Consider the following 57671-nt stretch of genomic DNA (forward strand, 5'->3'; position numbering starts at 1 on the left):
AATATGTAATTACTATTTTGAAATTCTGATTTTAGATGCTTTACAAGTAAGTCTTCAACTACAATATGGGCATCCTCTTTAGAACTGAAACCATCAATAAACTTGGAACATTTATAAAGTGGACTTTTAATTTCCTCCAGATGCGATTCATCTTTGTTTTCATCTATTACTGTCTTATAGATGTCTAAAATAAAACTGAAACCCACTTCAGGGCTTTTGGCAATTATAGCCTTTAATAATTCTTCTTGTTCATGAAGAAATTTGTTACTATGCCAGGAATCTCCAGAGCTAAAAACGTCAATTAAAATAGGTTTTAACAAATCAATTACGTACAACTCATGATGTTCAAATATCTTTTTTAAAATTTCATAATACCAAAAGTTATCTCTGCCTTTGGACTCCTCGTTAAACGTTATATATTTTTCAAAAAATGGAAGTAACTTTTCATGCTCCCATTCATTAAGCCCCGAAAGAACCCTTTCATTAAAATTTGGTTTATCATCAAAATCTTCTAATTCATCTAAATATTTCATTATTGAGAGAGGAACAATATTAATATTATTCCTAAAAAATCGCCAAGCCAGATTTCTTTGATACTCAACTATATTCCCTGAATCAAACTTTTCTAAAAAATCAATTCGAAATACCGACTGTTTTTTATAAATTTTATGAACCTTATTAGCCAACGTTTCTTGATTAAAAAGAAACTTATTCAATGCTTTTTGATGTATTAAATATTCAACCCATCCTTGAGAAACAATAGAATGGACAAATACGTCTTCAAAGAGATAATTTTTCGATATGTATTTATGAAATATTTCCTTTTCTTGATTTGACGGATTTGTTACAATACCAAGATTACTTATTACTAAGGACTTTATATGAAAACGGTACTTGGAAGATTTAAGAATAGAATTTATACTTAAAGCATACCTGCCGTGGTCATATTCACGTAAATATTCAAAAACCATCTTTATTATAGACCTAACCTCTAAGTTCTGTTCATTTTCATTGAGATAGTTGAATATATCATTCCCTTTCTCTACAAATTGTCTTGAAAAGGTGTAATCATAAAAAGTTTGATGAAAGAATTGAATCTCAGACTCTTCCTTGATAATTAATTGATTACTGAGCAGGTATTGAATCTCCGAATAATATTTATCAGAAAACTTATCATTAACAACTATCTGCTGTCTATCATACATCTCAATAGCGATACTATAAAGTAATTCACTTAATTTTAAGTCAACCATCGGTATTATGAGACTTTTCCATAAAGCATCATATAAATCCTTTAAGGATGATAAAGTATTAAGATTAATTTTATTCTTATTAGGAAGCTTACAAAACACTTCCAATTGGTTCGGGGTTCTTAAAAGTTCTAAAACTTTTTTTTGCGAGCAATTTACCCCAAAGTTTTGAAGCGTATTTATAACTTCTTTTTCCTCTAATAGAGAAGTTTTTATATTATGATATTCATTTGATTTGTAAATACTTAGTTCTGCATCATATTTTAGGTCAAAGCTTCTTGATGAAATAATAATTCTAATATTCTTCTCCCCAAGCAATTCGCTAACTATTCTATTATAAGTCTGAATATATTCTCTATTTGATGATAGTGTTTGAGACAAAGCATCTAGCTGGTCAATAATGATGACAAGTTCCCGTTTGTATGTGTTTAACGCCCCTATAATTTTTGAAAAAGTAATATTATCATCTACGAATATTTTGTTTTCGAGTTCCCTTGGGGAATTGGCATAATACTTATCTGCTTTTATACCTAATACTGTAAAATTTTGACTTTTTAGTTCTTCATAGACATCCTTCAAGATTACGGACTTCCCCATCCCTTTATCACCTTCCAACACGAGAAGGTTCTTTTTACCATCTTTTAAATCAGTAACTACCCAATCAATTATTTTCTTCGTCTCTTCTCTATCAATGTGGCTAGATTGTTTTTTATCAAAGTAATTCTTCACTCTTGATAAAAAGAAGGATGCTTTGTCAAAAGAGCGCTCTATTTGATTAAAATCCATTGATGTAATTACGCTGGTATAAACCTCTTCTCCACAGAAGGCTTTGCACCATTCAGCACCAAAAAAGTCATATACAATTTTTGGATGTGTTTTTAAGATTCTATTTATTGAAGAATAATCCCATTTATCAATCTGTTTTCCCTTTTTTAAATACTCTTTTTTTAATTCTTCATATCGCTTTTGTACATGTACATCGCCAAAACTAGCAGAAGTACAAATGAAGAATTTTTCAGTTTTACTGAACCATTCACCTTCTTCAAAATCAGATAAAATTTTGTTTAAGTCTGAAGTAGAAATTGATTCGTATTTTTTGCATTGAAACGCATAGTATTGCCCATTTTCCCTTAGTCCGTAAATATCTATACCTGACTGTTTTTGTCCCTGTCTTCCGAATATTTCGCAATCAGATATGCTAAAACCTTCAACATATTCAGCCATTCTCAACGAAAGCTTTTCAAAGTCTTCCCAGAGCAGTCCATTAATAGGCAATAGCATTTGATTACCATCAATAGGTAAATCATGTTTTGAGGAAGGAAGACTATTTAAATATTCAAGATTCATACTAATACTCTCTATTTTAAAACTACTAATACTGTTTTACTTTTTTCTTTATCTCTTTTAGGATGTCATCAACATTTTTTTCATTTTTTATTTCCTCATAAATCTTTTCCGCATACCATAAAGTCGAAAGAGTCATAAATTCAATTTCTAAGGCTTTTGATAATTTTTTCAATTGCTCTTTAGTAGGTCGTCTATCATCATTTTCAATCTTACTAATAAGTGCGGTATCAACATTTATCTTTGAAGCAAGTTCTCTCAATAACAAACCTCTTGACTCCCGTTTCGATTTTAATACCTCTGATAACTTTTTCATTTGTCAAAATTTTTCTTGTCAAAATTTGTCTAATTTAATGATAAAAAAATTATACTCATTCCCTTTTTATCAACAAGATGAATTCTTTATAAATAATGACTATTAACTCTTTTAAATGCCTAACTACCTCTAAATATATCTCTGCCATAACTATTTAATTTTAATAATGGATACAAATATCGCGAGAGCGATATAATTATGTTTTTCTTTCTTGCTGAAATACTTTGCTTCGTCATCAGACGACAAGAAACCAAGCTCAAATAGAACCGCTGGACAATAATCAATAGTTTCCAGCAACACCTGAAAATTCGAAAACTTCACACCACGACTCTCAAAACCCAATTCTTTTTTGAACTCTTCTTGTAATTGGTATGCAAACCAAGTTGAATCATCCAGATAATTGGATTGACTATCTACCACATAAACTTCCACACCTCTAGCATTCGGATTATCCGAATGATTGCAATGGAAGGACACAAACAAATCAGCTTTAAGGTTTTTGGCTAGCTTCGTTCTATCTGATAAAGAAATAAGTGTATCGCTATACCTAGTTAAATAAATATCCAAAGGTTTTTCTAATTCATTATTTAAGTCTAAAATGGCATTCGCAACTTCCAATACGATGTCCTTTTCTTGGATTCCATTTACACCTATTGCACCAGCATCTTTTCCACCGTGTCCAACATCAATTACAATTCGTTTTTGAGCACTCGTTTCTTGTCCAAAAATGATACACATTTTTAGAAGCAAAAAGACAAAACTGACGTTTTTGAGCACTTTTTTCATTTTCAATTTTCAGGTTATCAACAACTTCCCTTCAAAATTCATAGTATTTGATGCTAAATAATGGCAATTAAATTCAATTGATTTCAAATAATATTTTATTCACAAATTACTGATTTACAATATTTTATGTTCAAATATATGTAAATTTCTATTAACGAAAACAACATAAAAATCTAAACAATTTTATTATGAAAAAATCACTCTATTTAGCATCATTTCTTTCGCTCTTATCCACTTCGCTTTTTGCTCAAATTGGTGGTATTGAAGATTCAGTTAATGATGTTGGCGACACAATCAGAACTATTTTTCCAATTTTGTTAGGTGTCATTTTCCTAGTGGGCTTCCTGTTTAATGCGGGGCACTTTTTTGGGGAAAACGCAGACCTTAAAAAAGGTATTACTAGAGTACTTGTATTTGTTTTGATTGCTGGCGCAGTAGTCGGCATCTTCACATACTTAATCGGAATCGTAGTGTAACGATGAAGAAGTTTGAGGTCTATAAAAACATTAGGAAACGGGCAGTCATATTTGGGCTGCCTATTTCCCTGTTTGCGCTAATGATGGTTGCTATACTTGCTTCTTTATTAATTATCATTTTTTCATTCAGCTTCTTAATGATAATAGGTGTTATGGTTTTTAATGCAGCCTTATACATCGCTCTTACAAGGATTGCTAATAACCCTCAACTTTTTCAAACAGCTAAAGCCTTCCCTAAAATAATAAGTAACAAAAGAAATTCTGACTTCGATTATGAACAAGATTAATCTTTCAGCATATAACCCTATTACAGATATTCAAGACAATATCATATTTGCCAATAATGGCAATGTCGTCCTATGCTATGAAGGAACGCTACCAGAAATCTATTCACTATCTGAAAAAGACTTTGAGGACATACACGGTGCTTGGTTTCAGGCTTTAAAATCATTGCCCATTGGTACGGTGGTTCAAAAACAGGATGTTTACCTAAAGAAAACATACACTTCAGAAAAGCTTCCGAATACAACATTTTTAGAAAAGGCGACCCACGACCACTTCAAAGGGCGTGATTATATGGAACATCGTTGCTTTTTGTTCTTTACGCTCACTAAGAACAAAGCGTTGAATAATTCAAAATATATCAACCCTTTTCGTAAAGTTTCCAAAGGAATTGTTCAACAATTGGATGATAACGTTAAGAGCTTCATCGGTTCAGTAAGCGATTCTATCTCCTTTATAAACAATAGCCGAAAGATGGCCTTCGTTTCGCTTAAAGCGAAAGAGATACAGCAACTCACAAATGGCTATTTCAATGGCTTTAATGATGGGTTTGACACCGACATCATATTAGATAAAAAAAGCGTCAATATTGGCGAAAACCATTTTGATGCCCTTGCCATCAATAGCGAACTGTGCTTTGGCGAAAGTGTACAGAGTAGCAAGACCAATGAGAAATTCACTTCTGACGATTTCGTATTTCATCAAGGGTTTATTGATGGCTTAGGGCTTACGCTTAATGAAAACCACATAGTCAACCAAATTTTATACTTAGACGACAAACAGAAGTGGCGCAAGCTACTTGACAAGAAAGTTGAAGAACTCAACAAAAGTTCCAATTTCGGCTCTCAGAACAAAGTGGTACTTGGAAAAATTCAACACATTCTCGACCAGATTAATGCCGATGATAATGCACGAATAATACGTGGTCATTTAAACATTGTGTATTGGGATAAGAACCCAGAAAATTTAAGCCGAATCGGTTCTAAAATCAAGACTGAATTTAAGGAATTGGATATTATACCGTACTATCCTAGAGGCGAAGAACGGAAGAATTATATTCTTAATAGTTATTGCTGCTTTTCATCTAACTTTTCAAATAACGATTTATACGTAACCGATTTAAAGCACGCCTTATGCCTGTTTATCAATAATACCAATTACAACTCAGATGCTACCGGAATCATCTTCAATGATAGAGAACATAATGTACCCGTTTTAAAAGATGTCTGGGATGAAAAAAAGAAGCGTATCAAGGCACGTAACTTTGCCATTTTCGCGCCAACTGGCGAAGGCAAATCCTTCCTAGCCAATAATATACTGCGTCAATATTTTGAAAGTGGCGTTCGCTTGGTCATCATCGACTTGGGTGGTTCATACACCAAATTCGCGAAACTATACCCTGAAAAATATACCGTACTTAGATATGAAAGCGGAAAGAACTTAGGCATCAATCCTTTTTACATCAGCGATGTAAAAGATTTGACACCGGAACGTTTGGAAGATTTGTCGGTGTTCCTATTTGAGCTCTTCGCTTCAGATTTAAAAGTGACCAAGGCACAATCTGTTTCTGTCAAGAAAATACTGAAACATTATTACGATAGTACTTCAGATAATCATTCTTTGGAAGGCTTCTATAATTTTATAGAAAGGCATCAAGAAAAACTTCTCGATGACCTGAAAATCCATCCCGACTACTTCAATGTGACGAGCTTCTTGCACGTAATGTCTGAATATGTCGGCGATGGTCTATACAGTTTTCTATTTGAAGTAAGCGAAGACCAGACCTACAAAATAGAGGACAAACGATTAATTGTTTTTGAACTGGATGAAGTCAAGGACAATAAGGAAATCTTATCCGTAATGTTGAAACTGATTAAGTCTGCCATCCAAAGAACTATATGGAAAAACAGAGCTGAAAAAGGTATCATCCTATTCGATGAATTTGCCAAACAACTGAAGTTTGATAACGTACTGGAAAGTGTGGAATTCTACTACCAAGCTATCCGTAAACAAAATGGTGCGATTGGGATTATTCTACAATCAATTAATCAGCTACCAAATAATTCAACATCCGCAAGTATATTAGAAAACACACAAGTCATTTATAGCCTAAACAATGAAAAAGGCTATGACGAATTAGTCAAAAGGCTAAATCTTTCGAGCCACGATTTGAACCAATTAAAGTCCATTAAAAACAACCTTTCTGGACCACGAAAGTACACCGAAATGTTTATTAAAATAGGAAAGGAAAGTAACATTTTCCGTCTTGAAGTTCCAAAGAAAGTGTATGCAGCTTACTTGACAGATGGACAGGAAAATGAAGAAATAATGAAGCTCTATGAAGAGCATAATGATATGGAAAAAGCAATAATTCAATTCACATCTTAAATATAAAAACAATGAAAACAAAAATCTTAGTACTTGCAATCGCATTACTGTTTAGCTTAAATATTAAAGCTCAGGGAATGCCAACTTATGACAATACCAATTTTGTCAGCTTGATAAAACAACTCGTAGAATCTGGTAAACAGACAGCTCAAATGATTAAGTCTGTAAAATTTTTAAAAGATGCCAAAGAGAGCATCGAGAAAGTATCAAGTGTGGTACAACAACTTAGAGCGGTTCAAGAAATTGCACAAAACAATCAGCGCCTTATTAATGTAATGCAGAATGATTTACAAGACATCCTGAACTCGCCTTATATAAAACCAGAGGAAGTTACTCGGGTTGCACAATCCTTTGATGCGATAGTTCAAAATTCATTAGACACCGTTGACTTTATGGGCGAAATCCTATCTAGTGATAATCTAAAAATGAGCGATGCAGAACGTGCGGAAGTTTTAAAGGAAAAAGAATTGGAATCAAAAGAAATGGTTTCCAATATCCAGACAAAAACGAAACGATACAGAGATATTATTTCCTTCAGAAAAATGCAGGACAAGATTAATAACCGAGAAACAGAATACTAAAAATGACCGCTACTATACTTTTAGGGATTGGATTGGAATACATCGACGCGGTGTTTCAAACCATACAGAACAGCAGTTTTTCGCAATACACCATTGCCGGAATGAAAACGCTTGCTGTTCTGTTCTTTTTAATTAATATCCTTAAAAAATATAATGAAGGTATTGCAGATAAAGATGGTTACACTTGGGGATTGAGTCCTGGGGAATTGATGAAGAATTTTGCAATTGTTGTTCTAGTCATATTCTCGACACAAGTACTTGGCTTCTTTGATAGTATCTTGGTTTCGATAGAAACACAATATCGTGGTACAGCACCTGCTTTATTACCGTTGCAGATGCAAGACATTCCTATTGAAGAGGATGTAAGTATCATCGAGGTAGCGCAAGCTGCTATGACGCTCTTATATGAAGCATTGGTAACACCGCTCTACGGATTCAAAATATTTGCTTTTATCATTAGCCTTTTTCTTTGGATTTTGGATTTGTTCATCTACCCACTATTCCTTGCGGAACGCTACTTCTTATTGGGTATAATGCAAGCCTTTTTTCCTTTGGTAATTAGTCTAGCAGTTTTTGAAAAATTCCGTTCGCTTGCTTATACATTTTTCAAATTGTACGCTGCGGTGTATATGTTGGTGCCAGCTTTCTTCTTGGTCAATGTATTTGTGAACGCCCTCTATACTGAAATCAACACTAACTTCTGGACTAACCTTTTTGGTACAGATGTTGGCCAGGGCTTTTTTGCACCTGTGGTTCAGTTAGGGTCGGTATTTTTTATTGTCTTCCTGAAATTCAAATTATACAAACGCGCCACATCATTCACGCTCAGATTGTTTACCAGTTAATTCTAATGAAAATGAAAACACCTTATAAAAACATCTATGCCGTCTTAAAACTGAACCGATTTATCGTACTGGCAGTTGTCATTTTTGCAATGCTATCTAACATCTTTTCACTTTGGATGGCATTCAGCACAAATCAAAAAGCACTCAATAGTGCATTTGCCATTAATACCGATGGTAGTATTATTCCCCTGAAGCTCGTTACCCAAAAAGAAAATTTTAAGATTGAAGCTTTGGCACATTTAGACTTATTTCATAACTATTTCTATAACATTGATGCCAGTAATTATGAACGGAATCTTGAAAAGGCACTTTGGCTAGGGAATAGTTCTGTAGATAATTTATATCGCCAGAAAAAGGCAGATGGTGTCTATAACAGATTGCTGCAATACTCGCTAGTTCAGAAAGTACTAAGTATAGTCTCACAAATCGAAGAACAAAACGGAACGTATGTCTTTAGAACCGTTACAATTTTTGAAATCAACCGTGGTTCAATCATAGACACATACGAGCTTGTTTCTAGTGGAAACATAATATCAGTTGATAGAAATTTTCCAAACAATCCTCACGGACTATTGATTACAAGCTATTTCGAGAACACCTTAAAAAAAGTAAACGATGAAAATTGAGTTGATAATCCCGAAATAAATTCGGGTTAGGTTCAACATTTAAAAAAACACGATTATGAGAGTAGAAAAAAATAAAATAGTCTTTGCAGCAGTGCTAGTTGTGATTTTCATATTCCTAATTTCCTATTCTATGATGGTTATGGGCGATGATAAAAGTGAGAATGAAAATCTTGAACAAACCTTAGTGCCAGATTTAGAGGAAAACCAAAAAGAATACGATTCAAAATTAGATGCTATTAATGACTTGAAGGAAGTGCGTGAAAATAATGCACCAAGCATCTACGATGAAAAATTTTTGGATTCAACAGGTCTTTACAATCCTGATTTACCAGAACAGGAAAAAGAACGTATTGTAGATAGTATTTATGAGGCTGGCAAAATTCAATATTCTGAAAAGCGATATCAAAACTTTGGGCAAAAGAAAGTTGCTCAAAAAGGCACAAAGCAAATTGACTCAGCCGATATCAAAAGAGAACAAAAAATAGAAGCTAAAGAATTGGGTTTGGAACATCAACTGTTCTTTGCTGCTTCGCCAAAACCAAACGAAGTTTCGATTATTGGCAATACAGATGAAACCATTTATGTGGTTGTTGATGGCGACCAAATTGTGAAAGCAAATACCAGATTGCGAATGAGACTAACCAAAGGTGCAACAATCAATAATAAATTGATGCCAAAGAACACGCCAGTTTTTGGATTTATAAGCTTTCAGCCCAATCGTGCTTTAATTGAGATTGAAAATATAAAGCATCATCCCACCAAACTTAAAGCCTTCGATTTATCGGATGGTAGTGAGGGCATCTATGTACAAAACAATTTTCGAGCAGAAGCTACCACCGAAGTTATAGATGATATTATTGGCGACATTAACATTCCAACAGTTCCACAAGTAGGGGGAATTACAAAAGTGTTTAGACGTAACAATCGAAACATAAAAGTAACCGTATTGAACAATTACAGATTAATTCTAAAACCTAAGTTATAAGCCCATAATGGGCATTTAAAAACGACTCTTATGAAAAAGTATATCATTATTTCAGCTCTCATTATTTCCGCTTTCGCACCTCGACTAAGCTCGGCACAAGCTACAGCTAACGCACAAGCAACACACGCGCTCGACACTATTTACGCAAACGATACTAAAAATGTTGCGCTATTTTTCCCAGAACCTATACGTCAAGGCATAACTGGTTCAGATAATTTTGTGTTTACCTATAATCGTGAGAAAGAACAATACTTTGGATTACTTCAGGCAAAGCCTGGGAAAGAAAGTAATCTACTGGTAGTCAACAGAAATGGTTCAATTTTTTCGTATATTGTAAGATATAAAAAGCAGCTATCAAAGCTCAATTATTTCATTCCATTATCAAATAGTATTGGTAATGAAAAGCCAATCGTTAGCGATTCGATTCAGGCTGAAACTTCTGAAAAAAGTATAGATAATAGAACGTATTATTATCAAAAATTCTGTTCTTATCTTCTTAATAGAAATCAGCATATAGGTCGAATCAAGAAGCGAAATGAAGGTGTTGTTTTGAGTGTTGAGAATATTGTTTTTGATAAAGAAGAACTCTACTTCGTTATTCAGATTGAGAATAATTCTACGTTGGATTACGATTTGAATTTCTTGAACCTTTCAATTGAAACACGACAAAAAGGAAAAAAGAAATCTTTACAGAGTTTGTATCAAGAACCGATTTATAAGCACCATTTGCCTTCAAAAATTGCAGAGGGTAAGATGATACGATTCGTTTATGTGTTACCCAAATTCTCATTATCTAATGACCGTAGGGCAATTTTAGAATTAAACGAGAAAGATGGCGAACGAAATATTAAACTGAAAATATCACATAGGTATATCAATAACCCAAATTAGTAGTATTATGAAAAATTTAGTCCTTTGCTCACTCGTACTTTTATTCATTTCTTGTTCTGAAACCAAGAATTTATCTCACACAGAAACCGCACAAATTGTTGCCGAAAGTTTTTTCTCAAAAGATGAATCAGCTTTAAAGAAGCATACAACAGCAGCAGGATATAGTAGCTTGATTACAGGTTTAAATATGATACCAGAATCTGACAAAAAAGTTGAAGTAGAAATCTTAGAAGAAGCCATCGAAGGCGAAATTGCTTGGGTACGATACAAAACATCTTTTGATGGAAAGACGGGTATTTTTAAGCTCGTCAAAGAAAATGGTCAATGGAAAGTGACTAATAAAGGACCTAGGGAAAAAGGGTCTTTTTAAGTTCTGAATAGATAAACCTAGGTTAGACTCATAAAACTATTTTTTATAGGCTATTATTATAAATTTGCTCAATTGAACTTTTGAATATCTGAAATTTTGGATTAGATTGATTATTTAGTTCAATTAAAAGTTCGTCATAGTGTTCTTTTGCTAATCTCAATTTCCCTATTGCCAACGCGTATAAAAACTCTAATATAGCCTCGCCTTGATATTCGTCGAGTGATTTCAGAAAAGTCTTTAATAACATAAGCATATCCGCAGAAATTTTTTTGCTACAAGAATAATTTAATTCTTCATTTCTTGCTGCTCTCAAGAGAGATGCTTGAATTATCCCATCATTAAAACGATTAAAAACAAAAGGGTCTAATACATTTTTCACGAAACTGGTCTGAAACAATCCATCTTCTTTATTATTACGCATATTATTCAGAACGCAAGAAATGGTAAAATATACATCTGATTGAGATACATTTTGGTAGTATTTATTATCGTTAAAAAAAGCTGAGTTTTTTCTTATTTCAAGTTCATTACCACCTACACTTGAATAAAATATTTTTTGACTTCCACCTCGATTTTTAGAATCTGAAAATGGTCTCAAAATATCAACTCTATCATTGATAAATTTTGAAGGCACATCCAATTCTTCTTGAACTGACTGTAAATAATCGAGTTCTTCTTCCCAAGGTGTATTCGAACTTGAATTATCGCAATTTATGGTCTCAATCTCCACCAAAGAACTATTATCTGGACCATAAAGACCATACTTGATATTGGTTCTGAGCTCAGTAAATTTCTTTGGGTCGCTAACTCGATTTATTCCAATAAAATAGATTAACCTAATGTTCTCATAGTTCCGGAAAAACCGACTTAAATAAAGTAGGTTCTTTCCATTTGAAATACAAGAACCTACAATTAATATAGAGCCTGAAGTTTTACTCTCTATAGTGTCTTCCTTTAAGTCGGATTGATTTATGATAGTGATTTTATTCTTTGCAAAATCTTTGATTTCATCTTTGATATACTGCGACAATAGCAGGGAACCTTTATCATTGAGGTGGACAATATGGCTTATAGATGCTGGGACATATTGATTAATGTAAGCATCTAATTTGCTTTTGTGACTTTTGAAACACTCATTAGTAATGTCGCCAATGATATTTGCATAGTCTATGTAAAGGTTATATTTTTTTCTTGAAGTCGAATCTTCACTATATGATACTTTTAGAGACGTTCCAGACTCGTTGTTATGTTTGAAAGCTTCAACAAAGTTTTTTAATGATTTCGGAATATATTTAGACGCACTAATATTTCTGGGATAAATTACTGGTTCATCTAAATTGAAAGAGTCGCCTATAATGCTTATAGGCGTAGAGTGGTTTTTACAGTAAATACACTCTTCATTTGCTTTTGATTGGTCGTAAAGAGGAATACCATAATCTAATTTTTCGTTTTTTTCTAAATTACACAAAACCCTTTCTTGAACTATAGGCGAGTCCTTATCGATTGGCATATAATAAAGGGTGCATATTTCGTCCGAGCTTATTTCTGGGTGGTTCTTTTGAATATAATTTATGAGTCCGCCAGATGTAGATGCCGAAATAAGAAATATGGATTTATCATAAAAGACGGATTGGCTATTGTACAAGCCGTCGTAGGACTTAAAAGATTCAATATTAATTTCTTTATCTTGTTTGAATCTCTTCAAATATTTGGTCATTGAATATGCAACGACATTAATAGACAGGGTATCACAATATATATTATCGAAATCTAATTTACCAAATAGATGTAAAGTGTTTAGTGCTATAAAGTCAATTTGACTTTTAAAGACTAAAACATTGGCAGTTCTAAGAAATTTTGATGAATGTTTTCCTGAAGGAAAAACAAAATGGTGGGAAATTCCATTACTTTCAACTAAGCCACCATTATCCTCAAAAATTTTAATTAAACCTTGATTCAATATCTCTTTCTTGTTTTTTGCCAAAAATCCTCTCTTTGGAAAACAGAAAGAATCTTTATCGTAAGGTATATAAGAAATACTGTCTGATAAAGAAGATTCTTCAACTTTTGGAATACTCTTAAAGATGACTTCTAAATTGGCTTCAACACTTTTTTGTACATCCGTATTCTCTTGACAATGCAAAAAAACTAATGTGCTTGTTTGATGAAAATATTTGAAGTATTCTGTAAGTTCATTTTTCAAGGTGTTAAAATCAAAAGCGATGTCCGGGTTGAACACTATCGTAGCATTTTTATGCTTTTTGTCTACGAGTTTGGCATTGTATATATAGTATTTACCCATAATCTAATTTTTGAACGGGTATAAAATACTTATGTATGAACCCTGAGCCTTAATTTGATTTTCAAAACCATCCTGGTTCCAGTTTTCTATCACTAAATCCTTTAGATTATCTTTTTTGACTGGTTCATAATTATCCTTAATCAAATCACGATATACACTATACTTGTCTGTAGATATTTTTAGAAATCCTTTCTTATCTAAAATTCTCAGAATTCTATCTAAACCAATACCTTTTTTTGATTTCAAATTTGATGTAGATGAAGTTTGGTTTTTAATAAGACACTTTTTTATAATGCTTAAATCGTCGATTTCATTTTTTTGGTGAAACTTATCAATAAAACCAACTCCAGAATCAAAAACCAAAATTTCCAAATAGTACACCTGCTTTAAATGGTTAAGATATTCCCTCTCTATGCTCTTATGATTAAAAAATGTAGCTATTGGTGTACCTTTATATTCTTCAGTAATTTTTTCTTTTTTGTTTATATGAAAACGCAGATATGCACCTCTAACACTTGAAGGTATTTCAACAGAGTTTGAATCTGTTCTTCCCCATTCGAAAGTATTCTTTGTTAACTCATAGACAATAGCTCCTATATCTTCAAGGATATCTTCTACTTCATTTAAATTTTGTTTTTTGAAAGTCAGAATATTTTTTGTGAGTATCTTTTTTACTGTAGTAGCAATTTTCTTTTCGTCATCATTAAAGCCATTTGAATTTTCAAAAAGTCTAATTAAACCTTTGCTTTTAGATAGATGGTCTGTATTTACCCAGATGTGCTTATTACCTTTGAATTTTTCATATGAATTCATCTTTATGAAAAATTCATTTTGTTTCTCTCTTAAAAGACTTTTAATGTTTTCCCCATCTTTATCTACAAATTTAGCAGTATTCCAAAGCAAAGAAATTATTGGGTAGCTATACTCCTGCTCATAGAATTTATCCAATTCACTTGAAGCGAAATCAAGTTTTATAATTTTAATATTACATTTACTGTTTAAGGTAATAATCAGTTTTAAAATATCAGCCAATAACCCAAAACGGTATTGCGCTAAATCACTTGGAATCAATAAAGCTATAGGTTTATCTTCAATGTCTCCTATTTTGCAATAAGTTTCTGCGAGATGCTTAGGGGTTGTATGTTTAATGATTTTTATTTCGGTCATTTGACTTTTTAGTTGCTCACAAAAATCTAATTTTCAAATTTTAGTTTTTATCTATGTTAATTTCCCAATAGCCTCTAGTATCTCCTTTTCGTACTAAAAAGCCTTTATTCTTAATAGCTGTAATATGTTTACCAACAGCAGATTCGTTAATACTTAAGGCTTCAGCTATCTCAATATATGTTATAGAAGGATTTGCAGCAATAAGTTTAAGTACTTCTTTTTGCCTTTTCGTTAAAGCTTCAGCTGCATCAATTGCACCACCTTTTACACTACCTATTGCACCACCTATTACACCACCTTTTTGATTACCTTCTCTATCATCAACTTTAACAGAAGTTTCATTAGTATCTTCTTGAACTGCAAAAGTCATTCTAAGGAAATTATCAGAAAAACTAAAACTTTCTTTTCTATAATGCCCTAAAATACGAGGGATGCCAGAACCTAGCTGTTCCACCAATTCCAAATCCTTAAAAATACGCATCAGTTCCTTATTGCGTGGAACTGAAAAGCCTTCGAAAAATTCTTGTTTGCTCAACCCTTCCGGTAAACCACCTGCCGATGTGATTTCAATTCTATCGGTAAAGATTTCAAACTTTGGGGTAATCTCATTGGTATAGTCATTATGCACAAAGGCATTAATGATAGCCTCGCGCAATGCAATAGGATTCCAAAGATTGGCCTGCTGTCGTTCTTTTGACGTAATTTTTGTGGTGGTTCTGTTCTCTACCGCTATTTTATCAATGACTTGCTTTGTAGCTTTTACCAAACATTCGTGACCGTATTCGTTACTTTCTATTAAATCTGTTCGGGTTGTGCCAGAATATTTGGCAACCTTAATCGAGGTGTTATTTTTATCTGCCAAAAGGTAGGCGGCATAATTAAATGCACCATCCTCAGTTAGTAATTCTAAATTCTTTGAAAATGCTTTGCCGAGTGTATATCCTGATTCTTCGTAGTAAATTTTTAACTGGCTAAAGCTCAAATCTTGACGACCAGCTTTAATTTTACTAATGGAATTTCGGGTGCGTTTAGAAAAAAGCTCGTCAATCATTTTTTGTGGCATCGGTTCAGCTGCTGAACCTAAGCGAATGAAACATCCCTTTTCACTCATCCCATACTTTTTAAGATGATATGGTTTTTCTGGACCGCTGGCCACAATGATTTTTAGAATATTCTTGCCGTCTCTTTCTTCACTCACGATATCAAATAGACCAAGTGCAGAAGGACCGATATTGTTCTTTAGCCTGTCCTTAATTTTTAATTGGTCGCTATCTGCATCTACCAAACCATAAGTGTTTCCCTCTTTGTCAATGCCGATATATAGAATACCACCTTCACGGTAGTTCAAGAAAGCAATGATCTCTTTTTCAAGTCCATCTGTAAGTTCTCGTTTGTATTCTATACGGTTTGTTTCGGTCATTAATTCAAATAAAATCGGACAGTAAAGGTAATAATATTAAGTTGTGAAAATTGATTTTGCTAGTTGAGATGAAATGCAAGGTATTTATGAATTAGAAAAAACAGACAATAACTTTCTTAATAATTAAGACCAAAAAGCTTCTTTTTAGTGCTTCACTTCATCTGCCAACCACACACCATACTTTTTCCACAACTCATAAATAACCAACCATTCCGAAATCCAAGGTATTACATCTATAAAATTCAAATCCAGATGTTGTGGAATATCTTTAGGAAAGTATAAGCATAGACTATTATCTGGATAGAGATGTGGCGTTTTATCGAATTGAATTTGGCTATCATTTACTACAAAAACCCTTTCTTTTTTTAAGGTATCGTTGATATCATAGACTATTAATATTTCATATTCCTTTTTGCATCCCTTTGGTTTGATTTTGCCTTTACCTAATAGCTTTCCTTCTCTAACGATTGTATTTAGCCAGGGAAAATGTTTTTCAATATGATATTGCTGTATGTATGCAGCTGTAAACTTTCTGTTAATACTAATATTTAGTTTTGATTTTAAATCAATATTAACCACCATAATTTCTATGTGGCTTACTTTGATATCCATTGTCTGTTGTAATATTTCCCTTTGGGTCAACGTAATTTTTACCCGCCATAATAGAAAGACCAGCTTTTTCAAGTGTATCTCCCTTACCTTTTGATAAATTTTCCAACTGGGCTTTTAAAATGATTTTTGTCCTTGCGCTACCAAAAAGTTCTTCAGCTATTCCAAAATCTCCTTTTTTAAGACGCTCCCATTTTTCTTTATAACTTTTAGCAAAAGCGATAAATTGATTATAATACTCCTTATCCTTATCCCATTTGTCTGTGAAATCTTCTTCAGGATTTACAGGATTTAGCACTTTGATTCTTTTATATATACCACGATTTTCAAAAAGTTGTTGATACTCTGAATAATTACCTATTATACGGTTTAAAACATTATCTATGGTTTCATATATTGATGCCTCTCCTTGATAAAGTTGTCCAAAAATTGTAGTCAAAACAATACTAGAAGTCCTATGTTTTGGGTTTTTATCAAAAAATATGTCACGATATCGTTTGGTTAGCTGTACTGCTCTTTTTAGAGGTTCTTTTGAATAAAAATTCTCGTCTGGTAAATCCGTCTGTTCTGCTTCCGATAAAATGACAAAATTTTCAAATGCCTTTCTGAGTAAAATTGGTTGACGAACATCTTTAGCTACATCTAAGAACCAACCGCTATAACCTTTTGGAAATGTAGATGTCCAAGACGCCAACTCACGGTCTGGAACCATCAATTTATCCTCATCCTTAATGACAATGCAACCAGGAAGAATATCCAAATGGAAATCGCCAGAATAATTTATTCTTGCACATCTATTTTTTGGTATAAGTTTAGGTCGATAAACATCATTTCCTCTAAAGACACGGATTAAATGATTATAGATTTCTGATGACGTATAATTATGGTACAAATCTCTAATATGGACGACAATATCCAAATCAAATTCATCTTTACCAAAAGGTTTGGTTGTTGTGCCAATGGCCTTTGAGCCTTGCGGATATACAACAAAATCTACCTTTGAAAAAAATACGGTATCTGCTTTTAGAACATCGTAAATGGCATTATAAGCAGATTTCATTCTATTAGAACGCGAATCGTCCAACTCAAGTGATTCTGCCATTCTGGCGAGTAGGTCTTCCCTTTGAAAACCTTGATTGTATAAGTATTCTTGAAAATTCATCTATATTGTAAATTTGGTGTGTTGTCCTATTTTTAATTTATGGTCGTTAAAACATTCCTTTTCAATTTCGTCCTTTGTTACAAATGCAAACTGACTTGTGAAAGTATCTTTTGCAAGTAGTTCTTTTAATTCTTGAAATTGATTAGTACTTAGTTCTATTTGAAATATGTCGTAAATTAATGTATGAAATTGTTCGTTTTTAAACCTATTTTGCTTGCTGAGAATATTCTCGTGCGAGCACAAATATTCCGCACGTATGGTTTTAAAATTTTTTCGACTTACGATTTTAGTTTCCAAAAGTTCTTCGTAAAATTCCCTCCAAACACCAGTTTCCCTGTCTTTACGAGATTTGAACCAACGGATTATTTCTGGGGTATATTTAGCTTTCGCAAAAAATCGTAAATCATCAGGGTTTTTTTCGTCTGATTTAGGGTGTGCTTCCCACTCCTTATAAATATCTTTGTTTCCAATAATTTTATAAACTCCACCAACAGGCTGATACTGGTCGACTTTTGAACCTTTTACAAGAAAATATTTTTCAGTACCCGAAAGCTTAATTCTCATCAAATAGCTTAGGGATACATAAGTTTCCTTATTGGGAATAAATAATGAGCATCTCAATGAAATCCAAAAATATTTCCCTTGACATTTAATCGTTTCATAAATACCCATCACACAGGTTGATAAAACTGCAAATGCAACGGCAACAAGAATTTCTTTATGAAAATCCGTTACAGGATTTAGATAAAAATATCTGTAAATAAGGTAGCCTACTGCGCAGAAAAAAACTATCACATACCCAAAAAATCGCCTCAATTCTTTACTCATCTGTTGAAACTAATTTTAAGAAAATAGCGCTTGCCAAAATGACGAAACCAGTAGTTACTTGACTACTTTCAATTTTCCCAAACTGTACCCAATTAGCAAAATGCTCGCAGTTAAAATTTATAAGACTGTATTTTTCTCCCAATTTTGAATAAGCTCTATTAATAGCTTGATTGCGCTGAAAATATGAACCACTAAATCTTCGAACTCCTGTAGGTTCGTAATCCTGTAATAGCTTCATTAATTCGTTATAGTGCAATTCTTTAACACCATCAGACAGGTTGCCCACAAAAGTGTTATTACCTACATATACGATGTAGTGGTTTAAAATTCGTCCTAAACCCTTTCGCTTTTTTGCAAGAATTACATCTCCAGCAAAGAGGGTGGATAGGTTGGGTATTGTATTCATCATATTTCTATTTTTCTTTTCTGACTCCTTTAAATTTTCCACCTGTCGTTTTCACTTCCATAAACTGACCATTTTCAGCATTCCGCTTAACATACAAGTTTGTCTTTGGATTAAGCACTTGTGACCTTTGTTTTACAGCTCCTTTTCGAGCGTTATCCCCTGTTGGTTTATTTGTTGCCATATTAGTATTTGTTAAAAATTTTATTAGTTTTGCTTTTGCGTGTTACTACACCCTCAGTACGCAAAACCATTCCCAACGCTTTTGCGTATAAGAAATGAAAGCATTGATGTCTAATTGGAATAAACTTAAAGATGAACCCACATTAAGGTTAGCTGAACTGTTTCAGGACAATCTTAGCTCTGAGTCTCAAAAGGAAAATGCTTTTCACGCAATTTGTTACAGATTTAAGGATGATGTTTTAAAAAGAAGTGAAATATTTTGTAAAAGGTTTGGTCACGACATTACAGTTGCGGAACAGATTACAACAGCAACATTTACTTCATACGCAAAAAAAGGTGGCTTTTTGATTCAAAAAGCTAACCAACAGGATGTAGATGATGCTTTTAAAAGTTATTTATTCAAGATAACTAAGAATGAACTCACTAATTATTATCGAGAAGAGCAAAGAAAAAAAAATTACCCTTATGATGGAACTGAACGTATTATCACAGAACTCCCAGTTTTAGAAGGGATGAAATTAAGTCTTGAGCAGTCAATTATTTTAAAGGCAATAGAATCTCTCACTCCTTCTCAGCGAACAGTTTATTTAACATATAGTCAATATGAGAAATTAGGGTTCAACCTTCCGAAAAAGCTTCTACAAGAACTTCGCATTCAACTTGGTGGTATCTCGCAAACAACTATTCGAACTTATAAAAAAGAAGCTTTTGACAAGATTAAAAACTTTACAGAAGTAATGAAGTTAACTAAAGAATTATCCGATGGAAAAATCTAAAATTGACGAAATATTGGTTTCTTTAGGCTTTGGTTTTCCCGAAAGTAAGAGTGAAAATATTGCATTTGAAGAAACTTTCGAAAATTATCAATTTGAAGCTGATGCTAATAAAATAGACTCAGAAAAGATTTTAAAAAGCTTAAAACCTAAAAGAAAAGGAACTAATATAGACTATCATCGAAGAACTGTATTAGCTGCCGAAATTGTATACAAACTTCATAAGGAAAACACATTAGGGCATTTGAAACTTCAGAAATTGATATATCTATGTCAACATTCCGCTCAGATGGATTTATATACTAACTTTCTAAAACAAGCTATGGGTCCATACGATAATAGACTTATGCGGTCACTAGATAAACAGTTTAAAGTTAATCAATGGTTTCAATTTTCAGGTGGGGAATATCTAAAATATCAACCACTCTCAAAAGTAGGTGGTCATAGAGAGTGGTATGAAAAATACTTTTCAAATCAACTTTCTGAAATTGACTTTATTATAGAGAAATTTAGAATAACAAAAACCAAAAGGGTCGAATTAATTGCTACTGTGTTTGCTTGTTGGAAAGAAATCATTGAAGAAAAACAGCTTTTTAATAATGAAATTTTGATAAAAAAATTCTATAATTGGCATCCTGATAAATCGAAATTTTCTAAACAAGAAATTATCGAAATTATTGAGTGGATGAAAAATGAAGGTTTCTATCCGAATATTGACCTAGCCTCCTCATAAACCATCTCAAAATTTTCTGCCAAATCAACCTGAGAAAACTGCTTCGAATCCTTTGGTAACGCTCTTTGAATTTCAGCCAATTTAAATTGAACTTTCTTATCCTTCCCATCAGCATACGTGATAAACTCGCCTTGTTTTAATCTAAAAAATACATCTGCCCTAATTTTTGGAATTTCCTTTTCTCCAGTAGTAATTCGTGTATCAAAATCAAGGTTATGCCCACGACTTATACTTTTTGTTGGGTCTTTAATAATTTCAAAAAAGCGTTCGTAATATTTAGCGGTGTCTGGGTCGTTGACTTTTCCGAAAAACTGATAGGAAAGATTACTTAAAATTGCCTTGCTTGCCTTATCGCCATACATCATATCATTCTGAATTTTATCCTGCATCACATAAATAGTAGAGATGTTATAACTTCGTAATGTTGCAGGAATACGGTGCATATTTAATAGTCGAATGGTAGGTGCTTCTTCCATTAATAGAAATGAAGGTTCGCTATTTCTCACACTCATTTGTTTGGTAATGGTATGAATAATAGTTGCGATTACAGGCGAATATGAAGTTTCAAATTTTGGGTTGTTTACAATCGAAATCACACAAGGATTTTTAGAATCATTTATATTGAGTGGCACTTCATCTGCGGATAGTGTCATAAAAATACGCTGTGTACTAATTCTTTTCAACGCATTTGCCAATGTACTTTTAACACCTGCGGTCTGCCTTTCAGAATCCTTACCGCTTATAAAGGCATCTGCCATTGCCCTAGAGGTTGTATTTGTTTCCAAAAACTGGATAAGACTGTCTGTATCCAGATATTGATAAACAGCTATTAAATGTGGCAAAGTGCAGAATTGAGAATAATCGGTTTTCAATTTCCAAATCAAGCCGCCAATCAAACCTTCCGCAGCATCATTAAAGAATTTTGTTGTGCCGGTTGTCCCGCTTTCCCTTTGTTCCAATAGGTTTTCAATCAATACCCGTGATACCTCGTTTACGCTTTCCTCGTTCTCTAAATACCGTGGTGCAATAGGATTTACTCGATGTATAATTCTATCAAAGGAAATGACCTTAAACGGAATATCGCCATCCTTAAAAAGTGGATATGCCATTTCGGTCAATTCAAAATCTTTGTAATCGTGGATAATTCCACAAAAATTTTCTTTCCGGAAGTGTTTCAGGAAACCATAAACCACGCTTTCCGTCTTTCCACTACCAGCAGAACCTATAATGGATGCACCACGTTTAATATTATCTAATTTGAAGTTTCCTTTATTAGTAGCAAAATTGACTTGGTACTTGGTATTTCCGTTTTGTACATTTTCAGTTTTATGTAAAAAAACATACAGTCCTGTATTAATTAATAGTAGAGGACAAACCAAATAGAGTAATAGCGATACTAATTCATTCCCTTCAGAAATATAGAATACGAGAAATGAAAGCATTGCGACATTTAGAACAAACGCATATTTACTTACTCTAAACATCGCATAGAAAACGGTACTGGTCAGACCAATAATCGAAAGTATCGTTATAAGATTATTTATTTGCATAACTGTTAGATTCCAATTGAACTTGATTTTATGGCCACTTCTGCGCCACGTCTTAACCGTTTAAAAACTCGAAGTGCGATTTGTGCCTGACTTACAGGAATACTTGGAATGACTGGTAATCCTGTTTTTGTAATCATTTTGAAAGCCAATGCTTTTTCATTAGCTGGTAATTTCATCAAAGCAGCAAAATAGATGTTAGGATTTTTTACAAAATCCTTCCGAGCTTTATAGGTTTCAGCAAAGTTGCGTTTGTAGCCAAATGTCTTGTCAAAAATCTTTTCTGCTTTCTCAAAAAATTTGTCTCGGTCAAAACCACGTTTTACATTTTTTCCGTGCATTTCAACTTCCGAAGCTTTGTGTTTACTACCAGGCGAAAGGCTTACCGAATTTGAAGCATCTTTTCTGCTCACGATGATATGAATGTGACTTTGATTTCCGTCTTTTGCCATTCCCTGGACTATCCGTTTTCCACTTTGTTGATGTGGTGCTTGTCGTTCCAGTTTGACGATTTCTCTTTTCATTTGTTTGATATTCCCTTCAGCTCGTCCTTCTTGGATATTTCGGATATCCGTTTTTAGCTGCAATATTTTTGTAGCGAAAGGTTGGTTTTCCTTTATCTGAAAATCTGTTCCCTTAAAGGTTCGTTGATGTTCAATTTTAGCATAATATTTAATGTCATCAATTGTTATGGGTCGTCCGTTTATTTCCCGATTGAATGATGCAACGTAATCTTTCATTATTTCTTTGGTGTAGGTTTTTAAATCTTCACTACTGTTCTGTAATCGTCTTAATTCATACTTCGATGGACTGACTGTAATCGAATAAAATTTGGGTTCTTTCTTTTTTAATTTTGCGGTGTTTCCATCGATTTCTTTTACGACTTCTTCAGTGGAAATTTCATCGCCATATTGATTGAAAAAATGTTCCATATCTTGTTGTTCTAAACCTTCATTTTCTTTCTCTAAATAGCCTACAAAATCTGCTGAACTTTGGCTATAATTACCACCTAATTTTTGAGCTGTGATTGTGATATACATCCTTCAAATATTTATAGTTGATTACTTAGATTTTGCTTTTCGCGAAAGCGTACTTCCTTTTTTTCTTCAGCATATTTCTTTTCTATAATCAGCGGTTTTTTAGTTGGCTCTTCAGTTTCAAAAAGAGACTGAATCATCGCCACCGTAGGTTTGGTTTGTGTCTTTTCAACGTCCCTCATTATGGCGATAACTGCATTGATTCTTTTTAAAAGTTTGGCTTCGATAGTTCGTCCTGTTGGTCCTAATTTTTCTTTGGGGGAAATCTCATTGTAGAAGAAAAAATCGAGCATCGTTGCCATTGCCTCGGTGTGCGATTTGAAGTATGTGTGTGAGAAAGTTTGGAAACGTTTTGCTGTTTCCTTTTTGAATCTAATTCCAATAAATGAGTCCATATTTCGCCGATTTGTCGCAAAACCATCCCTAAAAATGGGCGTTTCCAGCCCGTTTGTCGCAAATCGTTGATTGTCAGGAAATTAAAATATATTCAAATCACTGATAATCAGCAGTTTGAAAACGAAAAGGAATCCGAAACATCGCGCAGCGTGTTACCCTCTTGCTATTCCTTTTCGTCACGCGCAAGCGTGACAAAAATCCATACAATCCGGTTAAAAAACCGATTGCCATTTTAGGAAAATAATTTTCCGATATGTTATTTTAGATGTGTACGGTTATCGGCGAAAGTCGAAAAGTGGATAACCTTACTTTAATTTGTGTGCTGTATTTCCAGCGAAATAAAGATACGCCTTTTTATTGATATGAGAATAATTAGCATATAAAAAACACCCCTAAAATTTAGAGGTGCTTAAAACTAACTTTAGGAAATTAGATGTTAAAAACGAAGTTGTAATTATATAGGTTTTTAAACATTTCTTCGTCTATTAAATTTTCATAATTTGCCCCAGTTTCTTCAACATACTTTTTTATGGAATCCCCAAAAAGATGTGTAACGTGCTCTCTTGAAACTTGTAAAAGTTCCTCTTGTTTCTCCATACTTAAATCTTGAAATTTTATATAAATCATAGCTTCAAAATTTAGTATTCGCTTGGTAACATCAACGTATTATTTACAAAAAATAACCGCAGTTCATCAAGTGGAAAATCGGTAACCCGATAGCCGTATTTTTCTAAAATATTATCATTGCCATCGCTGTAAATTATTTCAGCTTCATAACCAGAATAATCTTGTTTTTCTTCGGGCAATCTTTTGAAGTCAATGGTAATAAATTCACTTCGGTTCATCAGACTTTTTGCAATTACGGACGTGTCCGTAATAAGCCAAAAACATTCAGCAACTTCTGATAAATATTTTAGTCCATCTGTAAAACGGGTTTTCAATAATGGTAAAGAGTAGAACATTTCAGTTCCATTAAAATATTGCAATTGCTCTTTAATTTCGTTAACTTGTGCCTTCATTGTTATTACATTTTATTAGTTAATAATGAAAAAAGAGGGCGCATCTTTAGACGGTTACGCCCTCTTTAATTTTAGATATTACTTATCGTTTTTGCTTCCAAGTAATAAGATTTCATCGGCTACAACTTCCGTAACATAGCGTTGTTCGTTATCGTCATTTGTATAACTTCGAGTTTTAAGTTTTCCCGAAATACCAACTTCTTTACCTTTAATAACATACTTCTCTACAATTTCAGCAGTCTTTCCCCAAGCTACTACGGTATGCCAATTAGTATCTGTTTGCTTGTTGCCTTCTTTGTCCTTGTAATACTCGTTTGTTGCTAATGAAAAACGGGCTACTCTCTTTCCGCTTTCAAGGTTTGTAATGGTTGGTTCTTGTCCAACGTTTCCAATTAACTGTACGTGATTTTTTATAGTACTCATAATAAAAAGATTTGTGTCTGCTTTGTTACAGACTGGTTTATATTTCCCCTTTTTGATTTAAACTGAATTGAATTTTAAGGGGTGTTTGTTCTTTTCTTCTGTGCACCGCACAATGGATAGAGTGGGTTTTGTCCAGACTTTTAGGGAACAAATCAGGTGTGTTTGCGACGTAGTAAATTCCTTGGAATTTCAAGGAAGTAGAAACCTTATTTTTCACTAAAACTTGTATAGTCTTGACAAGTTCCATAAGGGCATTAGCAATTCTTTTAAACGCAGTTGCGTTTGAGCGTACCGGCAGTTAAGCGAGAAAAGCAGCTGTGTTTAATTTAGAATTGGTTATGTCGTGCCAGTTTTTCGCTGTACCGAAAAACGACAGAGGCTTTATCCATTATAAACCCCTTAAAATCTGCAAGGCAGCGGTTCGGTTTTTAGGCATTTTCGAGTAAGGGCTCAAGAAGACTGCACCGAAAATTCCGTTAAGAAAATCGAGGCGATGCCTTTCCGATGAAAAAGCGGACTTAATTCACGGTTTTGGCTCAGGAATGAAGTGTTCCTTCCCAGCTTAGCGGGAAGGGTTAACGGAATGGAAAGCTAAAATTGGGGATTGTGTCCAAGATTATTGTAGTGAAGCTCTTTTCAAGGAATGTAGTGGTTTCTGCTATTTAGCAGAAAGCGTGGAATGTAGGGGAATGTGCTGAGTGGATTATGAAAGAGTATTATTCTTTTCCGAAGTGTTTAAGGCGGACTTAATTTGAAAGACGTAGATTGGGAATAAAGCGATTCTGCCATTTTCTGGCAGGTTCAGCGCAATGGAAATCGTAGTCTTTTAAATTGTGTCCAAGACCTTATATAATAAAGCGCATTTCCCGAAATGAAGCTTTTTCTGCGAAATGTAGGGGAATGGGCTGAGTGATTTTATTTTGTTCCTATTAATTTATTTATCAAAAAATCCAGTTTAAGGTACTGGATAAACCTTTACTATTCTAAGCCATTTCATAGACTTCATCGAATAATTTTTTATCCAATCGTTCTTGTTGACCGAAACTTTTCTTCAGCGTATTATGTAATACTGCATTGAAAGCGTTATAGCCTAACCAAAGGTTTGGTTCTTCATTGAGCAACAACGCTTCATAATTTAAAATTTCGATAACTTCACGAGACTTTTTTGAGGGGTCGCTGTTTTTGTCGCTACATTCATATCTAAACAATTTTGTTTTTTCAAGGATGGCTTTCACGAACTCTTGTGTATTGATTATTTTAAATCCTTTCATCTTATCAAATTTCTTGGTAATGGTATAGAATTCATTATCCAGAAATTTATCGAACAAGTTACTTAACCTGGGCATTATTAGTTGTGTATTGTTCTTACTGTGTTTAATGGAAAACTCAATTTCGGCTTGTGATACGTGCAGTCCGTTAGAACATATTTCTCGATAAAAACCAAAGTGGCCAGAGGTCTTTTCACTTCCGTCATAAGAATTTTTAAAGCGAAGCATCGGCAGTATCAAGTCCTTTTTGTTCTTGACCGTAAACTGACTTTTGTCGTCAATTATAAAGTCTGTAATGAACGACCTGTCATTTTTGTTGATGGTGCGTTTATGGAAGTTTAGTTGTGCATCGGCCAACATTTCTTCAGCTTTTTTGAAGAATAATTGATTTGGAATGTGTCCGTAGCTGTTCGATACGACGTTGACAATTTTGCCATTTGAAATTATGGCATTTTCAAGCCCTCGTCGGGATTCCATCTGTGTGAGACTTTTTAAGGATTTCATTTCCGATGGAACAAAGATTTCATCCTGCTGTATATTTTGTAAATACATAACTTTTGAATTTAGATTAAACAATATTTGAGCAGTACCCAAACGGAAGCTAAAATCTCAGCTCAAAAGGAAACGGAATAAATAGTGAAGGCACGAACGGTTTATGCCGTAGTTTTTTGATGGGTGTATTTTACGAGTTTAAATTGCGGTTATATTGTATGATAATAAACTCCCCATACGAAGGAATAATGTTGCTGCTTAGCAGAGTTTATTTATAACTAATAATTTTACTGAACTGTTTCAATCACACTCCCACAAGTTAGCATTGCATCCCCATAATAAGGATTCTTAATATCCTTTTCGGTACTCAACCAGATACCACCTTTATTATTATTATTATTATTGGCCATAGGGCATTTTTGAACATACAGTATTGCACCAAAATTGTCCATATTCATCGCAATCGGAATTATATTTTCATTAAGTATGACAAAGTTGGTACGCTGATTTTCCAGATTGTCATTTGTTGAAATAGCATCGAGCATTTCGATACTTTTTGTAATATGTGATTGCTCCATCTTTCCTAAATTATTAATATCTATGGATTTCAAAGACTCCGACGTCGCTTTTGCGAAAGTAGAAACTTGATTGGCATCACTCAACACAAAAGCATCTTTCATTTTAAGATAAGGATTGAGCACCTTTTTAAAATCCTTTTGAAAGGATACTGATAAATCAATTTTCATTTGAGACGGTAGCATTGTAGGGGCATCTCTTTTTCCTTTATTCATCATTGATTTTTTTCCTTGCAGTTGTGCTGCGGCATCGACCGTAAATGTACCATTGGTCACAATTTCATCTCCATTTTCTAAGCCAGAAGTTATAGTGAAATTTTCGCCATTTCGGCTACCAATAGTTACTTCTCGCATTTCAAAAATGGGTTCATTTGGGTTGGTTTTTATATAAATCAAAGAGCGTTCTCCCGTCCACATTACAGCAGTTGCCGGTACGGAAATTAGTTCGGAATTCGTTTCCGTCAATCCTTTAAGTTTTCCGTTTACAAACATCCCTGGCTTCAACAAGTCTTCCGTGTTTTTAAGTGTTGTTCTTACGGTAATCGTTCTAGTGGAATTATTTAACATAGGGTCAATGAATGAAACCGTAGCATCAAACTCTTTGTTAGGATATGCATTGGTCACTACCTTTATTTTTTGTCCTATCTTTAGATTTGAAATCTGATTTTCGTAGGCATCAAATTCTGCCCAAACCGAATTTAGATTCGTCACTCGTAGTATCGGCTGACCTTGTTTTACATAATCGCCTTCTTTTGCCATCACTTCTGAAACGGTTCCGGAAACTGTTGCGTAAATCGGAAAGTTGTCCCTTACATTTCCTGATGCTTCGATAGCGTCAATTTGTTTTTCTGAAAGCTTCCAATTTTTCAATTTGTTACGTACAGCTTTATATAAAGCGGGTTGGGATTCCTTTAAAGACCCTGCTGTTATTAATTCCTGTTGCGCTGCAACTAAATTAGGGGCGTAAATAGTAGCTAATAATTGACCTCTATTCACTTTCTGCCCTTCGTAATTTACGTTTAATCGTTCGATACGTCCATCAAAATAACTTGCTTGAACAGCGTTGTTTTCTTCGTTAGCTGCAATTTTTCCAGAGAGTGAAATTATTCCATCTTCGTCAGATGCTTTAGCATTTCCTAGAATAGTAGTTTGAATATTGGCTAGTGCCATAGCATTTTCTGTCATTTTGATTTCGTTCATCGCAAGACCTTCAGCGCCAGATTCTGCTGGAATTAAATCCATTCCACAAATAGGGCAGTCGCCTGGTTCTGGTTGCATTATTTGAGGATGCATAGAACACGTCCACATTTGGTTCTTAACTTCTTTGGTATGGTTATGACCGTCCGATAGTTCATGATTGGACGTACCCGATTTATTTCCAAATAACAAATAACCACTAAAAAGCCCTATGATTATTGCAATACCGATATATAAGATGTTCTTATTCATAATTTCTATTTTGTATTTTGAAGTCGATTAATCATTGCCTTCATTTCTTCAATTTCTTTTTTCTGAGCTTTGATAATATCGTCAGCTAATTGCTTCACTTCTGGGTCTTGAATGTCTGCACGCTCGCTTGTTAGTATGGCAATAGAATGGTGCGGAATCATTGCTTTCATCCATAACACATCGCCCACAATCGGTGCTTGTGCTCTTACCAATCCTAGCGCAGTTCCAAATAGAACGATACTGCCTAGTACTATCGCAATATTTTTCTTTTTATTTTGATACATATTCCGCATTGCCACAAACATTATGATTGCCATTGCTGATATCCCTAAACAGCTCATATAAAACCTAGTTAAGCTAAAATACACATGGTCTATTGCATAGGTGTTCAAATACATTGTGATGTACATTGCAAGGAAGGATGCTACTAGCATACCTACAAATTTTGTGTACTGATTTTTTTTCATTGAATCGTGATTCATTTTACTGTTGTTTTCCATTTTATCTGATTTAAAAATTACACCTTTTTAGCTTCTTTAATTATAAAAAAGAAGACTAATTATTGTTTTGAATTAACCTCTTATTTTACATCAAAAGGAAATCCGACAATCGCTTTCTCCCAGCTCAAACTAATTGCGCCAGAAGTATCGGTAACTTTGGTTATTTTATATTCTAAATGCTCTTGTATTTCTTCAGAAATTTTAGGGATTACTTTAAATCTTAATACATCATCTTTCTTGTCATATTCATCTTTACCGTGTTGGTTCCAATTGGTATTGAAAATGATAGTCCATTCTTTTTGATTAGGAATAACAAAGAATCCATATTTTCCAGCTTTTAAGACTTTTCCATCAATGGTTAAATCTTTATTTGTTTCCATCCAAGTTGCCATATGTGCACCTGCTTGCCAAACAGCATCATAAGGAAGTAAGCCTCCAAAAACGATACGATTACGAACTCCAGGCGATGAATAATCAAAATGGATATGTGCATCTCCTACCATTGCCATTGCGCTTGTGTGTGGACTCAATGGTTTTTTCTTAGCGGGTTCAGCGCTTATTGTTTTTTGTTCCGTCGCGTCTTGATGCTGCGGTACTTGTGCTTCCTTTGAAGTTTCTTTACAAGAGACTAAGAGGATAAGACATAAAAGGATGATACTGTTTTTCATTGTATAAAAGTGTTATTCAATTGATTTTGTTTTGAGCCTTAAAGCATTTACGATGACTGATACCGAACTAAAACTCATCGCAAGTGCAGCAATCATAGGCGATAATAGTATTCCGAAAAATGGAAATAATACACCTGCCGCAACCGGCACTCCAAGTGTGTTATATATCAACGCAAAAAATAGATTTTGCTTGATATTTTTCATTACAACGTGACTTAGGTTTTTCGCCTTTACGATGCCGTGCAAATCTCCTTTTACAAGGGTAATCATTGCGCTTTCAATAGCAACATCAGTTCCTGTTCCCATTGCGATACCTACATCACTTTTAGCTAATGCTGGCGCATCATTTATACCATCGCCAGCCATTGCGACCACTTTTCCTTGTTCTTGTAATTTTGTTACTTCTTTGAGTTTGTCTTCTGGTAACATTCCTGCTTTAAAATCAGCAAGGTTCAGTTCCTTGGCCACCGCTTGTGCAGTATCGTGATTATCGCCAGTAAGCATAATGACAGCAATACCTTTATCTTGTAATTCTCTAATGGCTTTGGCACTTGTCTGTTTAATTTTATCTCCAATAACTCCATATCCCGATACTTCGCCATCTACAGCTAAATAAGAAACTGTTTTTCCTTGTTTTTGAAACGATTGTGCCTCGTCTTGCATTTCTGAAGAAATAGTGGCTTTTGCATACTCCATCATTTTAGCATTACCTAAATCGAGTTTTTTGCCATCAACAGTTCCTTCTACGCCTTTACCAGTAACGGCACTAAAATTTTCGGTTTTTGAAATTTCAGTATTTTGTTGCTTACCATATTTTACGGTAGCTTCGGCAAGTGGATGCTCACTAGAACTATTTATGGATGCAATAAATTTCAATATGTCGCTTTCGCGAAAGCGATTTCCAAATACTCCTATTTTCTCAACCGTTGGTTTTCCTTCGGTAATAGTTCCTGTCTTGTCCACTATCAAGGTGGTTACCTTGTCCATTTTTTCAAGGGCTTCGGCATTTTTAATTAAGACGCCATTTTGAGCACCTTTACCGACACCTACCATCACGGACATAGGTGTGGCTAATCCAAGCGCACACGGACAGGCAATAATCAATACTGCAATGGCATTTACAAGCGCATATACATAGGCTGGTTCTGGACCCCAAATTGCCCAAACTGCAAAAGTGATTAATGAAATAATAACTACTACGGGTACAAAATATCCTGAAACAGTATCTGCCAGTTTTTGAATAGGTGCACGACTGCGACTCGCATCGTTTACCATATGTATGATTTGAGAAAGTAAGGTGTCACTACCTACTTTTTCGGCTTTCATCAAAAAAGATTGATTGCCGTTTATAGTACCGCTACTTACTTTGTCATCCTCGATTTTATCAACGGGAATAGGTTCTCCAGAAATCATTGATTCATCTACTGTCGTTTTTCCCTCTGTAATAATACCGTCCACAGGAATCTTATCGCCTGGCTTAACACGTAGAATATCTCCTTTTTCAATTTTATCAATAGAAACTTCTTCTTCATTTCCATCAACTACACGTAACGCTTTATTAGGTGCAAGCTTTAACAATTCCTTGACTGCGGAATTGGTTTTGCTGTGCGCTCTTGCCTCTAAAACCTGACCCATTAAAACAAGGGTAAGTATTACGGTTGCTGCTTCAAAATATACGTGAACTGCTCCTGATTCCGTTTTGAATTGTTCTGGAAAAAAGTCGGGAAACAACATTCCAAAAACACTAAACAACCACGCCACACCTGCCCCGATACCTATGAGTGTGAACATATTGAGATTCCACGTTTTAATACTGCGGTAAGCTCTTTCAAAGAACATCCAAGTAGCATAAAACACTACAGGAATTGACAAACCAAACTGAATCCAATTCCACCATTTTTGCTCCATTAAATCATATAACGGATTATTAGGAATCATCTCGCTCATAGCGATTAGGAAAATTGGTAGCGTAAAAGCTACAGCTATCCAGAACTTCTTAATTAATTTTTGATAGGTCTTCTCTTCTGCTGAGCTATCTGCTTCCATTGGGACTAAGTCCATTCCGCAAATAGGGCAAGCTCCGGCTTCATCTTTGACAATTTCTGGGTGCATTGGGCAAGTCCATTGTTCAGACGTGGCAGCCGATAAATTTTGCTCCTCTACTAAATCCATTCCACAAACAGGACAATCGCCTGGCTTGTCATACGTTTTGTCGCCTTCGCAATGCATTGGGCAATAGAACGTGCCCGTTCCTTTGCCTTTCGGTTTTTCTACTTTTGCCTCTTCGGAATGATGATGCTCTCCAATATTGTGAATGCTGTATCTTCCGCCGTCATTTTTTAAAGCTTCTTGAAATGTTTCAATAGGAATGTGAGATTCCATTTCTATGGTAGCTTCTTCTTTTTCTAAATCTACCGATGCTTTGGTCACACCTTCCACTTTAGAAAGTGTTTGCTCAACGTGACTGCGACAACCATTGCAGGTCATTCCTTGTATGTGATAGGTGTGTTTCATATTAGTTTTCTATAATCTGTAAATAAATGACTCCTATAATGATAAGGCTCAGTATTGCATAAAGAGCATAATTGAACCACCGCTTTAGGTTACTTTTTGACTTACTAGTATTTCCTGTTTTACAACAATCTTTCATATCATAATCGCCTAAAAAAAGAAAGGGTTTCTAATAACCAATGAAAAAATGAATCCTTTCTCTAATTAGGACTTATTTGTTCCTGAAAAGGAAAAAGTTCATTAACTAACCATTAAGTTTCTCTTTTCCTATTCAGGACTTTATTATAAACTATCTTTTAGCCTTGTTATATAGGCTATTACGTTATTTTTATCATACTTTGAAAGCATAGCATCTCTATGCATAAGTGTGTAACTATCCATAGGCATCTCACCGTTTTCTATCTGCTTTATGATCGAGCGTAGTTTGCTGTTTTTTCTTCTATCTGAATAGTTTCCCCATTCATTAAAATTCAGCTCGGCTTTGCCTTCTTTTACGTGATCTTTCAGATACCAAGCTACTGGCTGAATCTTATTGTAACACGGATATTCGGTATTATTACTGTGACAATCATAGCAAGACACCTTCAACTGATTTTCGATTTTTGATGGCACATTATTGACCACCATAAAATCAGTTTTTGGTGTAGTGTAATTTGTGTTTTTCTCCGTTGGAAAAAATTGAATTACTATAAACGCTACAAGCGCTATCCAAGCTATAACTCTAAGTATTTTCATTTAGTTAATCTCACGCTGTACTTTACCACATTTCAACATTTGGCTTCCGTAATATGGATTACGCACTTCCTTGTCCATACTCAACCAAGAGCTACCTCCATCATACATTGGGCAAAATTGCTCGTAGAGTGTAATTTCTGTTCCAGTTATTGCAACCATATCGGTTACATCCTTGCTCAATATTTTAAAATGTTCTCGCTGATGCGCTATATCACTTTCTGAAATGTGCTCTGCGTGCTCTACTGCATCTTCGATAATATCTTTTAAGTCGGCTATTTGAGTATCTGTATATTTTGAAATGTCGAGATTACCAAAACTTTTTGCCAAAGTTGCTCCTAATTCTGTCCCTTTCGCATTATCATCTGCAACCAAGGCATCTTTTAGACTGAAGTAATCATCTAACACATCTTGTGTATTACCACTTCCATTTTCGCTCATAGATATTGCCTTTTTCTCGCCGTCGTGATGACCGTCACTGTTATCGTGATTCATTTCTGAATGGTTTCCATCCGCATTGTTTTGTTCCTTCTTGCCATCTTTACAAGACACTATTGTTAAGGTTATAAATGCTATCGCAACTATTCCTAATGTTGTTTTTAAAATTTTCATTTTTTTATTATTTAGTTAATATTAATTGTTTTAAAATCTTACTGACAGTCCTCCACCTGCACCAAAACGGTTATCGTAGCTCGCCATTAATGAGAAGTTTCTTGAAAGCATATACTCGGTTCCTGCGCTCCAGACTGTTTCTGAAGTGAAGTCTTTATTAATAGGTAGATTATCTACAAAACCTAAATCTATTTGATATTCGTAATAACCGAATACTGACAGTTTAGGGAATATCATAATACTGCGTCCTACACCAATTCTTGGTCTTAATTTATTATCAATACGCACATCTAAATTGAATAAGTAGGGTGTTAAGTAACGCACCCCAACAACTGCTGTAGTGCTAAATTCATCTAAGCTATCACGTGTCTCGTTTTCTATATTCACACCACCAAAAACTCTTAAATAATCGTGTAAATAGCGTTCATAGGTAAACTCTCCTTCCAGATTATTGTTCCAACCATATTCAAAAGAGGCATTAAATTGATTTCTAATATTAGAAGTCAATAAATTAAAACCTGTAGTATGTGATGCAACATCTGCAATGCCCCAAGTGTACCATTTATTAGTTTCTTCTATAATTTTAGAAGCTGGAAATTCATCCATTCTTGGGTCTCTTGGTGTATCATAAGATACTACTCTTGCCATACCACCCATCATATGATATAAAATGTGGCAATGGAAAAACCAGTCTCCAGCCTCATCGCCATTATTCCCATAAAATTCTATGGTCATTTTTTGCATTGGTGGCACATTTACCGTGTGCTTTAATGGCGAGTATTCACCATTCTCATTAAGTACTCTAAAGAAATGCCCGTGCAAGTGCATAGGATGGTGCATCATCGTCAGGTTATTGAATGTAATGCGCGTTACCTCCTTATTATTTATTTTGATATTATCAGCCTCAGACAATGGTACACCATTCATACTCCAGATATAACGATTCATATTACCAGTAAGATTCAATAAGATTTCTTTTACAGGAACATTCTTGTCGTAGGTTGTTTTTTCGGGCGATTTTAAATAATCGTAATTATATTCGGCAAACATATCCATATCATTCATTACATCCTTCATATCCATCTCACCCATCTCCATTCCTTGCATTTCGGAATGGTCCATTTGAATCGTGTCCTTCTTCATATTGATCTCCATTCCCTGCATTTTAGAATGATCCATCTGCATTGTATCTTTCTTCAAATTCATTCCTTTCATTTTAGAATGATCTATTTGTATTGAATCCTTCTTCATATCCATTCCCTTCATTTTGGAATGGTTCATCTTTTTCATTACATCATCTTCCTTTTCCGAAGTATTCATATTCATCCCCTGCATCTTATCCATCTGCATCCCATATTCGTCTTTCATCTCAAAACGTTCATCTTTACCTGGCTGAAACTTTAAAGCGTGTGCACCCATTTTCATATCCATCTTTGCCATTTTTTGCATCATCCCAATTTTATCTGGTCTTTGAACATCCATAGCAGGTAATGTTTTACCATTTCCAAGAAAAGCAGATGCGGTTCCCGAACCATCTTGTGCGGTTATTTTAAATTCCATTTTGCCTTCTTGAGGTACTGTAACAACAAAATCATACGTTTCAGCTACACCTATAAATGTTTTATTCCTTTCTACAGGAACTACATCTAATCCATCTGAAGAAACCAGTACAGGTACCTCTCCACCAAACGTCATCCAAAAAGAGGTAGAAGCTCCTCCATTAATCATTCGCAGTCTTATTTTTTCACCAGGTTTAAATTCTGGGTACTCAATACTTTCTTCTCCATTAATTAAAAATGCAGGATAGTAGACATCTGCTATATCTGCTCCTTCCATACGCTGTCTCCAAAAATCTAATTGTGCTCCAAAAGCGCCACGTGCGATTACTTGATTTAGTGGTGTAGCAGTTCCTTTTTTAATTCCATACCATTCGTTACCACGTTTTAAATTACGCAATACATTCATTGGCTTTTCATTTGTCCAATCAGATAACACTAAAACCAATTCTTTATCATAATCCAACACTTTTTCTTTAGGCTGAATAACTATTGACCCATAAACACCGCTTTGTTCTTGTAACATCGTATGCGAGTGATACCAATAGGTTCCAGATTGTTTGATAGGAAACTCATATTTTTGTGTATGTCCTGGTTCTATAGGTGGTGTATTTAAGTATGGAACACCATCATAGAAATTAGGTAGTAAAAGTCCGTGCCAATGCACAGAAGTCTCTACATCCATTTCGTTTTTTACATAGATAACCGCATATTCTCCTTCTGTAAATTCAAGAGTAGGACCAGGAATTGTTCCATTTACGGTCATCCCCATAACGTCTTTTCCTGCTTTGTTAACCATTGCTTGTCGCAAGGTTATGGTATGTTCTCTTACTGGAGGATTGTTTATGTTGCCTTGTTTCTCTTGTGCAAAAGCACCTGTAATAAAGGCAGTTAGAAACAGTAATATTATTTTATCTTTCATTTTATCTTTCATTATGTTGACACAAAATTACTCCTGATTTAAAGCTTATTGTATCACAATTATGGTTCTTATCTACCTAATTTGGTCTAAGGCGTTTCTTATACTTTTTTGACTATTCTTATAGTCTGTTAGACTTAAACCTGTTTCATTTTTAAATAGCCTACTTAAGTGATTGACATTGCTATAATCAAGTAGTTGTGAAATTTCTGTAAAGTTATTTTCTTGTAATTGTATCAACTCTTTCACTTTTTCAATTTTTAATTTGATAAAGTATTTCTCTATGGTTATACTTTCATTGAATGAGAAAATTTTACTAATTTTTGAGTACTCTAAATTCATTGTGAATTCTAAATATTTAGAAAGCGTTTTTTCTAATCGCAAAGGCAATTTTTGTAATAGTTTGATGAGTTCAATTTTAGTTTGTTCTACTAATTGCTGGTCTTGACCAAGTAGAATTTCAAAACCATTGCTTTCTAGAGTAGTTTTTATGTTCTTAAAATCATCATTGGATTTCTCTTCGTAAATAATAGAGCCTAATTCAATATGCTTTAAATGAATGCCTAATGTTTCAACATCACTTTGGATAGCTTTAATACAGCGGTTACACACCATATTTTTTATGAATAATTTCTTTTCCATCGGTTAGTTAATTAGGTAATTAATAAGTGCAGACTGTATGTAATACATCTGTATCGACTCTACTTGATTTAACTCAAATTTGAGTTGTAACTCCTGTATATCCAGCACATCATTAAAATCAATAGTGCCCGTTTCATAATTCTTGATTAGAATTTGCTCGGCATCTTTAGCTTGCTTTAAATTTTGCTTTTGTGTATTGTAGGCAATTCGAGCTTGGTTACGTTGGGATGTTGCTTTCGCAAAAGCGGACTCCAGCACATTCAATCGCTGTTTTTTTTGCATCTCAATTTCTTTCTGACGCAATTCGTTTTGCTTTGTTATAGATTTATAGCGATTGTTAAAAAGCGGAACAGTAACCGAAATCATAGGCATTAAAATGTCCTTACCGTTATCGCTGAAATTCATATCAGCCATTTCAGAAACTGGTAGGTAGTCTACCCCAAAACCTATCATTGGTAAACCTTCACGTTGGTTCAGTAATTCGGCTTGTGAGACGGATTCGTAGAGTTTATCGTATTTAAGCAGTTCGGGGTTGAACTTTAATGCGTCATAACTAGAGATGGTATCTTCATCAGGCAGTGGTAAAAAAGTAACAGTTTCGACCGATTTATCATACTCCCTATTCAAAAGTTTATTTAAAGCCGTCTGGATGCCTAATACTTGTTGCTCTAGAACTTCCTTTTTTTGAACTAATTCATTCTGCCTTATCTGCAACCGCAACACATCTACTGCTGATGCTTTACCAACCTCTACAGATGTTAACGCAAGTTTTTCATAGGTTTTCAACAATTGAATATTTTTGTCAAGTATTTTATGTTGTGTTCTAATTTCATAAAGCTTGTAATATATTTCTGCAACTGAAAGTGCCAATTTTCTTTTGGCAATGGTAATTTCCACATATTCAGTTTCGGCCATAGAAGTGGCATAGTTTTCTCTAGCTGTAATAGTGCCGAACCAAGGTAACATTTGTTTAAAACCAATTCGTGCGCGTTGCGCTCCTGTTCTCGTCTCCGGTTCGCTTACAAAATACCCTACACTAAATTCTGTATTTGGAATCCAGTCCACTTCATTTACTTTTTCTTCGGCGATGTTGTACCGTAAATTATAGGCTTGAATTTCTGGATTATTGCTATTTGCCTCTTCGATGTAGGTCTGTAATTGTTGTGCTTTCGAGATAGTGGAAACGAACAAAAGACATACTATTATTTTTAAATTTTTCATTTGTTTGCTCTTTTAAGTTGATACTCTTTCTTCCAGCTAAATAACACAGGTAATAAGAAATAAGAGGTAATGTCGATTATCATCCCACCAAAAATAGGGATCGCCATAGGTATCATTATATCGCTTCCTTTTCCTGTAGAAGTTAAAATGGGTAACAGCGCTAAAATGGTCGTTACAGTTGTCATTAGGCAAGGACGGATTCTCTTACCGGCAGCTTCTAGGGTTGCCAATCGAATTCCCTTTTTGTCCGTTGGATTTTCTCTATCGAAGGACTGTGTGAGATAGGTTGCCATTACAACGCCATCATCTGTAGCAATACCGAAAAGTGCAATAAATCCTACCCAAACCGCCACACTTAAATTGATGGTTTTCATATTGAATAGGTCCCGCATATTTTCTCCAAATAGATTAAAATTGAAGAACCAATCTTGACCGTACAACCAAATCATAATGAAGCCACCTGCAAACGCTATAGCAATTCCTGAAAAAACCATAAGCGATGTGCTCACAGATTTGAACTGGAAGTATAGAATCAAGAAAATGATTGCAAGTGCAAGCGGAACTACAACAGAAAGTGTTTTCTCTGCTCGTAATTGATTTTCGTAAGTCCCTGTAAACTTGTAACTGATTCCTTTAGGAACGATTAACTCGCCAGCCTCAATTTTCTTTTTAAACAAAGCCTGTGCATTTTCAACCACATCTACTTCGGCAAAACCATCTAGCTTATCAAAAAGCACATAACCTATCAGAAAAGTGTCCTCACTTTTAATTACTTGTGGTCCCTGTTCATAGCGAATATCCACCAGCTCGCCTAAAGGAACAGGACTCCCTTTTTCTACGGGTACATAAATCTTTTTGAGGTCGTCTGGATTGCCACGTAACTCCCTTGGATAGCGAACACGAACTCCATAACGCTCACGACCTTCTACAGTTTGGGTAAGTGGCATACCGCCTACGGCTACTTGTAGCACTTCTTGAACATCCATAATTGAAATTCCGTATCGCGCCAATTGCTCTCTTTTTATATCAATAAGTAAATAAGGTTTACCTACAATACGGTCTGCAAAAACAGCTTGCTCTTTAACGCCCTCGGATTGTTTTAATAATTCTTCCAATTGCAAGCCAAAAGCTTCAATAGTTTTTAAATCAGGACCTTTTACTTTAATTCCCATAGGTGCTCGCATTCCAGTTTGAAGCATTACCAATCTTGTCTCGATAGGTTGTAACTTCGGCGCAGAGGTAACCCCAGGGAATTTGGTGACCTTAACAATTTCATTCCAAATATCATTAGGACTGTTTATATCTGGTCGCCAGTTTCGGTAGTATTCTCCATCATCATCAGGAATTAATTCCTCACGAGTTGCATTTGTTTTTAGTTGAGATGCTTCGTAGTTTGCATTATCATCGATTTCATTATTTGGATTGATAATGAACTTATTATTTTTCAGTACAAACAATCCGTCTTCATTGATTTGATAACGTTGTCTCTCTCCAACTTCATTCCGCATATATTCAGATTTATACTGAATCATATTTTCATACATTGAAAGCGGTGCTGGGTCGAGTGCAGATTCTGTTCGTCCAGATTTTCCAACTACAGTTTCTATTTCGGGAATCGTGGCGACCGCCATATCGAGTTGTTGCAGTACGCGCTTATTTTCTTCTACACCTGAGTGCGGTAAAGAAGTAGGCATTAAAAGAAATGAGCCTTCGTTAAGCGATGGCATAAATTCTTTGCCTGTATTACGCATTATAACCGCTCCTAAAATGAACACCGTTGTTGGAATGATTAAAAATAGCAGTCGGTTTTCAAGTGCCCAGCGTAATATATTGTCATAATACCTTTGGAAAATTGAAAACACACCCAGTAATCCAAAACAGATAATCGATACAAAAATCAAGTTCATTAGGATACTACGGTCAAAACCAAGCGGTCGCCAATATTCAGCAAGTAAGAAAACAATTGCAATGCAGGAAATAATGATATGAAGTAGATTGGCTCTTTTTGTGGTAACAATATCCCGAACGCTCAGTAAGGCAACCACGCCATACCCTATCAAAACAAGCCCCAACCAATAGCCATAAATAATAGCAGCTATGCCAAGAATGATGAGCAAACCATTTAGAATATATTTAGAACGCTCTCTAATATTGGTTTTTCTGAACAGGTAAGCTGCAAATGGCGGTATCAAAAAAAGTGCAATAACTAAGGCAGCAGTAAGCGCCGCTGTTTTCGTAAATGCCAGTGGTCTGAAAAGTTTTCCCTCGGCACCTATCAATGTAAATACTGGTATGAAACTTATGATGGTTGTGAGAACAGCTGTTAAAATAGCTCCTGAAACTTCAGCTGTAGCATTATAGACAATTTCATTTGTAGTGTATTCGATTCCACTTTCTTTAAAACGTAATTTTTCATCTTCCAAATGCCGAATCATATTTTCGGCAAGAATGACTCCAACATCTACCATAGTACCGATGGCAATGGCAATACCTGAAAGTGCAACGATATTTGCATCTACATTGAATAGCTTCATCGCTATAAAAACCATCAAAACGGCGACAGGCAATAATCCAGAAATTAGAATGGATGCACGCAGGTTGAACACCATCACGATGATAACCAGAATTGTAATTAGAATTTCAAGCGTAAGAGCTTCATTGAGCGTGTGAAGTGTTTCTTGAATCAGTTCCGTACGGTCATAAAATGGAACAATGGTTACTTGTGAAGTGCGACCGTCTGCCAAAACTTTGCTTGGCAATCCCGATGAGAGTTCTGCTATCTGGTCTTTCACATTATTGATAACCTCCATTGGATTTGCACCGTAGCGAGCCACAACAACACCACCCACAACTTCAGCACCTTCCTTATCTAAAATACCACGTCTAGTCTGTGGTCCTAAATTTACTTTTGCAATATCCTTGATTCGTATAGAAGTAAAATTTTCTGAAGTGACTACGGCATTTTCAATGTCAGCCACAGATTTCACATAACCCAAACCACGAACTAAATATTCTGCTTGATTTATTTCCAAGGTCTGCGCCCCAATATCTTGGTTGCTTTCCTTTACCGCTTTTACGACATCACTCAAACTAATAGTGTATTGTCGCATTTTTTCAGGGTCAACATCTACTTGATATTCCTGAACATAACCACCTATAGAAGCTACTTCTGAAACACCACTTGCCGAAGACAAACCATATTTTACATAGTAATCTTGAATGCTCCGTAGTTCCTGTAAATCCCATCCACCCGTTACATTTCCTTCTTCATCACGTCCTTCCAAAGTGTACCAATATATTTGACCTAAACCTGTGGCATCAGGTCCTAAAGATGGGTTTACGCCATCTGGTAATAGGTTTGCTGGCAGTGAATTTAGTTTCTCTAAAATCCGACTACGAGACCAGTAAAACTCAATATCTTCTTCAAAAATGATATAGATACTGGAAAATCCGAACATAGAGGAACTACGAATCGTTTTTACTCCAGGAATACCCAATAAGGAAGTTGTTAAAGGATAGGTAATTTGGTCTTCAATATCTTGTGGGGAACGACCTTGCCACTTGGTAAAAACAATCTGTTGATTTTCCCCAATATCTGGAATGGCATCTACTGCAACAGGATTCGAAGGTAAAAAACTGGTGTCCCATCCAAAAGGTGCATTTACAACGCCCCAACCTATAAATAAGGTGAGCATTAAAACTGCGACGAGTTTGTTTTCTATAAGGTATTTGATAGCTTTATTAAGCATATATTTTGATAATTAAACAGTTATGAAAGGATTGAAATTCTGTTATACAGAAAAGCAAACACAACAAGTTGAGCCCTAGACGGAAAAACCATAGGGCAAAAAGATTACTGTTTAAAAATCAAATAAGGAAAGTCTGGTGCAATACCTGCACATCCCGTTTGACAAAGGGTGGTGCATAATCGAAGAAAGGAACTTCGTTAGATGCTGTTCCTTCAAAAAGACTGATATATGAATATGCGAATGAAGCAACAAAGACTTGCTGGTCAAAAGTAAGATTGGAAAAATTATTTTTTAAGTCATCTTGTCCATCAATAGTCAATTGGTCATCTGAACAACAAGATTTTTTTGATAATTCTGGATTCTCACAAGTAGATGCTATTTCAGCATTTTCCATTCCACAAGTCTCTACATTATGAAAGAAAGAGAAATCAACCATATTACCTCCACAATAATGCATATCAATCGTGAACGACGTTGTAGTAAGCAATACTACCAAAGCCATTGCAATTGAAATTATTTTATGAAATAATTGTTTCATTGTTGCAAATATACAAGAATTTAACATTTTTTTATTGAGTTTAACAACAATTTAATTGACACTATCCATTTTGAAGAAAATTATATTTATGGGTTTCAATTGCAAACTCTGTTAAAATAAAGTTTAAATAATATCATTCGGTAGTATTTTATGGCAGATAGAAACAATATTTATTTGGTAACGCATAAGTTCAATATGTTGTACCTAATGTTGTACCTGAGCCATAAAAAAACCTCTCAGTTTCCTGAAAGGCTTGATTTTACTAGTAGCGGGAACTGGACTCGAACCAGTGACCTTCGGGTTATGAGCTTGATACTAACAAAAATTATTGATAGTTCCATATTTTTTTCTTTAAAGTGTAATTAAGAATTTTCAGCCGTTTTTTCTTTTTCAATTTCATTAAATTGGACCCGTAATTTTCGCATATCATCACTTACTTTTCGTTCTATAACTTTCGCATAAATTTGAGTAGTAGCTATCTTTGAATGCCCCAATAATTTTGAAACGGTTTCTATAGGCATCCCGTTACTTAGAGTGACAGTTGTGGCAAAAGTATGCCTGGCAATATGAAAAGTGAGATTCTTTTCTATACCGCATACGTCTGCTATTTCCTTTAGATAAGAATTCAATTTCTGGTTTGATATTTTGGGAAATACTCTGCCTTGTAAAATCGCTTTTTGGTTATCCTTATACTTATCTATGATATCCAAAGCTTTTGGCAATAAAGGAATATGAATAGGCTTGGTTGTTTTTTCACGATTATAATAAATCCATAGTTCCCCATCAATACCAATTCGAATATTCTCGGCGCTAAGATTGATAGCATCGATATAACTCAAACTCGTATAGCAACTAAAGACAAACAAATCCCTTACCAATTGTAATCTTGGAATAGTGAAATTCTTTTTCTCTATTTCCTGAAGTTCCAATAGACTTAAAAAGCCGCGTTCAGTCTTAATTCGTTTCGCCTTAAAATTAATGAAAGGGTCGCGTTCCATCCATCCCAATTTACGCGATAGGTTAATCAGTTTTCTAAAGCGTTCTATATGCTTCATAACTGTATTGTTCCCCATGCGCCTTTGATGATCTTGGGGAATATAGCCTCTCAAAAACTTCTCAAACTTTATGATAAAGTCATAATCCAGTTCCCTTAACTGTATATCTGGACTCTTATCAGCCTTTGAGAGAAACCTAGAAATATAGCGCTGTGTTGTAAAATAGTTCTTTTGAGTTCCCCATTTCAGTTTCCCTTGCATATCCTCATTATGATAGTTAATGATATCCAAGACCGAACGGTTGATTGCATCCAAACCAAGAAACCTTGCTTTAACCGACCGCGCAGTTATTTGCTTATGTTCTGACTTTAAGTCTTGATAGGCTTGAAATAACTGATTATAAGTTTCGTCTAGATAGGTATTAAGGATACGTGATTTTTGTCCGGTGCCCTTTGCCCTATTTCTGTCACTATCCCAGTTGGTTATTAAAACTTTGCGATTTAAACTGATGGCAGCCCTGTTTCCGTTTACGGTAATCCGCGCGTAAAGTGATGCCTCACTGTTCTTTGTTCTGGATAAGTTTACCCAAAACAGAATACTGAATGAAGAAGATGTTTTCATAATTTCGTCTTTTTATTAACATTAAATGTTGTTATCAGACGAAAGTCAAATCACTTAAAGATACATTTATTTAGCCTACGTCCATGAATTTTAACAATTCGGTCAACACTTTTTTAAAAATTAATTTGTTAACCGAATTGTTGACGTGTTCTTTGGATATAATTGTTTTTTTTTGATATTCCTAATAACATAAAAGCCTGTTAATCATAAGATTAACAGGCTTTTAGTATGGATTGATATCCAGTTTCGTCGGGATGACAGGATTTGAACCTGCGACCACACGGCCCCCAGCCGTGTACGCTACCGGACTGCGCCACATCCCGAAATCGGATTGCAAAAATATAAAAGTTATTTAGATAATCCATTCTCTTTTTAAAGAATTCCTTGATTTTCTGTACAACATCTTTTTTATCAAATCGTTGTTATTTTTTTAACCAAACGTTCCAAACATATGAAGTACACTTTAAAAGAACTGACTTACATTTTCTTTTTGATTTTTTGCATCGCGTGTTCCAAGGACGAGGAAAACCATCTGCAAGAAATCGATTCTCCGGATATTAGCACCGGAAGCATAAAAATTTGCGAGGCCAAAGGCAATGGCAAACTTTATGAAGTCGGGCCGGGAAAAGAATATGAAAACATTATCGATGTCCCTACCGAAAATTTAGGACCTGGCGATGCCGTTCGAATCTATGCAAAAGACAAACCCTATTACGAACGGATCATCATAAGTACCCGCGGTACAGAAACCGAACCGATTTGCATATGTGGGGTTCCCGATGAAAATGGTAAACTACCTGTCTTAGACGGCACAAATTCCAGGGTAAGACCCATTGACCTCCGCTCGTATTTCAATTCTACCATAGCCTACCTCGGTATGGTCATAATTAGTGCAACAGCCGACAACCACCCGGAGTATATCAATATCAGCAACCTACAGATACAAGGGGCACATCAATATAAAGAAGACGACTCACAAAAAACTTATGAAATGGGTTCTGAAAAGCTGAAGCCCTTTTCAAGGGCCGCCTCTGGTATTTATATGAGGGGTGCCCATATAGAAGTGAACAACTGTATCATCACTCATAACGGAAATGGCATTTTCGGGGCCTATAACAGTCCCAAAGACCCCTTAATAGATGTACGGTTGAACAACAACATCATTAAAGGCAATGGCACCTTCAATGTTTCCCAACAACACAATATTTATATCGAGGCGGATGGCCTTGTTTCTATAGGAAATCAATTCGGACCCGTTCGAGAAGGTTCCCATGGCGCAAACTACAAAAGCCGGTCGGCAGGGGATGTTATCATGTACAATCGTTTTGTCGGCCCAGCAGCAAGACAAATCAACCTTGCCGAAACAGAAAACGCCGTAGATTACTTTCCTCAATTGGATTCTTTTAAAACCACCTATTTTGCCGGTAATATTATAGAAGGAAGCAATCCGGGAGCCGGTACTATTTTGCATTATGGAAACGATGTCGATTCCGCATCGCCCGATGGCAAAGGAAATAGAAAGGGGACCTTGTATTGTTACAACAATACTTTTGTTTTAAAAGGGAACAACAAAGTAAGCTACCGTAAGATGTTTTTTGACCTTACCTTTTGCGAAGGCACCTTGAAAGCCTTCAACAATATCCTCTACTATGAGAACGATAGTAGCGATCCCAATATACAGGTGAGTGTACTAAGAAACTCGGGGTCGGTCGGCCTATTTTCCAATAATTTGATCAGCGATGCCACCGTAGCGGCATATAGCACCAGATTTACCGGCGAAGACCAAAAACGTTGTAGCAGTGGTAGTTTGACATATGAAACCGTAGCGCAAATGATCGTTCCGGATCAAGACTTCTCAGTCGATCCCGCCAACGCCTATAAACTGCAAACCGGTTCAAAAGCTATTGATGCAGGAATGGAAATTCCGGCCTACGTCAAAAAATTAGAATATCAATTTAAGTCGCCAAATGGTGTAGAGCCCAGGGAAATAAAGGGGGCATCTATAGATATAGGGGCCTATGAATTCTAAATCAGGAGCCGATATAACAAAAACAGCAAGCCTTTTCGCTTGCTGTTTTTGTTTACTCTACTCTAGGCTTCTTAGCCATTCACAGAGGTTATCCGTCCAAGTTCTTAAATAGGGGTCCTTCAGTCCCAAAGAAAAGCCGTGTCCTCCATTTGGATATATATGCATCGTGGCCGGAACATTGTTCTTGACCAACGCCCTGTAAAACACCAAACTGTTCTCAACAGGTACCGACTTGTCATCCGTTGCATGCAATAAAAATGTAGGGGGTGTATTCGATGAAACCTGTTTTTCGTTACTAAAACGATCAACCATCCCCGGTTTAGGGTCCTTGGTCAATAAATTCTCCTGGGAGCCCCCGTGGGTAGAAGATTGGCCAAAGGTGATTACCGGGTAACACAACGCCATAAAATCGGGTCGTGCACTCCATGTATCAACGTCATCTATTGGCGTGTATACCTTCTCTTCAAAATGGGTTCCTAAAGTCGAAGCCAAATGCCCCCCAGCGGAAAAGCCCATAGCTCCAATTTTATTAGGGTCGATATGAAACGCCTCTGCCCTACTCCTTACTAAGCGCAAAGCCCTTTGCGCATCGATCAACGGCACATCCTCTTGGTGGGTCTGGGATACCGATGAAGGTAGGCGATACTTGACCACTATACCTGCAATGCCTTTACTATTCAAGAATTTGGCGATATCTGTTCCCTCCCAATCATAGGCCAAAATGCGATATCCCCCTCCAGGGAAAATCACCACTGCCTGACCGGTAGCATTCTTTTTTGAGGGTAAATACACCTCAATGGTTGGCTCTTGCACCGTACTTATAAGCAAAATATCCTCCATGACATGCTCTTCCTTCTCAAGGGATGCTACGTGGTTTGGTATCTTGTCTTTGGGCCACAACGGCATTATGGTATCTTGTGAAAAAGCGTTTACACCCATGGCTAATACAATAAGTAGTGTTATTTTATCCATTCGTATTTCTAGTTATTAATTACATTTCCATTTAAAATCGGCTACCTTATCGTTAGATGCAGCGGATAGGTTGTAATGCCACCATTCTGTCCGTATGGACCAAAATCCATGTCTTTCCATGGTTTCCTTAAGCAATAGTCGATTGTCCAACACCTCTTGGGGTAGATCCAAATTATCGTGATAGGCCCGCTTTCCAAAAAAATCAAAATCAGTACCCATATCCAATTCTTCCCCTTCCAAGGTCACCAAGGTAATGTCCACGGCACCACCCTTGTTATGTATAGATCCCTTTACAGGGTTTGCCACATATTGCGGATTGGGAACAATCTCCCACATTTTATATTGTACGGAATTTGGTCGATAACAATCGTAGAATTTAATTTTCACACCATGCTCATTAAACTCCTTATTGGCCTTTACGAGTGCTTTTGCCGTTTTTACACGGGTATAACATTCGGCACAATCATAAACCTTGGCCTTTAAGAAATTATTCTCCGTGGCATAGCGCATATCATAGGCAAAATCATCACTAAAATCGGCAAGTCTAACAAAAGTACTATCGGCCAAGCCTTCAAAGGACCTGAATTTCTTGGCTACGGGCTTTTCTTTTTTGACCGTATCCATGACTTCCAATGGCATCGGGGGTTCTATGATTTTTTTTGTTGGAGACTCTTTACAGCTGTAAATCAAAATCAAACTAAAGAGAAAAAATAATCGGCCCATATAACTGTTTCGTGGTTTGATTCCTTTATATTTAGAAGGTTGAACTAAGAAGGATCAAGTTACATATAATTCTTTGTTTGATTAAAATCCTAAGACATCAAATTTCATATGAAAAAAAATAATTTCAGAAGTTTGTTTTTACTCATTGCCCTTAGTTTCTTCTCTTGCAAGGAAGAAAAAGCGGTAGCGGAACAAAATAACGAACCTTCATTACAAAATTGGATGCTCGGATTCAAAAAAACCACTATAAATCCCATTATGGTGGCAGATTCGAGCTATACGTTTCAAGACCCGATTTCCAGGAAGGAAGTACAATGGCAAAAGGCCGATGTCTTCAACCCAGGGGCCATTGTCAGGAACGATACTGTTTTTTTATTGTTCAGGGCTGAAGACAATCCTGCTGCCATTTTGGGTGGAAGGACTTCACGAATCGGTCTTGCTTACAGTACGGACGGAATTCATTTCACCAAACATCCGGAACCGGTTCTCTATCCCGATGATGATGCATTCAGCAAATGGGACCAACCAGGGGGCATTGAGGACCCTCGTGTTGTGGAAACCCCGGAAGGCTCCTATATTATGCTGTACACCAGCTGGAACAAGGATGTGGCCCGACTCTCAAGTGCAACATCAAAAGACCTCAGAAGTTGGACCAAACACGGTCCCGTTTTTGAAACGGCACATAACGGAAAATTCCTGGACATTTGGAGTAAATCTGGTTCTATGGTGACCGAATTGGTCAATGGAAAACTTGTCGCGAAAAAAATCAACGGAAAATACCTCATGTATTGGGGGGAACTCTTTGTTAATCTGGCCCTTTCCGATGATGGAATTGATTGGGAACCCATTTTGGACGCCAATGGGGAACCCCTTCATGTCTTTAAACCATCCCCCAATGAATTCGACAGTCACTTGACCGAACCTGGACCCCCTGCGATTTATACGGAAAACGGTATTCTTTTGTTATACAACGGTAAAAACCTAAGTGGTGAGGGAGCTACGGATAAAGTCCCTGAAGGCACCTATTGTGGCGGACAAGTACTCTTCGACAAAAACGACCCGACGAAGGTTTTAGCGCGATTGGAAACCCCCTTTATCTGTCCCGACCTGCCACATGAAATCACAGGTCAGTACAAAGCTGGAACTACTTTTATCGAAGGATTGGTATATTTCAAGAACCAATGGTTTTTATATTATGGAACAGCGGATTCCATGGTAGGGTTGGCCATCAAGAAAGATTAAAATGAGACATGTATTTAGTATTTGTTTGGTCATTTTGACGATTTCATGTTCTAAAAAAATAAAAAAAGAGCTGTCTTCAGAAAGAAAACCAAATATCATTTTGATCATGTCCGACGATCAAGGATGGGGTGATTTAAGTTATTCCGGCAATACCAACCTTTCAACGCCTAATATTGATACACTTGGCAAAAATGGTGTTTCCTTTGAACATTTTTATGTGCAACCTGTATGCTCGCCAACTCGGGCGGAATTGTTAACAGGAAGGTACGCAGCAAGAATTGGGGTCTATTCCACCTCAGCTGGGGGTGAACGATTCAATTTAGGAGAAACCACTATTGCCGAAATATTCAAAAAAGCGGGATACAATACCGCGGCTTACGGCAAATGGCACAATGGTATGCAACCGCCCTATCACCCAAATGCACGGGGTTTTGATGATTATTACGGCTTTGCCTCAGGACATTGGGGAAATTATTTCAGTCCAATGCTGGAACATAACGGGGCTATTGTCAAAGGAAATGGATTTTTAGTTGATGATCTAACCGACCATGGTCTGGCCTTTATCGAGAAAAACAAAAACGAACCTTTCTTCCTCTATTTACCTTTTAACACGCCCCATAGCCCTATGCAAGTACCTGATGGGTTCTGGGGCCCTTTTGAAAACAAGGACTTACAAATGAAATACCAAGGCTCTGAAGAAGAATCCGTTAATTTTACCAAAGCTGCCTTGGCCATGGTTGAAAATATTGACTGGAATGTTGGACGCATTACCGACACACTGAAAAAACTTGGTTTGGAAGAGCATACCATTGTCATTTACCTATCCGATAACGGCCCCAATGGTTGGCGATGGAATGGTGGCATGCGTGGTAAAAAGGGATCAACGGACGAAGGGGGCGTACGCACACCTTTCTTTGTACAATGGAAAAACCATATCCCAAAAGGAAAAAGTGTAAACGATATAGCAGGTGCCATCGATATTTTACCTACCCTCGCGAGTTTGGCCTCTATTGATTACCAAACCGAATATCCAATAGATGGAATGGACTTAAAACCCCTACTTCTTGATGCATCCCCATCTTGGGGACCACGAACCATAATAAACCATTGGCAGGGCAAGACAAGTATAAGAACCCAAAAATATAGATTGGATGATAAAAACCGACTTTATGATATGACCAATGATATAGGCCAGAAAAATAACGTCGCAGCCACAATGCCCCGACTGCTCGACTCCTTAGTCGTTATAAAAAACAATTGGGAGACGCAACTTAACGGAAGTATCGTTCAAAAAGGGGAAAGACCCATTACTTTAGGGCATCCCAACTTTACTTACACCCAAATTCCTGCCCGCGATGGTATACCCCATGGTACCATAGCGCGAAGTAATCAATGGCCGAATTGCAGCTTTTTTACCCATTGGACCAGTGTTGATGATAAAATCACATGGGATGTGGAAGTTTTGGCCGATGGTAAATTTGAAGTTGAACTGTATTATACATGCCCTAAAGAAAGTATCGGCACTACCTTGGAATTGAATTTTGGCGATAGTGCATTGTCCTCATTAATCAATAAAGCACATAACCCACCATTGATGGGTATGGAACATGATCGAGATCCACGAATGGAATCTTATGTGAAGGATTTCATCCCTATAAAGCTCGGAACCATAGACCTTAAAAAAGGAAGGGGTGCCTTGACACTAAAAGCACTGGAAATCAAAGGCAAGCAAGCACCCGAAATACGACTATTGCAGTTTAGGCGAATACACGATAATCAATAATTTATTAATACTTCGGAATCCAAATACCCAATACGTTCGGCTTTAGCTTCAAAATCGATTCCTTCAGGCAAGGGTTCATCATAAATGTGCCATACCGAATCATTGGGCTGTCTCCAAATAATGGTGGCATCGGCTTTCTTTGAAATGAGCGATATACCCGCTTCGACATTTTCCATCTCCAAGGGAGGCAATGGTAATTCTTTCCCGTTGGGCATCCATTTTTCAATTAATTCCATTTCAGGATATCGGCCTAAATCATTGGTGTTTTTTATCCAATTCTTTAAGACTTTCCGCATCTTGATGAGGGTGTCCCGCAATTCTGGCCTTAGGGCTAGATTCACCAATTCATAAGGGTCATTCCGCAGGTCATAAAGTTCTTCCGAAGGTTTTGAAGGATGCAACCAAAAGGATTGTCCGTCAGTCAATTCACCCGCTTTATACAACCTTCGCAATTCCTGCATCATTGGCATCTGCTCCCTATAGGCTATAGGCATAGCATGACTTATTTGGGTATTAAAACTTCTGATGTATTTATAGCGTTTGGAACGTACAGCACGCAAACGATCATACAGTTCATCAAATCGGTCAGAAGTATGGAAGGTGTATTTTGGTTTTTCGAGAACTTCAAATTTCCCGAATTGTGCCTTCCCTTGCATTACCTTTGGTGGTTCTATACCTGCCCAAGAAAGCATCGTTGGGGCAAAATCGACAAAACTGAACAATCGGTCATCCCTACTACCGGCATTGATGTTTTTCGGGAATTTAATAATCAGGGGGACCTTTACACCACTATCATACAAGGATCGTTTTTGTCTTGGAAAAGGACCTCCATGATCGCCATAAAAGAAAATGATACTGTTTTCGTATAATCCATCCTCCTTTAATTGGGCAATCACCTTGGCTATTTGATCGTCCATTCGTTTTAGGTTACTGTAATTTACCGCAAGATCATGGCGAATTATAGTATTGTCAGGAAAATAGGGAGGTACCGGTACTTCGCTGGGGTCAACAAACAATGAATCCTTTCCCCGTACCCATATCTGTGATTCATGGCAAACCCCATAGTTGAAAACTGCAAAAAACGGTTGACCCTTCTTTCTTTTGCGCCAATGGTGTTTATTTTCAATACTACTTTCATCCCATGCGGCCTCTGTCTTGGCGAAATTATAATCCTCCTTGGGACCATTGATACAATAATACCCAGCTTTCCTAAGGTACTCCGTAAACATCCTAACCCCCTCGGGAACAATGGCCGTGTAGTTGGGAATGTTGATCAGTGGTTCATTTTTGTTGTCCCAAGCCTTGTAATTCCGCATATTGTGGGTGCCCAAAGTGGTAGGATACATCCCTGTGATCAATGCACTACGTGCAGGGGCACAAACAGGAACGGGAGCAAACGCATTGTCAAAAACAACGCCGTCGGTCGCCAGACTTTCCAGACTTGGTAAGGAGATGGTACTATCCCCATACATAGGGAAATAATCGGGTGATTGGTCTTCGGCCACCAACCAAATGATGTTGGGTGGTGGTGTACTATGCTTTTCAATGCTTTTTGTTTTATTTTGACAAGACCATACCAAACCTAAGGTAAGACTTAAGTATGCAAATTGCTGCAATTGGTTTAATGAAATCATTATTACGAATTTGTGTTTTCACGGTTCAAGGGGAAATTACGGCAATACCCCTATCAGGATTATATCTAGGTTAACAAATTCCCTTCCTCATCCCATTCCGCAATAATGCCGCGTTTGCTTTGATCCACACATTTGGCGATCCATTCCGGATCATAGGACACCCCATGTTGTTCCAAAACATCTTCAGGTACACCATCCCAAACGTTGGGCATGTTACCCTTGTATCCCAAATCGGCTATCCCTACCTTAGAGGTGTAATACCCCGTGACCGTTAATCCTCGCATCATATGGAAAAACTGGATTTCCATCGGCTGCTCCTCCAAGGGTACCTCAACATCGTGAAAGGCAATCGTATCCAATATTTGTTTTTGCTGTTCCAAAGTCGCCGTTTTAAACTCAACACCAAAAGTCGTATTACTTGTATGGTCCAACCACATTAGTCCACCCAACAAAGTATCCTGCATTTCAGGATAATCCTTGGCGATAAACTCAATAAAATCGGGCACTTCTGCTTCAATCGGACCGCCGTGGGGTTCTTTAGGGGGAAGGATTACCGTACTTAAAACAGCAATGGTCTCCATTTCATGCGTATTGAACAATTGCTCAGCATTCAATTTCTCGATCAATTTCAATTCCTCGGGCGTTCTACCAAAAAACTCCTCAGCACCCGTAGCTATGTTTTCCTCAACAGTTGGACCTTCATCGGTCTTGCATCCTTTAAAGATCAACCCTGTGGCCCCAGCTCCGGCCCCTAGGATCATTGCCTGTATACTCTTTCTTCTATCCATAATCTAAATATTCCGCTGTTTCAACTGCTTAATAATGTAATCCGAGGCTCTCCATGATAGTGCCAGGATCGTCCAGGTACAATTCTTATCCGCTTGGGACACAAAGGGTCCCGCATCGACAATAAAAACATTGTCCACATCATGTAATTGCTGGTATTTATTGGTCACCGATGTCTTTGGGTCATTGCCCATACGAGTGGTACCCACTTCGTGTATGATCCGTCCAGGGGCCAATAAACCATAGTCTTTTTCTTTCCCTGGTTTTTCACCCAAAGGTTCGCCCCCCATATTATGAAAGATCTCTTCAAACGTATCCTGCATATGTTTGGCCTGTTTTTTCTCGAGATCGGACCATTGGTAATTGAATTTCAATACTGGAATTCCGTACTTATCCACCGTCGTCGGGTCTATCTCGCAATAATTGTCCTTTCTGGCAATACCCTCTCCCCTTCCGGCAAGACCTACTACAGCCCCGTAATACTTTTTCACATCGTCCCGTAGGGAATCGCCATATCCCCCAACCTTTGAACCAAAGAACTTATTGAATTCATTGGGGTCATAAGCAAAACCATAACTGGGCATAGACATGCCTCCCGATATTTCAATATGGTAACCCCTTGGGAAATCCAATTTGGAATTATCGCCCCACCAAGGGGAGTATACATGCATACCTCCCACGCCATCTTCATTGTATGACGTTTTTCTATTCATTAAACCCGGAATAAAGGCAACCCTACTTGACCCCGTTGAATCATGCAGGTATTTACCCACTAAGTTACTGCTATTCCCGAGGCCGTTGGGATGCTGTTTGCTCTTCGAATTCAACAAAATGCGCGCCGAGCTACAGGCCGAAGCCGCAAGTACAACGACTTTTCCCTTCAGTTTATATTCCTTTCGGTCATCCTTACTGATGTACGAAACCCCAGTTGCCTTACCCTCTTCATTGGTGGTGACCTCTCGCACTACGGAATTCACAAAAATCTTTATCTGACCTCCATTTTTCTGCGCAGGGAATATCAAACAACTCCCTGATGAGAAATCGGCATAAACGGAGCAGGCACGTGAACACTGGCCGCAATAAAAGCAAACCCCCCGCTCATTGTTAATTTTCTTTGTCAACATGGAAAGTCGTCCCGGAATCACGGGGACCCCCGATTTTCTCGCTCCGTTGATATAAAACAGTTCGTGTAATCTTGGTTTGGGAGGTGGAAGAAAAAATCCGTCGGGATCATTAGGGCGCCCTTCTTTAGTTCCGAAAACCCCGATCAACTTATCCACCTTATCGTAATAAGGCTTAACATCCTCATAGCTTATGGGCCAGTTGTCCCCATGCCCGTCAACATCCTTATGTTTAAAGTCCCTCGGCCCGAACCGCAAGGAAATACGTCCCCAGTGATTCGTCCTACCCCCGAGCATATGGGATCTAAACCAGTCAAATTTTGTACCCTCGGCATGGGTATACGGTTCCCCCTCAATCTCCCATCCGCCATAGGCCATATCCCATTCCCCGAAAGCCCTTGTCTTGGACGCTCCCCTTCTGGGGGATTCGTAAGGCCACTTAAATTGGGTCATTTGTTCTAAATCCTTAGGGTCGAAAAAAGGGCCGGCCTCTACCACTGCAACCTTGAATCCGGCGTCCGCCAATTGCTTGGTTGCCATTCCTCCGCCAGCTCCTGAGCCTACAATTATCACATCATAGACTTCTGTTGATTCTTTTATTTGCATAGTTGATAATCGCTTATAGCGACAAGTTAAAAATTATACATTTAAATCCGCACTTTTTTAGACCAACAGATTTCAACAAAATAAAATTTGAAACAAAAAGATAAACTTTTGATAAAATAATCTCAATCAAACAACCACTTCTATCGATATAATTCATAATCAAATACCCTCTTGATTATTAAATACACATTAATACATGGCTTTTTTGCAAGTACAATATGTAGCCTTGAGGTATTTCGACCAGTTTATGACAAAATAGTATAGAATAAAACTAAAGGGTATTGATAATTTTATTTTCAGAGATAAACCGATTATTTCCCTGAATACCGATTCATGCATAAACACCTGTATAAATATTTGATTTTCGCCCTATTGGGTTCAACCGTACTTTCCTGTAAAACGGGACTCATGAAGCAATCAACCTCCCTAGTATTGGCTGATCAAAAGGCCGATCCATCAGCGAAACACCTATTGATGAGAATCAAGGAAATACCAAAGTCCGGATATGCTTTTGGCCACCAAGATGCCACTGCCTACGGTATGGGATGGAAAAACGATGGCAATGTCTACAAAAGTGATGTCAACGAGGTTGCGGGGGATTTTCCCGGGGTCTATGGTTTTGAACTGGGACACCTTGAATTGGGCCACACCCAAAACCTGGATACGGTCAACTTCAACCTTATGGCCAAACTGATAAAAAAAGCACACAAAAAGGGAGGAATCATCACCTTGAGTTGGCATCCTGACAATCCGGTGACCAAAAATTCGGCCTGGGACCCCTCACCTGCGGTATCCCAAGTTTTAGATGGCGGGGCCTTACACCCCAAATATAGGGCTTGGCTTATCAAGGTTGCCGATTTTATGCAAAGTCTCAAGACCCAGTCGGGAAAATCAATCCCCATAGTTTTTAGACCGTACCACGAAATGAACGGTTCATGGTTTTGGTGGGGTCATGGAAACTGCACACCGGAGGAGTTCAAAACGCTATGGAAAGAAACCTTCGAATTCCTTACCGTAAAAAATAATGTCCACAACCTTCTCTACTGCTATTCGACGGATGCCATCAAAGATGAGGAAGAATACTTAAGATACTATCCAGGGGATGAATATGTGGATATTTTGGGCATAGACCTATACCACAAGAACAGTACGGAAGAATACATTCGATTGCTAAATGACAATCTTACCCTACTGGGCAAGATCGCCAAGCGAAAAAACAAACCATATGCAATGACCGAAGGGGGATTGAATATGGTGACGGAAGAAAACTGGTGGACACAGGTCCTCGATAAAAATATTGCCGACAAGGGCATTTCTTGGGCACTTTTTTGGAGAAATGCCTGGCCCAATCATTACTACGTACCGTTCAAAGGTCAAAAAAGCAGTGCTGATTTCAAACAATTCGAATCGTTGCCGAATGTGCTTTTCCTTAAAGGATTGAAAAAAATAAGGTAGTACCGTAAACCGATAGCAAGAATAGAAAATATGGAGAAACTAAAATTAAAGGAAAAAGTAGGTTATGGTTTTGGCGATTTTGCATCTTCGATGTTCTGGAAAATGTTCAGTGTATATCTTTTGTTTTTCTACACGGATGTCTTTGGCATATCCGCAGCCGTAGTAGGAACCATGTTCTTGGTTACCCGGATTTTTGACGGCCTTAACGACCCCATCATGGGTATTCTTGCCGATCGAACGAATACGAAATGGGGAAAATTCAGACCGTATTTACTGTGGATGGCGATTCCCTTTGCGCTTTTCGGGGTATTGACCTTTACGACCCCCGACCTAACGACCTCCTCCAAAATAGTCTACGCCTATGTAACCTATTGCCTCATGATGATTGTGTACACGGCCGTGAATGTACCCTACGCCTCCCTACTGGGGGTTATGACCTCCGACCTAAAAGACCGCACATCCTTGGCTTCGTTCCGATTTATTTTCGCTTTTACCGGAAGTATCCTAGTATTGGCAACGGCAGAGCCCTTAGTAGAATTTTTGGGGAATGACCAAGGAGTATTGAATCCGCAAAAAGGATGGCAACAAACAATGACCATTTATGGTATTATCGCTGCGATTCTCTTTTATGGCACATTTTACTTTACCCGAGAAAGGATCCAACCCCCTAAAGAGCAAAAAACAGCCTTAAAAGCTGATTTAAGGAATTTAGCAAAAAATGCACCTTGGTTTATCTTACTGGGTGCTGGTATATTCACTTTGATATTCAATTCGATTCGGGATGGCTCTACCATCTATTACTTTAAATATTATTTCGATACACAAGAGGCATTTCAACTGCCCTTGTTAAATGTACCCCTAACCTTTAGCACCCTTTATTTAGTACTTGGGCAAGCTGCGAACATCATTGGGGTCGTACTTGCAAAACCCATTTCAGACGCGATTGGCAAAAAAAGAACCTTTATGGCTGCCATGTTCATGGCAACGATCCTGAGTTGCATTTTCTTTCTTTTTGATGCAGACCAGCTCTTTTTCATATTCCTATTTCAATTTTTGATCAGTATTTGCGCGGGAATCGTTTTTCCCCTACTCTGGTCAATGTACGCCGATATAGCTGACTATTCGGAATG

Annotated in this window: 51 protein-coding genes and 1 tRNA gene (2 of these 52 only partly in view); 16 read left to right on the plus strand and 36 right to left on the minus strand. The window is 36.5% G+C overall.

The window, feature by feature from the left end:
* The 3 genes from HPE56_RS03490 to HPE56_RS03500 form a co-directional block, all read right to left on the minus strand.
* Positions 1 to 2597: the 5' portion of an AAA family ATPase gene (locus HPE56_RS03490; RefSeq protein WP_188242357.1), read on the minus strand. 1861 nt of this gene lie to the left of the window's left edge; 2597 of the gene's 4458 nt are visible here — the first part of the coding sequence; the start codon lies at positions 2595 to 2597; its stop codon lies off the left edge, out of view.
* A 25-nt stretch (positions 2598 to 2622) separates the two neighbouring features.
* Positions 2623 to 2910: a helix-turn-helix domain-containing protein gene (locus HPE56_RS03495; RefSeq protein ID WP_188242358.1), complete on the minus strand. Its 288-nt coding sequence runs from the start codon at positions 2908 to 2910 to the stop codon at positions 2623 to 2625.
* 150 nt (positions 2911 to 3060) lie between these two features.
* Positions 3061 to 3696 (minus strand): N-acetylmuramoyl-L-alanine amidase family protein, encoded by a 636-nt coding sequence (locus tag HPE56_RS03500; protein WP_188242359.1) that lies wholly within the window; start codon positions 3694 to 3696, stop codon positions 3061 to 3063.
* A 188-nt stretch (positions 3697 to 3884) separates the two neighbouring features.
* Here HPE56_RS03500 and HPE56_RS03505 point away from each other — a divergent pair, with 188 nt between their 5' ends.
* Genes HPE56_RS03505 through HPE56_RS03545 form a run of 9 tightly spaced genes read left to right on the plus strand, consistent with a single transcriptional unit; the run spans position 3885 to position 11140 of the window.
* Positions 3885 to 4172 carry a hypothetical protein gene (locus tag HPE56_RS03505; RefSeq protein ID WP_026813281.1) on the plus strand — a complete coding sequence of 96 codons (288 nt, stop codon included), beginning with the start codon at positions 3885 to 3887 and terminating at the stop codon, positions 4170 to 4172.
* Between the two features lie 2 nt (positions 4173 to 4174).
* Positions 4175 to 4459, plus strand: coding sequence for a hypothetical protein (locus HPE56_RS03510; protein ID WP_188242360.1), 285 nt, complete (start codon positions 4175 to 4177; stop codon positions 4457 to 4459).
* Positions 4446 to 6842: a TraG family conjugative transposon ATPase gene (locus tag HPE56_RS03515; RefSeq protein WP_188242361.1), complete on the plus strand. Its 2397-nt coding sequence runs from the start codon at positions 4446 to 4448 to the stop codon at positions 6840 to 6842. The genes HPE56_RS03510 and HPE56_RS03515 overlap by 14 nt, the downstream gene beginning before the upstream one ends.
* Positions 6843 to 6853: 11 nt before the next feature.
* Positions 6854 to 7423, plus strand: a complete 570-nt coding sequence (locus tag HPE56_RS03520; protein ID WP_188242362.1) for a conjugal transfer protein — start codon at positions 6854 to 6856, stop codon at positions 7421 to 7423.
* Positions 7424 to 7425: 2 nt separating this feature from the next.
* A complete protein-coding gene (locus HPE56_RS03525) occupies positions 7426 to 8268 on the plus strand; it encodes a hypothetical protein (RefSeq protein ID WP_188242363.1) in 843 nt (280 codons plus the stop codon).
* 11 nt (positions 8269 to 8279) lie between these two features.
* A complete protein-coding gene (locus tag HPE56_RS03530; RefSeq protein ID WP_188242364.1) occupies positions 8280 to 8894 on the plus strand; it encodes a conjugal transfer protein TraK in 615 nt (204 codons plus the stop codon).
* A gap of 55 nt (positions 8895 to 8949) precedes the next feature.
* Positions 8950 to 9879, plus strand: a complete 930-nt coding sequence (traM, locus tag HPE56_RS03535; RefSeq protein ID WP_188242365.1) for a conjugative transposon protein TraM — start codon at positions 8950 to 8952, stop codon at positions 9877 to 9879.
* A 30-nt stretch (positions 9880 to 9909) separates the two neighbouring features.
* Positions 9910 to 10770, plus strand: a complete 861-nt coding sequence (locus HPE56_RS03540) for a DUF4138 domain-containing protein (RefSeq protein WP_188242366.1) — start codon at positions 9910 to 9912, stop codon at positions 10768 to 10770.
* Positions 10771 to 10777: 7 nt separating this feature from the next.
* Positions 10778 to 11140: a hypothetical protein gene (locus tag HPE56_RS03545; protein WP_188242367.1), complete on the plus strand. Its 363-nt coding sequence runs from the start codon at positions 10778 to 10780 to the stop codon at positions 11138 to 11140.
* A 43-nt stretch (positions 11141 to 11183) separates the two neighbouring features.
* On the opposite strand, the gene HPE56_RS03550 is transcribed toward HPE56_RS03545, so the two are convergent.
* From HPE56_RS03550 to HPE56_RS03585, 8 genes are all read right to left on the minus strand, one after another.
* Positions 11184 to 13442 (minus strand): type I phosphoribosyltransferase, encoded by a 2259-nt coding sequence (locus tag HPE56_RS03550; protein ID WP_188242368.1) that lies wholly within the window; start codon positions 13440 to 13442, stop codon positions 11184 to 11186.
* Between the two features lie 3 nt (positions 13443 to 13445).
* Entirely contained in the window at positions 13446 to 14609 is a 1164-nt protein-coding gene (locus HPE56_RS03555) for a hypothetical protein (protein ID WP_188242369.1), read from the minus strand.
* Positions 14610 to 14649: 40 nt separating this feature from the next.
* On the minus strand, positions 14650 to 16029 hold the full coding sequence (locus HPE56_RS03560; RefSeq protein WP_188242370.1) for an RNA-binding domain-containing protein: 1380 nt from the start codon (positions 16027 to 16029) through the stop codon (positions 14650 to 14652).
* Between the two features lie 144 nt (positions 16030 to 16173).
* The gene (locus tag HPE56_RS03565; RefSeq protein WP_188242371.1) at positions 16174 to 16641 is read right to left on the minus strand and encodes a hypothetical protein; all 468 of its coding nucleotides are present in this window, start codon (positions 16639 to 16641) and stop codon (positions 16174 to 16176) included.
* On the minus strand, positions 16601 to 17800 hold the full coding sequence (locus tag HPE56_RS03570; protein ID WP_188242372.1) for a nucleotidyltransferase domain-containing protein: 1200 nt from the start codon (positions 17798 to 17800) through the stop codon (positions 16601 to 16603). Before HPE56_RS03570 ends, HPE56_RS03565 begins: the two co-directional genes overlap by 41 nt.
* Positions 17801 to 18628 (minus strand): SMODS-associated NUDIX domain-containing protein, encoded by an 828-nt coding sequence (locus HPE56_RS03575; RefSeq protein WP_188242373.1) that lies wholly within the window; start codon positions 18626 to 18628, stop codon positions 17801 to 17803.
* The gene (locus HPE56_RS20245; RefSeq protein WP_223170165.1) at positions 18621 to 19037 is read right to left on the minus strand and encodes a lecithin retinol acyltransferase family protein; all 417 of its coding nucleotides are present in this window, start codon (positions 19035 to 19037) and stop codon (positions 18621 to 18623) included. The genes HPE56_RS03575 and HPE56_RS20245 overlap by 8 nt, the downstream gene beginning before the upstream one ends.
* A gap of 4 nt (positions 19038 to 19041) precedes the next feature.
* Entirely contained in the window at positions 19042 to 19215 is a 174-nt protein-coding gene (locus HPE56_RS03585; protein ID WP_188242374.1) for a hypothetical protein, read from the minus strand.
* Between the two features lie 94 nt (positions 19216 to 19309).
* Here HPE56_RS03585 and HPE56_RS03590 point away from each other — a divergent pair, with 94 nt between their 5' ends.
* Both HPE56_RS03590 and HPE56_RS03595 read left to right on the plus strand, forming a co-directional pair.
* A complete protein-coding gene (locus HPE56_RS03590; RefSeq protein ID WP_188242375.1) occupies positions 19310 to 19990 on the plus strand; it encodes an RNA polymerase sigma factor in 681 nt (226 codons plus the stop codon).
* Complete coding sequence (locus HPE56_RS03595) at positions 19977 to 20720, plus strand: hypothetical protein (protein WP_188242376.1); 744 nt, start codon at positions 19977 to 19979, stop codon at positions 20718 to 20720. The genes HPE56_RS03590 and HPE56_RS03595 overlap by 14 nt, the downstream gene beginning before the upstream one ends.
* Here HPE56_RS03595 and HPE56_RS03600 read toward each other — a convergent pair.
* The 20 genes from HPE56_RS03600 to HPE56_RS03695 form a co-directional block, all read right to left on the minus strand.
* A complete protein-coding gene (locus tag HPE56_RS03600; protein ID WP_188242377.1) occupies positions 20690 to 22270 on the minus strand; it encodes a type IV secretory system conjugative DNA transfer family protein in 1581 nt (526 codons plus the stop codon). The two genes, HPE56_RS03595 and HPE56_RS03600, sit on opposite strands and share 31 nt — an antisense overlap.
* A gap of 5 nt (positions 22271 to 22275) precedes the next feature.
* Positions 22276 to 23307, minus strand: a complete 1032-nt coding sequence (gene mobB / locus HPE56_RS03605) for a MobB family relaxase (RefSeq protein WP_188242378.1) — start codon at positions 23305 to 23307, stop codon at positions 22276 to 22278.
* 11 nt (positions 23308 to 23318) lie between these two features.
* The gene (locus tag HPE56_RS03610; protein ID WP_188242379.1) at positions 23319 to 23699 is read right to left on the minus strand and encodes a BfmA/BtgA family mobilization protein; all 381 of its coding nucleotides are present in this window, start codon (positions 23697 to 23699) and stop codon (positions 23319 to 23321) included.
* A 430-nt stretch (positions 23700 to 24129) separates the two neighbouring features.
* The gene (locus HPE56_RS03615; RefSeq protein ID WP_223170166.1) at positions 24130 to 24297 is read right to left on the minus strand and encodes a hypothetical protein; all 168 of its coding nucleotides are present in this window, start codon (positions 24295 to 24297) and stop codon (positions 24130 to 24132) included.
* Positions 24298 to 24338: 41 nt separating this feature from the next.
* A complete protein-coding gene (locus tag HPE56_RS03620) occupies positions 24339 to 24719 on the minus strand; it encodes a DUF6876 family protein (RefSeq protein WP_188242381.1) in 381 nt (126 codons plus the stop codon).
* 78 nt (positions 24720 to 24797) lie between these two features.
* The gene (locus tag HPE56_RS03625; RefSeq protein ID WP_188242382.1) at positions 24798 to 25142 is read right to left on the minus strand and encodes a single-stranded DNA-binding protein; all 345 of its coding nucleotides are present in this window, start codon (positions 25140 to 25142) and stop codon (positions 24798 to 24800) included.
* A 983-nt stretch (positions 25143 to 26125) separates the two neighbouring features.
* Entirely contained in the window at positions 26126 to 26962 is an 837-nt protein-coding gene (locus HPE56_RS03630; protein WP_188242383.1) for a DUF932 domain-containing protein, read from the minus strand.
* A 227-nt stretch (positions 26963 to 27189) separates the two neighbouring features.
* The gene (locus HPE56_RS03635; RefSeq protein ID WP_188242384.1) at positions 27190 to 28926 is read right to left on the minus strand and encodes an efflux RND transporter periplasmic adaptor subunit; all 1737 of its coding nucleotides are present in this window, start codon (positions 28924 to 28926) and stop codon (positions 27190 to 27192) included.
* A gap of 5 nt (positions 28927 to 28931) precedes the next feature.
* Positions 28932 to 29426, minus strand: coding sequence for a DUF305 domain-containing protein (locus HPE56_RS03640; protein WP_188242385.1), 495 nt, complete (start codon positions 29424 to 29426; stop codon positions 28932 to 28934).
* A gap of 80 nt (positions 29427 to 29506) precedes the next feature.
* The gene (locus HPE56_RS03645) at positions 29507 to 30094 is read right to left on the minus strand and encodes a DUF2911 domain-containing protein (protein WP_188242386.1); all 588 of its coding nucleotides are present in this window, start codon (positions 30092 to 30094) and stop codon (positions 29507 to 29509) included.
* Positions 30095 to 30106: 12 nt separating this feature from the next.
* Positions 30107 to 32608, minus strand: coding sequence for a heavy metal translocating P-type ATPase (locus HPE56_RS03650; RefSeq protein WP_188242387.1), 2502 nt, complete (start codon positions 32606 to 32608; stop codon positions 30107 to 30109).
* A 279-nt stretch (positions 32609 to 32887) separates the two neighbouring features.
* Positions 32888 to 33340: a heme-binding domain-containing protein gene (locus tag HPE56_RS03655; protein WP_188242388.1), complete on the minus strand. Its 453-nt coding sequence runs from the start codon at positions 33338 to 33340 to the stop codon at positions 32888 to 32890.
* Entirely contained in the window at positions 33341 to 33949 is a 609-nt protein-coding gene (locus HPE56_RS03660; RefSeq protein WP_188242389.1) for a DUF3347 domain-containing protein, read from the minus strand.
* A 30-nt stretch (positions 33950 to 33979) separates the two neighbouring features.
* Complete coding sequence (locus HPE56_RS03665; RefSeq protein WP_223170167.1) at positions 33980 to 36427, minus strand: multicopper oxidase domain-containing protein; 2448 nt, start codon at positions 36425 to 36427, stop codon at positions 33980 to 33982.
* A 72-nt stretch (positions 36428 to 36499) separates the two neighbouring features.
* On the minus strand, positions 36500 to 37066 hold the full coding sequence (locus HPE56_RS03670; RefSeq protein WP_188242391.1) for a helix-turn-helix domain-containing protein: 567 nt from the start codon (positions 37064 to 37066) through the stop codon (positions 36500 to 36502).
* 3 nt (positions 37067 to 37069) lie between these two features.
* The gene (locus HPE56_RS03675) at positions 37070 to 38287 is read right to left on the minus strand and encodes a TolC family protein (RefSeq protein ID WP_188242392.1); all 1218 of its coding nucleotides are present in this window, start codon (positions 38285 to 38287) and stop codon (positions 37070 to 37072) included.
* Positions 38284 to 42036, minus strand: a complete 3753-nt coding sequence (locus HPE56_RS03680; RefSeq protein WP_188242393.1) for an efflux RND transporter permease subunit — start codon at positions 42034 to 42036, stop codon at positions 38284 to 38286. Before HPE56_RS03680 ends, HPE56_RS03675 begins: the two co-directional genes overlap by 4 nt.
* A 118-nt stretch (positions 42037 to 42154) precedes the next feature.
* Complete coding sequence (locus HPE56_RS03685; protein WP_188242394.1) at positions 42155 to 42574, minus strand: HYC_CC_PP family protein; 420 nt, start codon at positions 42572 to 42574, stop codon at positions 42155 to 42157.
* A 362-nt stretch (positions 42575 to 42936) separates the two neighbouring features.
* Positions 42937 to 44190, minus strand: a complete 1254-nt coding sequence (locus HPE56_RS03690; RefSeq protein ID WP_188242395.1) for a site-specific integrase — start codon at positions 44188 to 44190, stop codon at positions 42937 to 42939.
* Between the two features lie 249 nt (positions 44191 to 44439).
* Positions 44440 to 44513 (minus strand) — tRNA-Pro (locus HPE56_RS03695).
* 128 nt (positions 44514 to 44641) lie between these two features.
* On the opposite strand from HPE56_RS03695, the gene HPE56_RS03700 reads away from it, so the two are divergent.
* The gene (locus HPE56_RS03700) at positions 44642 to 46219 is read left to right on the plus strand and encodes a right-handed parallel beta-helix repeat-containing protein (protein WP_188242396.1); all 1578 of its coding nucleotides are present in this window, start codon (positions 44642 to 44644) and stop codon (positions 46217 to 46219) included.
* A gap of 57 nt (positions 46220 to 46276) precedes the next feature.
* Here HPE56_RS03700 and HPE56_RS03705 read toward each other — a convergent pair whose 3' ends face one another.
* Together HPE56_RS03705 and HPE56_RS03710 are read right to left on the minus strand one after the other, a co-directional pair.
* Positions 46277 to 47191 (minus strand): alpha/beta hydrolase, encoded by a 915-nt coding sequence (locus tag HPE56_RS03705; protein ID WP_188242397.1) that lies wholly within the window; start codon positions 47189 to 47191, stop codon positions 46277 to 46279.
* A gap of 15 nt (positions 47192 to 47206) precedes the next feature.
* Positions 47207 to 47830, minus strand: a complete 624-nt coding sequence (locus HPE56_RS03710) for a M15 family metallopeptidase (RefSeq protein WP_223170168.1) — start codon at positions 47828 to 47830, stop codon at positions 47207 to 47209.
* A 192-nt stretch (positions 47831 to 48022) separates the two neighbouring features.
* On the opposite strand from HPE56_RS03710, the gene HPE56_RS03715 reads away from it, so the two are divergent.
* A complete protein-coding gene (locus HPE56_RS03715; protein ID WP_188242399.1) occupies positions 48023 to 49156 on the plus strand; it encodes a glycoside hydrolase family 130 protein in 1134 nt (377 codons plus the stop codon).
* Between the two features lies 1 nt (position 49157).
* A complete protein-coding gene (locus HPE56_RS03720) occupies positions 49158 to 50939 on the plus strand; it encodes an arylsulfatase (protein WP_188242400.1) in 1782 nt (593 codons plus the stop codon).
* On the opposite strand, the gene HPE56_RS03725 is transcribed toward HPE56_RS03720, so the two are convergent.
* From HPE56_RS03725 to HPE56_RS03735, 3 genes are all read right to left on the minus strand, one after another.
* Positions 50933 to 52573, minus strand: a complete 1641-nt coding sequence (locus tag HPE56_RS03725) for a sulfatase family protein (RefSeq protein WP_188242401.1) — start codon at positions 52571 to 52573, stop codon at positions 50933 to 50935. The genes HPE56_RS03720 and HPE56_RS03725 overlap by 7 nt on opposite strands.
* Positions 52574 to 52638: 65 nt before the next feature.
* A complete protein-coding gene (locus tag HPE56_RS03730) occupies positions 52639 to 53361 on the minus strand; it encodes a gluconate 2-dehydrogenase subunit 3 family protein (protein ID WP_188242402.1) in 723 nt (240 codons plus the stop codon).
* A gap of 3 nt (positions 53362 to 53364) precedes the next feature.
* Entirely contained in the window at positions 53365 to 55086 is a 1722-nt protein-coding gene (locus tag HPE56_RS03735) for a GMC family oxidoreductase (protein WP_188242403.1), read from the minus strand.
* A 408-nt stretch (positions 55087 to 55494) separates the two neighbouring features.
* Here HPE56_RS03735 and HPE56_RS03740 point away from each other — a divergent pair, with 408 nt between their 5' ends.
* Complete coding sequence (locus HPE56_RS03740; protein WP_188242404.1) at positions 55495 to 56541, plus strand: glycoside hydrolase family 26 protein; 1047 nt, start codon at positions 55495 to 55497, stop codon at positions 56539 to 56541.
* Between the two features lie 30 nt (positions 56542 to 56571).
* A protein-coding gene (locus HPE56_RS03745) for an MFS transporter (protein WP_188242405.1) crosses the window boundary here: on the plus strand, positions 56572 to 57671 show its 5' portion. Its footprint extends 310 nt past the window's final position; the window shows 1100 of its 1410 coding nt (coding positions 1-1100); the start codon lies at positions 56572 to 56574; its stop codon lies beyond the right edge, outside the window.

The sequence above is a fragment of the Maribacter aquimaris genome (assembly GCF_014596745.1).
Lineage (GTDB): Bacteria > Bacteroidota > Bacteroidia > Flavobacteriales > Flavobacteriaceae > Maribacter_A > Maribacter_A aquimaris.

Excerpts from the sequence above, each read along its gene's own strand:
- HPE56_RS03690 (WP_188242395.1), bottom strand. The coding sequence starts at position 44,190 with ATGAAAACATCTTCTTCATTCAGTATTCTGTTTTGGGTAAACTTATCC.
- HPE56_RS03720 (WP_188242400.1), top strand. The coding sequence starts at position 49,158 with ATGAGACATGTATTTAGTATTTGTTTGGTCATTTTGACGATTTCATGT.
- HPE56_RS03685 (WP_188242394.1), bottom strand. The coding sequence starts at position 42,574 with ATGAAACAATTATTTCATAAAATAATTTCAATTGCAATGGCTTTGGTA.
- HPE56_RS03655 (WP_188242388.1), bottom strand. The coding sequence starts at position 33,340 with ATGAAAATACTTAGAGTTATAGCTTGGATAGCGCTTGTAGCGTTTATA.
- HPE56_RS03625 (WP_188242382.1), bottom strand. The coding sequence starts at position 25,142 with ATGAGTACTATAAAAAATCACGTACAGTTAATTGGAAACGTTGGACAA.
- HPE56_RS03610 (WP_188242379.1), bottom strand. The coding sequence starts at position 23,699 with ATGGACTCATTTATTGGAATTAGATTCAAAAAGGAAACAGCAAAACGT.
- traM (WP_188242365.1), top strand. The coding sequence starts at position 8,950 with ATGAGAGTAGAAAAAAATAAAATAGTCTTTGCAGCAGTGCTAGTTGTG.
- HPE56_RS03585 (WP_188242374.1), bottom strand. The coding sequence starts at position 19,215 with ATGGCAACAAATAAACCAACAGGGGATAACGCTCGAAAAGGAGCTGTA.
- HPE56_RS03650 (WP_188242387.1), bottom strand. The coding sequence starts at position 32,608 with ATGAAACACACCTATCACATACAAGGAATGACCTGCAATGGTTGTCGC.
- HPE56_RS03590 (WP_188242375.1), top strand. The coding sequence starts at position 19,310 with ATGAAAGCATTGATGTCTAATTGGAATAAACTTAAAGATGAACCCACA.
- HPE56_RS03620 (WP_188242381.1), bottom strand. The coding sequence starts at position 24,719 with ATGAAGGCACAAGTTAACGAAATTAAAGAGCAATTGCAATATTTTAAT.
- HPE56_RS03570 (WP_188242372.1), bottom strand. The coding sequence starts at position 17,800 with ATGAATTTTCAAGAATACTTATACAATCAAGGTTTTCAAAGGGAAGAC.
- HPE56_RS03630 (WP_188242383.1), bottom strand. The coding sequence starts at position 26,962 with ATGTATTTACAAAATATACAGCAGGATGAAATCTTTGTTCCATCGGAA.
- HPE56_RS03615 (WP_223170166.1), bottom strand. The coding sequence starts at position 24,297 with ATGGAGAAACAAGAGGAACTTTTACAAGTTTCAAGAGAGCACGTTACA.
- HPE56_RS03665 (WP_223170167.1), bottom strand. The coding sequence starts at position 36,427 with ATGAAAGATAAAATAATATTACTGTTTCTAACTGCCTTTATTACAGGT.
- HPE56_RS03635 (WP_188242384.1), bottom strand. The coding sequence starts at position 28,926 with ATGAATAAGAACATCTTATATATCGGTATTGCAATAATCATAGGGCTT.
- HPE56_RS03525 (WP_188242363.1), top strand. The coding sequence starts at position 7,426 with ATGACCGCTACTATACTTTTAGGGATTGGATTGGAATACATCGACGCG.
- HPE56_RS03550 (WP_188242368.1), bottom strand. The coding sequence starts at position 13,442 with ATGGGTAAATACTATATATACAATGCCAAACTCGTAGACAAAAAGCAT.
- HPE56_RS03670 (WP_188242391.1), bottom strand. The coding sequence starts at position 37,066 with ATGGAAAAGAAATTATTCATAAAAAATATGGTGTGTAACCGCTGTATT.
- HPE56_RS03555 (WP_188242369.1), bottom strand. The coding sequence starts at position 14,609 with ATGACCGAAATAAAAATCATTAAACATACAACCCCTAAGCATCTCGCA.
- HPE56_RS03730 (WP_188242402.1), bottom strand. The coding sequence starts at position 53,361 with ATGGATAGAAGAAAGAGTATACAGGCAATGATCCTAGGGGCCGGAGCT.
- HPE56_RS03680 (WP_188242393.1), bottom strand. The coding sequence starts at position 42,036 with ATGCTTAATAAAGCTATCAAATACCTTATAGAAAACAAACTCGTCGCA.
- HPE56_RS03725 (WP_188242401.1), bottom strand. The coding sequence starts at position 52,573 with ATGATTTCATTAAACCAATTGCAGCAATTTGCATACTTAAGTCTTACC.
- HPE56_RS03575 (WP_188242373.1), bottom strand. The coding sequence starts at position 18,628 with ATGAGTAAAGAATTGAGGCGATTTTTTGGGTATGTGATAGTTTTTTTC.
- HPE56_RS03645 (WP_188242386.1), bottom strand. The coding sequence starts at position 30,094 with ATGAAAAACAGTATCATCCTTTTATGTCTTATCCTCTTAGTCTCTTGT.
- HPE56_RS03595 (WP_188242376.1), top strand. The coding sequence starts at position 19,977 with ATGGAAAAATCTAAAATTGACGAAATATTGGTTTCTTTAGGCTTTGGT.
- HPE56_RS03740 (WP_188242404.1), top strand. The coding sequence starts at position 55,495 with ATGAAGCAATCAACCTCCCTAGTATTGGCTGATCAAAAGGCCGATCCA.
- HPE56_RS20245 (WP_223170165.1), bottom strand. The coding sequence starts at position 19,037 with ATGATGAATACAATACCCAACCTATCCACCCTCTTTGCTGGAGATGTA.
- HPE56_RS03565 (WP_188242371.1), bottom strand. The coding sequence starts at position 16,641 with ATGGATATCAAAGTAAGCCACATAGAAATTATGGTGGTTAATATTGAT.
- HPE56_RS03560 (WP_188242370.1), bottom strand. The coding sequence starts at position 16,029 with ATGACCGAAACAAACCGTATAGAATACAAACGAGAACTTACAGATGGA.
- HPE56_RS03675 (WP_188242392.1), bottom strand. The coding sequence starts at position 38,287 with ATGAAAAATTTAAAAATAATAGTATGTCTTTTGTTCGTTTCCACTATC.
- HPE56_RS03530 (WP_188242364.1), top strand. The coding sequence starts at position 8,280 with ATGAAAACACCTTATAAAAACATCTATGCCGTCTTAAAACTGAACCGA.
- HPE56_RS03700 (WP_188242396.1), top strand. The coding sequence starts at position 44,642 with ATGAAGTACACTTTAAAAGAACTGACTTACATTTTCTTTTTGATTTTT.
- HPE56_RS03735 (WP_188242403.1), bottom strand. The coding sequence starts at position 55,086 with ATGCAAATAAAAGAATCAACAGAAGTCTATGATGTGATAATTGTAGGC.
- mobB (WP_188242378.1), bottom strand. The coding sequence starts at position 23,307 with ATGTATATCACAATCACAGCTCAAAAATTAGGTGGTAATTATAGCCAA.
- HPE56_RS03705 (WP_188242397.1), bottom strand. The coding sequence starts at position 47,191 with ATGGATAAAATAACACTACTTATTGTATTAGCCATGGGTGTAAACGCT.
- HPE56_RS03715 (WP_188242399.1), top strand. The coding sequence starts at position 48,023 with ATGAAAAAAAATAATTTCAGAAGTTTGTTTTTACTCATTGCCCTTAGT.
- HPE56_RS03710 (WP_223170168.1), bottom strand. The coding sequence starts at position 47,830 with ATGCCATTGGAAGTCATGGATACGGTCAAAAAAGAAAAGCCCGTAGCC.
- HPE56_RS03495 (WP_188242358.1), bottom strand. The coding sequence starts at position 2,910 with ATGAAAAAGTTATCAGAGGTATTAAAATCGAAACGGGAGTCAAGAGGT.
- HPE56_RS03510 (WP_188242360.1), top strand. The coding sequence starts at position 4,175 with ATGAAGAAGTTTGAGGTCTATAAAAACATTAGGAAACGGGCAGTCATA.
- HPE56_RS03520 (WP_188242362.1), top strand. The coding sequence starts at position 6,854 with ATGAAAACAAAAATCTTAGTACTTGCAATCGCATTACTGTTTAGCTTA.
- HPE56_RS03660 (WP_188242389.1), bottom strand. The coding sequence starts at position 33,949 with ATGAAAATTTTAAAAACAACATTAGGAATAGTTGCGATAGCATTTATA.
- HPE56_RS03540 (WP_188242366.1), top strand. The coding sequence starts at position 9,910 with ATGAAAAAGTATATCATTATTTCAGCTCTCATTATTTCCGCTTTCGCA.
- HPE56_RS03505 (WP_026813281.1), top strand. The coding sequence starts at position 3,885 with ATGAAAAAATCACTCTATTTAGCATCATTTCTTTCGCTCTTATCCACT.
- HPE56_RS03515 (WP_188242361.1), top strand. The coding sequence starts at position 4,446 with ATGAACAAGATTAATCTTTCAGCATATAACCCTATTACAGATATTCAA.
- HPE56_RS03600 (WP_188242377.1), bottom strand. The coding sequence starts at position 22,270 with ATGCAAATAAATAATCTTATAACGATACTTTCGATTATTGGTCTGACC.
- HPE56_RS03640 (WP_188242385.1), bottom strand. The coding sequence starts at position 29,426 with ATGGAAAACAACAGTAAAATGAATCACGATTCAATGAAAAAAAATCAG.
- HPE56_RS03500 (WP_188242359.1), bottom strand. The coding sequence starts at position 3,696 with ATGAAAAAAGTGCTCAAAAACGTCAGTTTTGTCTTTTTGCTTCTAAAA.
- HPE56_RS03545 (WP_188242367.1), top strand. The coding sequence starts at position 10,778 with ATGAAAAATTTAGTCCTTTGCTCACTCGTACTTTTATTCATTTCTTGT.